We start from the raw sequence: 41,393 nt of genomic DNA, 5'->3' as shown, positions 1-41,393 counted from the left end.
CGAGGCGAGAATATATGGTTTTATCTACAAGATTAAAGGACGAACGCATGGAAGGACGCAAGGAAGGGCGAGAAGAAGGAAGAATCGAAGAACGCCGCAATATTGCGCTGGAGTTGCTTAAAGAAAAAGATTCGTTAGCTAAAATCATGAAACTTACCAGCTTGCGTAAGGAAGAAGTTTATGCCTTGGCGCAGGCCAACGGCTTGGAAGTCGTAGAATAAATTTTATCGCGAAACTAAATCGTTTTTTCTAAAACCGCAAACGCCCGGCGTACTACCGCAGTACGCGCGGGCGTTGTTTTTATCGCAAACATTCTTTTGAGTAACGATTCGTTCCGGGAAGCGCGCCTAAACTTCGCTTAAAAAGCTTCGCCGCCGTTTGGCAAATCTTTTTCGTCCCGCAAAACAGCGGCCACGACGTCCAGGAAAAGTTTCGTCCCGGCGTTAGGTTCGGCGGCGTGGACTATGCCGTAAGGTATGCTGTACGGAACGTCCATGGGCACAGTGGCCAGCGACGGATGGACGTCCTTCCAGCAATCCAACGTCAGCAGCAGGCAGGAATTTGCTTCGCAATAATTAAAAACGTCTAAATTGTAGAAATGGGGAGCGTCCGCAATTTTTATTTGCGGATGTTCCTTTTCTATTTCGCGGCGAATCGTATCGTTCGCCGGGCTGTTCCCCGGCCGCATAACCAGCAGCGTTTCGCCGTGCAAGTCGGCGATAGCAAGCTTGTCCTTGCGCGCCAAACGGTGCTTGCAGGACATAGCTACGCCGAAGCCGCATCGGCCTAATTGCAGAATGCCGCAAGAAATGCCCGCGGCGGCGGGGTCGTAAACGCCTACTACCAAATCGTATTTTTTCCCAATGTTGCGGTGGGCTTCGCTGCTATCCGTATCCGCAAAAGGAATTACTTGCAGCCGTAACTGCGGATATTCGGCGCTGACCCGATTCCATAAAGCCACCAAATTTTTACACGGGTATAAAGCGGAGCTGCCCACCCGGATGGTCTGACTGCCGGACGCCTGGGCGTCGCGGGCTCTAGCGAGCGCCGCTTCGGAATATTGCATCATAAAGCGCGCGTCCCGATAAATAGATTTGCCCGCTTCCGTCAGGCTCGCGCCGCGGGCGTTGCGCAATAAAAGCTGCAGCCCCAGCCGTTCCTCTAAAAGATTCATTTGCTTCATCACGGCGGTTGGCGATATGTAAAGCTTGGCGGCGGCTTTAGTAAAACTGCCGCAATCGGCGACTTCGACAAAAACTTTGAGCTGCTCGTTATACATGGCGATTCCTCCGGCATAAACTCTAGGTTAACACTCCGTTGCTTTTCCGGAAATTCCCAAGCGAAAATATCCGGGTTATAATAAAAGTACGAAAGCGTCGGTCAAGATACGCTATCCAAAATATTAACTAACATTATTATACAAGGAGATGAATTTTATGGAAACAACAAAGTTGAGTAACGGCGTGGAAATGCCGATGTTGGGCTTCGGCGTCTTCCAGGTGCCGGACGCCGCCGCTTGCGAAACCGCCGTCAGCCGGGCGCTCGCGACGGGATACCGTTTAATCGATACAGCCGCGGCTTATTTTAACGAAGAAGCTGTGGGCGCCGCCGTCAAAAAGAGCGGCTTGCCGCGCGAGGAACTTTTTATCACTACCAAGCTTTGGATTCAGGACGCGGGTTACGAAAACGCCAAAAAAGCCTTCTATACCTCGCTGCGCAAACTTGGGCTCGACTATTTAGACCTCTATCTCATTCATCAACCCTTCGGCGATTATTACGGCTCGTGGCGCGCGCTGGAAGAACTTTATCAGGAAGGCAGGATACGCGCTATCGGCGTATGCAATTTTTATCCGGACCGTCTGACGGATTTATGCGTAAACGCCGCGATTGTCCCCATGGTCAATCAAATCGAGCTGCATCCCTTTTTCCAGCAAGCCGACGCGCTGGCCAATATGCGGGAACTCCAAGTGCAGCCGCAAGCGTGGGGGCCGTTCGCCGAGGGCAAGTTCGGCATCTTCGACAACGCCGCGCTGGCGGGCGTCGCCGCTAAATATAATAAAAGCATAGCGCAGGTGGCGCTGCGCTGGAATATCCAACGCGGCGTAATAGTGATTCCCAAATCGACGCATCAAGAGCGCATGGAAGAAAATTTCCACGTTTGGGATTTTTCCCTGAGCGACGAAGATATGCGGGCTATCGCCGCCCTGGACAGAGGGCGCAGCGAAATTATCGACCACGGCGCCGCCGCCACTGCGAAATGGTTGAACGGTTGGAAGATTCACGAATAACCGCGCCAAAACAAATTTTATACATTCTTAATTTACTAAACCCCGTCTGCAAAATTGCGAGGCGGGGTTTTTCTTGCCCTGCGATACACGGCTATGATATAATGGAGTTACCATAATTTTTTTGCAAAATAAACTGAACGAGAAAGGATGTTGCAAATGGGTGTAGTTATTTCTGCGATCGTTACTTTTTGGGTCGGTTATCTGATTTACAAAAAGTACAAACCTCAACCGGTGCTCTTCATGGGCGGTATGGTGATGATGTATTTAGCCGTTATTTTAGGTTACGGCCAAATTCTGGGGCCCAAGGCTACCACCGGTTCCGTTTTCTTCGACGCGTTTGAATTTATCCGCGCTACGTTAAGCTCCACAGCCGGTAAATTGGGCTTGAACATTATGTCCGTAGGCGCGTTCGCCAAATATATGGATAAAATCGGCGCGTCCCGCGCGCTCGTGCGCATGACCATCAAACCCTTGCTGGCGCTGAAATCGCCCTACCTCGTAATGAGCGGCACCTGGATCGTTGGTATGCTCATCGGTTTGTGCATCAACAGCGCCTCCGGCCTGGCCATGCTGCTGATGGTGACGATGTTCCCGATTCTGATGGGCCTGGGCGTAAGCCGCCTGTCCGCAACCGCGGCCGTAGCCACCACCCTGTGCTTCGACTGGAGCCCCAGCGACACCGGCACGATTCTTTCCGCCGAAACCGCGGGCGTGGACCCGGTATTTTACTGGAGCCACTACCAGGTTCCCATCGTAGCCGTAGCCTTCGTTGTCGTAGGCGTGCTGCATTACCTGACGCAAAAATATATGGATAAACGCGACGGTCACGTCGTAAAACCGATGGAAGTTGAAAGCGTAAAGGACGAGGCCGATACCGCTCCGGCGTTTTACGCCATTCTGCCCGTTATTCCGCTGGCGTTAATCCTCAGCTTCAGCTCCTTGTGGATTACTTCCATTAAAATGAATATCGTTATGGCCATGTTCATCGGCCTCTTCATCGGCGTGTGCTGCGAATTTATCCGCCACCGCGACGGCAAAAAAGTTTTGGACGATATTCAGGTTTTCTTCGACGGCTTGGGCTTGCAAATGGCTAACGTAATCACGCTGATCGTCGCCGGCCAGACCTTCGCCCAGGGCTTGATTTCCATGGGCACCATCAACGCGATGATCGACGGCAGCAAGAGCCTGGGCTTCGGCCCCATGGCCATGATGCTCGTCATGGTAGCGATTATCGCCGGTTCCGCCATCGTTATGGGTTCCGGCAACGCGCCCTTCTTCGCTTTTGCCGCGCTGACGCCCGCCGTAGCCGCTTCCACCGGGCTGCACCCGGTGCTGATGCTGCTGCCGATGCATTTCGCCGCTTCCATCATGCGCAACCTGTCCCCGATTACGGCGGTTATCGTAGTATCCTCCAGCATGGGCGGCATTTCTTCCTTCGATTTGGTTAAGCGCACCGCCATCCCCATGATGGGCGCTATGGCCGTAACCTTAGGCATGACTTTCTTCTTCTACTACACCGGCTACTAAGCCGACGCGGCGGCAATATAATTTTTGTAACGCACGGATTGAACAGCAGCCCTCGGCGGCTGCTGTTTCTTTGCCTTGAAAAATCTGAACGCGCGCGCATTTACCAAACGCAGCCGCGTCTTAAAGCTAATTTCGTCAGGAGGTAGGTAAATGTTTATTTGCGATTGTCACTGCGACACCTTAACCGAACTTTATAAAAAGAACGCCGACCTGTACGGCAACGAGCAGCACTTCGATATTAAGCGCCAAATCGCTTTGGGCGGCGGCCTGCAGTTCTGCGCCATCTTCGTGCCCACGCCGGAATTCCGCTATTACGGCGGCCTGCGCTACACGCTGCAGCTGCTGGACAAATATTTGCAGGAATGCAAAAAGCTGCGGGCAGCCGGCGTCGACGTGCTACAGGTGCGCACTAAGGCCGACGCCGCCGACGTCTTAAACCACCGGGCCGCCACGTTGCTCGCCATCGAAGAGGGCGGCGCTATCGACGGCAGCCTGGAGGCGCTGCGCTGCCTGTACGAGCTGGGCGTGCGCGCCATGACTTTGACCTGGAGCAACCGCAACGACATCGCCGACGGCGTGAACGAAGCAAGCAGCGGCGGCGGGCTCACCGTTTTCGGCCGCAAGGTCGTCGCCGAAATGAATAAGCTGGGTATGCTCGTCGACGTATCGCACATCGCGCCCGCAGGTTTTTGGGACGTTATCGAAGCCAGCAGCAAGCCCATCATCGCCACGCATTCCAACGCTAAAGGCTTGTGCCCGCATCCGCGCAATCTGGACGACAAACAGATTTTGGCGATTAACGCGAACGACGGCCTTATCGGCGTTACCTTCGCCGGGCAATTTCTGGAAGAGGATTACCATAACGCCTGCATTGAAAGCGTGTACCGCCACATCGATTATATGCTGAACCTCATGGGCAACGACGACCACGTCGGCTTCGGCAGCGACTTCGACGGCATCAGCCACCCGCCCTACAATATTAACGGCGTGCAGGATTACAAGCCGCTGGTCGACTTCTTATCCGCAAAATACAGCGACGCCACCATCGCCAAAATTACGCACCAGAACGTGCTCAACCTTTTGCAAAAGGTTTTGTAAAAGCAAAACGCCGCCTTCCCAGCGAAAGCGGCGTAATTTTTTTATGACGGATTGCAAGCGGCGTATACCACAGCGCGCGCCGTTTTTAATTTTGCCCACGCGCTGCCAGTTCCGAAACGCGACTTGGGAAAATAGTTGGGTCGTTCATTGCAAAAACTTGACTATTTTTTAGTTGAAGCTTATAATAAGTAAAGAGATAGTTGACTGCGGAAAGTCGGCTTCTCCTCATAATTTAATGATATTTGGAAAAGAGCCGCTTCACCGTTAAGCGGTTTTTTTCATACTACTTACGGAACGGGAGGTGCTACGTAATGATTCTATATCACGGAAGTAAAGTTATTGTGGAATCGCCCGAAATACGTATTCAAAAATACAATAAAGATTTTTATTTCGGCTTTTACTGCACGCTGTATCCGCAGCAAGCAATCCGCTGGGCCACTCGATTTAACGGAGTAGGTTATCTTAATGAATATGAATATCTTCCTGATGAAACCCTGAACATAAAACGTTTTTCAGAAATGAGCGAAGAGTGGCTGGATTTTATTGCAGCATGTCGTTCAGGCAATTCCCATAGCTACGATATTGTGGAAGGCCCAATGGCTAACGATACTATTTTTAACTATGTGCAAAATTTTGTTGATGGAAAAATTAGCAGAGAAGCGTTTTGGGCTTTGGCAAAATTCAAAAAACCAACGCATCAAATTAGTTTTCATACTGCGCGCGCATTGACAACTTTAAATTTTTTGAAAGCGGAGGAAGTACGCAATGAAAAATAATAGCGCTTTATTCTATACTTGCAGTTTAATAGAATTTATTGGACGCGAGCAAAAATTGAAACGTGCGGATGTAGTAAAATTTTTAGGCGCTAAAACTATTGCCCATATCTATGCATACGCAGATATTTTTCATTGCGAGCCTATCGCCAAAACCGCAGCTGATTTTATTGAAAGCCACAACATTCCTCAAGGAACTTTCGACAATATTGCCGCTTGCCGCTATGACGTCCCGGATTACTGGACGATAGGAGAAGTTTACGAGCGTTTGATTGAAGATATTTGCGGCGACGACGAAAAAATCGTTATTAAAATTTTATTGGAAGTTTATTTGTCGTGGATTGACGACGTGATATCCGACTATAATACGGATTTTTATTATCAATCGCGCGACTATATTTACGAATGCTATAAAGAAAAAGAAATTTGCGCTTAATATGAAAACCGCTTAACCGCACGTTAAGCGGTTTTTTCATACTACTTTAAATTTTTCGCAGCTATTGCGCCTTCTTATTTTCTTATGCTACAATAAGAGTAGGAAATCCATTGCGATTTTTAAAAACAAGAGTTCGCCATAGGGGGGGTACTCGCACCTGTGCAAAACCTGCCCTTCCGTTGCTCCTCCCTAAGATTTTTTAGGGAGGTGTTTTTTATGCGTAAAAATAACTTATCAAGCAAAACAATCATCACTACCTTATCCTTAGGATATTTACTATCTGCTTTGACATTAAGCCATTGTCTTGCGTCAGGAAGTAAGCAACATACTTATAAAGATGAAGCAATTAACAAGCAAATTTTTGGCGCAAGAAATGAAAACGCCTTTGACTCATATATTTTGTTAGACAATTCAACTACTAATAATGGTATCTTCGGAGGAATGGCTGACTCAAAAAGTTATTTTCTTGTTTTTAACAATAGAATCGAAATTACTAATAATAGTACAGTTTCAAATGTTACAGGCGGATTAGCGCCAACTCATTCTGGCATAACAAATAATCAAATTACCATCAAGGGCAGCACAATTAACGGACAAATTGTCGGCGGTTTTGCAAACTATACCCAAAACAGCGGTGACAGCACAATTTGGTTTTCAAGTAATGACAAACCAATCATCGAAAAAAATACTGTAAATATTTCCAATAGCACAATCAATATAAACTCTAATGTCAGCGGCGGAGATATTATCGGAGGATTTTCGCAAGGTAGCGAAAATATAGATATAAAAGAAAATATTGTTACTTTATCAGGTAACATAAAAATAAATGCTAAATATACTCCTGATATATACGGCGGCTCCTCTATTACCGGCTGTAATCTAAAAGACAACGGTATTATTATAAATTCCGATGCGAAGATAACATCCACAACGCTCTTAAATATTGCAGGCGGCAATAACACTTCCGGCACGCAAAAAAATAATTTAGGAGGAATTGTTGAAAATAACTATGTAAAAATCAAAGGAATTGTTGAATCCAACGCTAATATTTATGCCGGTTTTTCTACCCCAACTACAAAAGCCGCAAGCAATAATTCCATAGTAACCAAAAACTACATCGAGATTAGCGACAACGCTTCTATTACAAACGCTAATCTTTACGGCTCTAATAACGGCAGCAACGGCACTAACAATAATCTTATTATCAATCAATGGGGCGGTAAGGTAAAAAGCGCAAATAACTTTAATAATTTAATTTTCAATAATCTTTCCTTTAGTGACGATTTGTACAACGGTATAGACAACGCAGTTTTTTCCACTACAAGTCGTTCTGATTTAGACGATACAAAAATAATTATTACCTCGCTAAGCGATGATACAGATTTAATCGCAGACAATAAGCGATACCTCATAGTGGATGGGAAAAATATAAATTTTAAAGAAGATAATGTAAGTCTATCCGAAGCTGTCAGCAATAAACTTGAAAAGGATATGATTAACGACGACAGGAACCTAACCAGCAACGGCATACGTATTCACAATATCAAGATTTATACAAACGATGCAAATTCAGACTCTCATAAAGATATTTCTATGGGTGTAAACAAATCTATTTTAACAGGAAAATATACGGATGTCGACGGTACAGCGCATTATAATTCAAAATCGACAGATAAAAGCGGCAAATTATATTTAGATGCTACTGTAAGCACCAACGCCAGCGTTATCGCGGGCAGCTACGCCAGCAGCGGCGACGCCACAGGCGGTACGATTATCATCAGCGGGAATTATACTGCCGCTGCGGACGCCAAAATTTACGCTGGCTACAGCGAGAACGGCGCGGTAAACAATAACGCCATTTTACTCAACGGCGCGTCTATCGGCAATATAAATTTATACGCCTATAATTCTAATGTTTCAAGCCACGCTGGAAACAGCGCCGTCATAACTGGGAAAAATAATTTTGTCAACAGCCTGAACGGCTTCGATGCGCTTAACTTTAACGACATAGAGTGGGAAAACACAGGCAGCGTGCTGACGATAAACAACAGCGACGGCCAGCAAGAAAGCCTGGCCAAGACAACCGTTAATTTGAACAGCTTTAGCAACGCTTCCGCTATCAAAGCCAACGATTCCATGCTGCTTATCAAAGGCGAAAACTTAGACGTCGATTTAAACAACGTACACGACAGCGGTTTTTCCGCAGGCGTCGCTACAATCGGCAAAGGCCAAGCGGAAGTCGTAAACGAAGGGTTGCGCTACACCGTCAAAGAAATCGCGGCCAATCCGCAGGTTAATTTAATCGCCGAAAACAGGGCCGTCGCCGCTGCGTTCGTCAACCAGGGCAGCGACTTAATTGCCGACGGTCTGGCGTCCCTTGCCGAACAATACGACTACGGCTTTAAAACCTTCGCCGCCGTTTACGGCAACCGCAGCAGCTACGACGTCAGCGACGATTTGAAAATCAACGGCTGGAGCGACATCGTCGGCTTCGGCGGCACGCATAAGACTTCTTCCGGCGATTTCGACTGGGGCGTCTTCTACGAAAACGGCACGGGCAATTACCGCACGTATAATAATTTCAACAGCGAATTTTTCCGCGGCGACGGCAATCTGCTCTACAACGGCGGCGGCGTAGCCGCAAGATTGCGCCGTAGCGACGGCTTCTATTACGAAGGCTCGCTGCGCGTCGGCGCTTTAAAATCCGAAATGAGCAACGCCGTGAAGGACGGCGCGGGTAATTCTTACGGCTACGAGTCCGACTCGACGTATTACGGCGCGCACGTGGGCGTGGGCAAGCTCTTCGCAGTCGGCGGCGATAAGGAGCTGGACGTTTACGGCAAGTATTTCCACACCTACGTCGACGGCGACAGCTTCAATATCGACGGCGATAAAATTACCTTCGATTCCGTCAAGAGCGACCGCGTCCGCATCGGCGCGCAGCTCACGACAAATAAAAGCAATAAGTGGAGCGCAGTTTACGGCCTCGCTTACGAATACGAATTCAGCGGCGACAGCGATATGCGGGCCGCGCAGTTCGACCTGCCGACGCAGAGCCTGGAGGGCGGAACGGTTATCGGCAAAATCGGCCTTAAATTTAAAGACGCGGCCATTTCGCCGTGGAGCCTGGACTTGAACCTGACGGGGTATCAGGGACAAAGGGACGGCTTCAGCGGCATGGTGCAGGCAACCTATAATTTCTAAAAAATCGGGCAATATAAAACGCGCCGCTTTCGTATGCAAGCGGCGCATTCGTTTTTACTGCGCTGAGAAATTTTTATATTTTGACGTCCAGAGAAGCGCTCACGCCTACGCCCTGAACGCGGTTCACATTTTTATAATCCACTCTGTCCACGGGAATCAAAATTTTTGCCCGGATGCCCAAAATTGTCTGCTCGATAATCAAGGCGGCCTTAACCTGGTCAACCTTTTCTACCGGTCCCGATACCTGCGCCGCGCCCGCGCGGCTGCCGTCGCCTACGGAAATAATCGGCACTACCTTGGTGGCGTCCGTAGTGCTGACGCCGTACTTGGCCGTTACGGCGTTAATGCCGTCGTTCAGCGGCCCGGCCGTAGCGTCCACCGCATAGCCGATAACGCCGCCCTTAATAACCTTATCCAAAATCCCCGCCTGTACGGGAGCCATTCCGTTTCCTAAAATAAAGCCTGCAACCAACGCCGCGGCTATCCATTTCTTACCTTGCATCTTCAACGCCTCCTTAATCAGCAATAATAAGCTAATATATTAACTTAATTCGACGCTGACGAGCAAAAGCCTTGTGTTTATTCTGTAAAATTACTTCGTCTATTTGGTAGCAACCATCAGGCCGCTATCCTGCACACGCATCGGCACCTGCAAAACCTGGCCCGGATAAATATGCCTGGACTTCAAGGCGTTAGCCCGGGAAATGCGATGCATAACCTCGCGCACATCCTCTTTATTTTCCGTGTGCCGCCAGGCAATGTCCCACAGCGTATCGCCCTGAGCCACGGTAACGCTGCAATTGCGATAGACCGGCTCGTCTGCGAACGCGCTGCCATACATCCCATACGCCATGCAAGCAAACGCCAATACAAATAAAATCCTTTTCACATTTATCACCACCCGGTAAATCTTCGTTTGTTTATATTTTAATACCGATGGTGAACTTTGTCAATATTATTTTGAATTTTTGTTTGCTTGTCTAACCTTTTATGAACGTACAGCTACGAACAAAAACTTTTGCGCAGGCTCCGGCAATAGAATTTAATGCTTTTCTTTTTTGACTTCCTCCAGCTTGCGCTTCATCCACTCGATCATCGCCAGCTTGCCAAAGTCGTGCCAGGTTTCGCACTCGCAGTTCTTAGCGATATACTCGTTCCATTTATCCTGATTGACGTTCTCCACCTCCAGCAAATTCATAATGCCGAAACCGCTGCGCCACAGGATATCGTCCATGGAAGTAAATTTGCTGTGCTCCTTTAAAAACTCAGGATTAAAAAGCTCCTGAAAGGTTATCTTGCTCATAAGCTGCCCCAATTCCTTATCGGCAGTGAACAAGCCCATGTAATACTTAAAAGTTTTATCTAATTTCTGTTTATCCATCATCAAGCCTCCAATAAATACAGTATTATACAGGTATTCTATCACAAAAACGCTGTTAAGGGAAATAAAATATTGAACTCCTACTAATTTCATAGTAAAATAGTGTCAATAAGAAAGGTTGTGACTACTATGAAGATTTCTACCAAGGGGCGCTATGCCCTGCGCTTAATGCTCGACCTAGCCATCAACCAAACGAGCGGCTACATTCCGCTCAAAGCTGTTGCCCAACGGCAGGAAATTTCCGATAAATATCTGGAGCAGATAATTCACCAGCTGAGCAAAAACGGCTTTGTCCAGAGCGCCCGCGGCGCGCAGGGAGGCTACCGTCTGGCGCGCCTGCCGGAAGAATACACGGTAGGAGAAATTCTGCGCACTGTGGAGGGCAGCCTGGCTCCCGTATCCTGTCTGGATTGCAGAACTCCCTGCGACAAAATCGATTCCTGCATCACTATCGGCTTATATAAAAAAATTCAGGACGCCATCGACGGCGTGGTGGATCATACCACTTTGGCGGATATGATCAGCGACTTCCGGCAAAAGCAGACCGCCGCGAAAAACAGCGGCTCCGTCTGACGGCAAGCCGCGGCAGCAGAGCATACCGGCAGACAGCAGAGCAGGACGCCGCTGTCCAGCAGCTTTAACACATTCATTTACGGAGGCAGAAAATATGATTACCAGAGAAGAAGCCTGGAAATTACTTACCCAATACAACAAGGAGCCCTTTCATCTGCGCCACGCGCTGACGGTGGAGGGCGTTATGCGCTATTTCGCCAGAGAGCTGGGCTACGGCGACCAGGAGGAATACTGGGGCATCGTCGGCCTGCTGCACGATCTCGATTTCGAGCAGTATCCCGAACAGCACTGCGTAAAATCCCAGGAGCTGATGCGCCGGCACGGCGTGGACGAAAGCATTATCCGCGCCACCGCCAGCCACGGCTACGGTTTAACCGCCGCCGACATTAAGCCTGAACACCAAATGGAAAAGGTGCTTTTCGCCGCCGACGAACTGTCCGGCCTTATCGGCGCGGCAGCGTTGATGCGCCCCTCCAAAAGCGTGCAGGATATGGAATTGAAATCCCTGAAGAAAAAATTCAAAGATAAAAAATTTGCCGCCGGCTGTAACCGCGACGTTATCAAAGAAGGCGCAGACGACTTGGGCTGGACGCTGGACGAGCTGATGGAGAAAACCATTGCGGCTATGCGCGTCGACGAAGCGGCCATCAACGAAGCCTGCGAAAAATTATGAGAGCGGCAGCGCTGCTGGCCTGTCTGACTTTATCGATGTGCAGCGCCGCAGCGGCGGCCACCCCGGACGAAGTGTGGCAGGATTACCAAAAGCGCCCTGATTACGTTTCCACGCAGCCGCGGCAGCCCGCGCCCGCGCCCACGCCGCATATTACCGTGGAGGACAACACGGGCCACATCAGCGAGCCGACCACGCCGCAGCAGGCTAAGGAAAAGGCAGTCGCAACCGCACCGGCAGAACGCGCTCGATCACGGACAGGCAAAGCTAAAAAGCATTTGGCGGAGCAAAACGCAGACGCAGCGGCCGTGGCCGAAAACCAAACCCCAAAGCAGCCCGCTCCCGCAGTAGGTACTGCGCCGCAGGCAGCCGCGCCCAAACCGAAGCCTTTGCCTAGCCTGGTAAAAAAGCCGCCCCTGCCCAAACAATTTTTACGCACGCCCCAGCCCGGCGATTTTGTAACGGCCAACAGCGCAGCGGGCAGTTATTCCCTGCTGCTGCCCCAGGCCTTCGGCAGCGATCCGCTGGAGCAGCTGCCGTCCGCCCAGGGCGCTATGCTGGTGCGCGCGGCAAGCAATACGCTGATGTGCGCCGCTACCGTCCTCGACCCAACGGATACCGTCAGCTACGACGCGCAGCAGCCCTTGCCCGCTTACGCAAATAAAAAGCTGTACTGCCGCTGGCAGCACGGGACCGCGCTGGTGTGGGACTGCGCGCTGAGCCGCCACGAGGATTTTTACGGCGACAAGCTGCTGCTAGAAGCCAGCGCTAAGCAAAACGGCAAAACCTATCAACTGCTTTACGTCATGCCTGCGGAGCAGACGCGCGTTTATCTGCCCCAAGCGCTGTATTCGCTGGACAGCTTTGCGGTGAACGAAAATAAATAAAGCAAACCTGCCGCTGCATATACGCAGAAGCAGGTTTTTCTTTTAAAATATTTTAGATATCTCAGTCAAATTTATCATTTCAAAGCTTTCTTTTGCTTTAATTTTTGCAAAATCGCAATAATATCCGGCTGCGTAGGCGTAAATTTTATTCCTCGTTTTAACATACCGATAACTTTCCGCGCTCTGTGTTCAAGCTCTTTGACAACGGTTTCACTCGTTAATATTAAATGCCTTCCCGCAATCGTATATTCTCTTTCTATATATTCATCTATTACGGGAAAAATATCTTGAATCAAAAATACGCTCTCACGATCATTATCTAATTTGGCAATATACAGAATATCGCAGGACTTGCCTAATTTATTCCTCTGCTCTATCAAATATCTATATTTATCTATACGGCTGGACAAAGGAATCATCCAATATATATCTGTACGCACATCCTTAAAGCAATAATAATGCGGTCTGTTACCACTCTTATTTCCTTTAAGATAAGGGTCTGCCATATCAGTAAAAAATTTATCTTGTATAATGTAGAACCCGGATTTTTTCACTATATCTCTCCTCGCATAAAAAAAGTCCTTCGCTGTACTGCGAAGGACTTTACTTTCAACTCAACCACTTATATACCGCATATTGGTCAGCGGTAAACTTTCAACCCAACCATTTATATACCGCATATTGGTCAGCGGTAAACTTTCAATTATATTTTAGCAATCAAATCATAAAAAGTCAACTACATTTGCAAAAGTTTTTTCACACTCGCCCAAGAATAAAAACGCCGCTCCTGAGAACGGCGTCACAACCTCAAGGCGTTTTAGAACGTCTTGACTATTTTCATTTTCGAGCTTATAATAATTAAAGAGATAGCTGATATTGGGAAGTCGGCTTCTCCTCTATAATTGTAAATTTTTGGAAAAGAGCCGCTTCCGTTAAGCGGTTTTTTTCATACTACTTACGGAACGATAGAATGAGTACCACTAAGGTTGCAAAACTTATCATTAAAGATAAAGCTTCTGAAACCGTCATAGTATCACCCCCTGCCCTTAGGGAGTAGGATAAAACCGACATACCAGCTACCTCATAGACATTATACCATACATCAGTTCACTTGCAAAAGTCCCGGCAAAATCGCCGGGCTTATTTTATTTTCCAGAACAGCCGCCTAGTATTGGCCGCCGTCAACGCCGCCAGCTCGGCAAAATCCATTTGCAAAACCTCCGCCGCGTTGCGCGCCGTGTATTCCACATAGCCGGGATTGTTGCGCTTGCCGCGGAAGGGCACGGGCGTCAGATACGGGCAATCGGTTTCCAGCAGAATCAGCTCCTTGGGCACGTATTGCAAAACCTCGCGCACCTTCTGCGCGTTCTTATAAGTGGACGTGCCACCGAAGCCAAAGTAATAACCGCGCTTCGCCAGCTCCTTCGCCATTTCCAGGCTGCCGCTGAAGCAGTGGAACACGGCCTGCACTCCGCGCACTTCCTTTTGAAACAGCTCCAGCATATCGCCGTGCGCGTCGCGGTCGTGAATAATAACGGGCAAATTAAATTGCTTGGCCAAATCTATCTGCTCCAGAAAAATCCGCTTCTGCACTTCTTTGGGCTCGTTTTCTTTCCAATAATAATCCAAACCGATCTCGCCGATAGCGACAACCTTGGGCAGCTGCGCCCACTTAGCCAGCTGCTCTAAATAATCGGCGGGAATCCCGGTTAAATTTTCCGGATGATAGCCCACGGCGGCGTAAATAAAAGCGTACCGCCGCGCCAGTTCCACCGCCTTGGCCGAGCTCGCCGCGTCGCAGCCCGCGTTAATCACGCCGTCCAAATCCTGTTCCAGCTGCGCCAGCAGCTCCTCCCTGTCCTTATCGAAAGCCTCGTCGTCCAAATGCGCGTGGGAATCCCACAAACCAGTCCTGCTCATAACGCCACCTCGTCAATACATAAACACGTTCAGATACAGCTGCAAAAAATACAACAGACTGAACAGCACAAAGCGCGCAATCGCGCCCTTGCGGGAATAATATTCCTCGCCCAGCAAATAAAATTCGCGCGGCGCGTCCGGATTGTACTTTATTTTGCGCGGCAATTTTAAAGTAAAGCCCCTGTCGATCTGGTCGCCGTCCTTCGTCCTGCTGCCATGGGCTTCGTTCAGCGCTTCGCTGTACTCTTTGCCGTCCACGGTATATGTAAAAATCGGGCAAAGCTGCTTGCCGCGCGTCCAGCTTTTGCTGTAGCCCGTAATCACCGCCCGCGCCTCCTTGCAGCACAATTTTCCCAGCCGCGGGAAATAATTTTTGCGCAGCGCCAGGTAAATGCCAAAAAGATAAGTCAGCATGGACAGCTTAATCAGCCATGCCATGGCTTTGAACGCATACAAGCCATAGTTATTATGATTTGTCGCCAGCCATTCGTGCGGCAAAACGTAAAGCGTCAGGCTGCTGAGCATCACGAGCAGCATGCTGACGCCTATCATCAGATACGGACGCCAGTAAAGCCTGCTAAAAAGTTTTTCCGACATAGGCCCTCCATTTTCCAAACTAAAAGAGAAGCTAAAAGACGCCGTTTGCAGCGTCCTTTAGCTTTTTATATTTTAAACAAATATCAATTATTTTACGCGGCTGCCGGACGCCATGTTCGGAGCCTCGGCCAGCGCCAAATTGCCCTGACCGTCGGAAGCGCACAGCAGCATACCGAAGGATTCAATGCCCATGAGCTTGGCCGGAGCCAGATTAGCCACCACGATGACGTTGCGGCCCAGCATTTGCTCGGGCTCGTAGTATTGAGAAATACCGCTGACGATAGTGCGCGCCTCGCCGCCGATTTCCACCTGCAGTTTGAGCAGCTTTTTGGATTTCTTAACCTTTTCCGCCGCCAGCACTTTGCCGACGCGCAAATCAATTTTGCTAAAGTCGTCGATGGAAATTTCCGGCTTGATGGGCTCCATCGCCGGCTTCGGTTCTTCCTTAACTGCGGGCGTAGCGGGCTCGTAGCGTTTGCCGCCGATAATGGTCGCGCCGTCCTCGGCAATTTCGATACGCGGATACAGCGGGTCGCCCTTGCAGACCTTCGTGCCGTTAGCCAGCTTGCCCCAAACGGCGTCCGCCAGCAGGAACTGCTCCGGCACGGCCAGGCCCAGCTGTTCGTAAATCTTCGGGCTGGTCGTCGGAATGTAGGGACTTATTAGGATAGCCACGATGCGCAGCGTTTCCGCCAGATTGTACATCACGGTCTGCAAGCGTCCGGCCTTGGCCTCGTCCTTAGCCAAAATCCACGGTGCGGTTTCGTCGATATACTTATTAGTGCGGCTAATGAGCGCCCACACGCCCTTAATGGCCGCGTTGATTTCCATACTGTCCATGGCTTTGACGTAATTAGCCACAGTTTCGCTTACCAAAACCTTCAGCTCGTCGTCGATGGGCTCGCCGATGCCTGCGTCCGTCACCACGCCGCCGTGATATTTTTCAATCATGCTCACGGTGCGGTGCAGCAAATTGCCCAAATCGTTGGCCAAGTCGGCGTTGATGCGGGTAATCAGCGCGTCGCGCGAGAAATTGCCGTCGCTGCCCAGATTGATTTCGCGCAGCAGGAAATAGCGGATAGCGTCCGCGCCGAACTCGTCGATTAAAGCCAGCGGGTCGATAACATTGCCCTTGGACTTGGACATCTTGTCGCCGTCCACCACCAGCCAGCCGTGGCCGTAAACCTCCTGCGGCAGCTCCAGGCCCATAGCGTGCAGCATAATCGGCCAGATAATCGTATGGAAGCGCACGATTTCCTTGCCTACCAAATGCAGGCTGGCGGGCCAGAATTTGTGGAAGAAAGCGTCGTCCGTGCCGTACTTGATGCCCGTCAAATAGTTGAGCAGCGCGTCGAACCAAACGTAAACGACGTGCTTCTTATCAAAGGGCACGGGGATGCCCCAATCGAAAGTCGTGCGGGTGATGCACAAATCCTCCAAACCCTGCTTAACGAAATTTATCATCTCGTTGCGGCGGCTGACAGGCTGGATGAAATCGGGATGCTCCTCGATAAATTGCAGCCACCAATCCTGATACTTGGACATTTTGAAGAAATAGCTTTCCTCTTCCATCTCTTCAACGGGACGGTGACAGTCGGGGCAGCAGCCGTTCTCGTCCAGCTGGCGCTCCAGCCAATAGGATTCGCAGGGCACGCAGTACAAGCCCTTGTAATTCTTTTTGTAGATATCGCCCTGCTCGTAAATTTTTTGCAGCGCGTCCTGCACCACCTTGTGGTGACGCTCCTGACTCGTGCGGATGAAATCGTTATTGGAAATATGCAGGCGCTGCCACAGCAGCTTAAAATTGGCGATAATCGCGTCCACATATTGAATCGGCGTCACTCCCTTTTCCTTGGCCTTGCGCTGAATCTTCAAGCCGTGCTCGTCGCTGCCCGTCAGGAAGAAAACCTCCTCGCCCTTCAAACGATGGAAGCGCGCCAGGCTGTCGGCAACCGTCGTGCAGTAAGCGTGACCGATATGCAGATTATCGCTGGGATAATAAATCGGAGTCGTAATATAATAAGTCGGTTTTGTCATTTGCTGATCCCTTCTCCTTCAAGAATAAATTGATTATATAATTCCCGCCTGGGGATTTTACGTTTTTTGGCCACCTGCGCCAGAGCGAATTTTTTGTCCATGCCCTCGGCAAGCAAGCGGCGCACCTCGTCCAGAGGCGCCAATTCTTCTTCGTCCTTCGGCTGCTCGCCGTCGCCCGGCCCGACGACTAAACAAAATTCGCCGCGCGGCCCCTGCTGCTCCAGCCACGCTAAACAGCCGCTGACTGTGCCGCGGTAAAATTCCTCGTGCAGCTTGGTCAGCTCCCGCGCCGCCGCCAGGGGACGGTCGCCCCAGGCTTCCAGAATATCCTTCAGCACCTCTTCGATGCGGTGCGGCGCTTCATATAGCAGCATCGTCGCCGGAATATATTTCCATGCCTCCAGCTGCTCGCGCCGGTTGCGCTTGCTCTTGGGCAAAAAGCCGCCGAAAAAAAACGGGTACGCGGGCAGGCCGGAAGCAATCAGCGCGCATAAGGCGGCGTTGGCGCCGGGCACTGGCACTACGCGCACGCCCGCGGCAATCGCGTCCTTCGCCAAGGCTTCGCCCGGGTCGGCGATGCCGGGAAAGCCCGCGTCGCTGACCAAGGCGATATTTTTGCCGGCCAGCAACTGCTCCAATAAATAAGCGCCCTGCTTTTCCTTGCTGTGCTCGTCGTAACGGACAAGACGGCCCTTAATGCCGAAATGATTTAAAAGCTGCAAGGTGTGGCGCGTGTCCTCGGCAGCGATTAAATCCGCCTCCCGCAGCATGCGCAAGGCCCGCGGCGTCATGTCCTCCAAATTGCCGATGGGCGTGGCGCACAGGTACAAGGTTCCGTATGTAATTTCTTCCGCTGTCACAGCCTCGCCTCCCGTCCTTTTGGGCTCGCCGCACACTTGCCCATAATATAATTATTTTATCACACTACTAACAAATAATAAAGCAAAAGCGCGCAGAATTAGCGTTGACGGCGGCAAGAGCGGCTTGCGCTCGGCAAAACTGCAAACTACTGCAAAATTCAGCCCGCCATGCTATAATATAAACAGCGAAAAGCTTGCGCCTTAGCGCGAACGAAACCAGCGCCGCCTGCGTAAATTGCAGCGACTAGCTCATAATATAAATAATAAACTGGCTTCGCCTTATCGTTCGCCACAGCCAAGCCAATTCCGCCTGCGAAAAATTTATGGAAGGGAGGCATTTCCATGCCGTACGTTAATATTAAAATCACCAAAGAGGGCAACGTGACCCCGGAGCAAAAGCGCCAGCTCATCGAAGGCGCGACCAATCTGCTGCACGACGTTTTAGGCAAAAACAAAGCCACCACCGTCGTAGTTATCGACGAAGTGGATACGGATAACTGGGGCATCGGCGGCACGCCGGTAACGGAAATCCGCAAGCGCGCCCAAAAATAAAACTGCGGCGCGTAATTTCGTTGAAAAGTTTTGCCCTACAGGTCGCTACTTTTCAATGAAATAATAAACGCCAGCAGCTATTCCTATCGTAAAACGCGAGGGGAAAGCCGACTACCGAACCGCAAAATCATCTGTCCGTCGTGAAACGCTAGGGGAAATAAAATACTGAACCGCAACATTGTCTTCCTGTTGCGAAGCGCAAGGAAAAACAATTTTGCAAAACCAAAAAGCGCACTACCTGCAAGTTTTTACGCTCGCAAGCAGTGCGCTTGTTTATTTTTTCGTCAAGCTTTTTAAAAGCCTTTAGCCTATCTCCCGTTCCTTTTCCGTGCCGCGCACGTTAATCGGCCGGTTATGCTCGTCCACCATAACGACTTTCGGCTCGTAGCCTTTAGCTTCCTTTTCGTCCATCATCGCGTAAGCGATAATGATAACCGTATCGCCCACTACTACCTTACGGGCTGCCGCGCCGTTTAAGCAGATGACGCCGCTGCCGCGCTCGCCGGCGATAACGTAGGTTTCCAGACGGTTGCCGTTATTGTTGTCCACAATCTGCACCCGTTCGCCCGGCAAGATCCCGGACAGCTCCAGCAGCTCGCTGTCGATGGTGATGCTGCCCATATATTCCAGATTAGCTTCGGTTACGGTAGCGCGATGGATTTTGCCATGAAACATATTATAAAGCATTATTTTTCCTCCAATACAACATTATCGATTAAACGGGTAGTGCCGAATTTGACGGCTACGGCCAGCAGATTGCTGCCTGCCAGGGGCTTAGCCGCCGGTTTCAATTCCGGCAGCGCGTAAATTTCTACATAATCGATATTCGCCATAGGCTCCTGCTCGATGGAAGCGGTTACGGCGGCGGTAATTTTAGCGGCGTCGCGCTCGCCCGCATCGTACTGCTCCTTGGCTGCTTTCAGGCTGCGGCTCAAAACCAGGGCTGCCTCGCGTTCTTCGGCGCTCAAATAAGTATTGCGGGAGCTTTTGGCCAGGCCGTCGGCTTCGCGGACGATGGGCATGATACGCAGCTGCAAATTAAAGAACAAGTCCTTAACCATGCGCTTCAGCACTTCCACCTGCTGCGCGTCCTTCTGGCCAAAATAAGCGCGGTCGGGCTGCGCCAGATTAAACAGCTTAGTAACGACGGTAGTTACGCCGCGGAAGTGAATCGGACGGGTACGACCGCACAGCACTTTAGTAATGTCGCCCGTAACCTCCACCCAGGTAGCGTCCTCGCTGGGATACATTTCTTTAGGAGAAGGTGCGAAGACGATATCGGCGCCCATTTTTTCCGCCAGCTTACAGTCGGCGTCCAAAGTGCGCGGGTACGCGTCCAAATCTTCGTTGGGTCCGAACTGAGTCGGATTTACAAAAACGCTGACTACGACAAAATCGTTTTCCTTATTGGCGGCGCTGATTAAGGAAGCGTGGCCTTCATGCAAAGCGCCCATAGTAGGAACCAGGCCGATGGTCAGTCCCTTGATTTTAGCTGCGGCTACTTCTTCGCGCAGCTCTGCGACTGTGTGTACTAATTTCATTAGCTTTTCCCTCACTTTGAATACCGATTTGCATAATCGTTGTATTATTCTTCCTGACCTTTTGGAGTAACGCGCCCGCCCTCGCGGCGGCACTACAAATAAAAAAGCGCACTCCGAAACGGAATGCGCAGGCATATGCTTCATATTGCGTCTTCGTCCCGGTCTGACAGATCCAAGCGATTATTGACTTCTTATCATAAACTCCGGCTGCTCTGGCTACAACGCGCCGCAGGCGCTGCTGTGCCGCAGTCCGATTTACCGCAATTATGATAACATAGAACGCGCCGCTTGGCAAGCAAAAAAATTTCCGCAAGCGCTAAATAATGGAAGATTTTTGCGCCGCACCGTTTTAGTTAACCATACCATTTTACTGGGTTGACTTGTGCGGCAAACTGTTCTATACTATGTTCGTCAACGCAAATCGTTCACAAGGTTAACTTATGAAATAAAGCAGAAGGTGAAAATTATGAGTAAAGGTATTTTTATTACGGCCACCGGTACGGACGTGGGCAAAACCTACGTCACCGCGCTCTTAGTCAAAAAGCTGCGCGACGCCGGTGTGAACGCCGGTTACTACAAGGCCGCATTAAGCGGCGCGGAAGAGCAACCCGACGGCAGCTGGCTGCCCGGCGACGCCGCCTTTGTCGCTCAAACCGCAGGCATCCCTGCCAAGCCTGAGGAACTGGTTTCCTACATTTATAAGACTGCCGTTTCGCCCCACCTGGCGGCGCTGCGCGAAGGCAATCCGGTGGAAATGTCTAAAATCGTCCGCGATTACCAAGCGTCGCTGGCCACATACGATTACGTTACCATGGAAGGCAGCGGCGGCATCATCTGCCCCATTCGCTGGGACGAGCAACACATTTTATTGGAGGACATTATCAAAGAGCTGGGACTGGGCACACTGGTAATTTCCAGCGCGGCGCTGGGCTCCATCAACGCCTGCGTCCTGACCGTTTATTATTTGCAGCAACACGGCATTCCCGTCCGCGGCATTATTCTCAATAATTATGACGCCGACGATTTTATGCAGGCCGATAATAAGCGCATGATAGAAGCGATTTCGGGCGTGCCCGTCGTCGCCGCCGTCAAGCCCAACGCCCAAGAACTGGATATCGACGTTCAATTTTTGCAATCGCTGTTTAAATAAAAAAAGCCGGCGCTAAGCAGACCGGCGCAAAGCTGTTTTTTGCTTCTGAATATATTATCGAGGAGAGAAAATTATGGATAAAATGGAAGATTTAGCCCGCCGCGACCTGGCGCATATCTGGCATCCCTGTTCCCAAATGAAGGATTACGAAACGCTGCGGCCTATTGTGGTGGATCACGCCGAAGGCCCGTATCTTTACGCCGCCGACGGCACGAAATATCTGGACATCATCAGCAGCTGGTGGTGCAACCTTTTGGGACATTGCAATCCCAAAATCAACGCCGCGATTAAAAAGCAGCTCGACGAATTAGAACACGTTATCTTCGTCAATTTTACGCACGAGCCCGCGATTAAATTATGCGAGGAGCTGGCGCAGGTGCTGCCCCCCGGCTTAACTAAATTTAATTTTGCCGACAACGGTTCCGCCTCCGTGGAAATCGCGCTCAAAATCGCTTTCCAATATCAGCTGCAGACCGGTCACGGCGAAAAGCAGCGCTTCATGTGCCTCAGCGAGGGCTATCACGGCGAAACCATCGGCGCGCTGTCCGTGGGCAGCATGGATTTATTCGCGCAAATGTATAAGCCCATGATGATGAATAATATTCACGTCCAGGCGCCCGACTGCTACCGCTGCCCCTTCAATAAAAACAGGGAGCATTGCCAGTGCGAATGCTTTAAATTTGCCGAAGAGGCTTTCGCCCAGCACGCTAGGGAAACGGCGGCCATTATCGTGGAGCCCATCGTGCAGGGCTGCGCCGGTATGCGCATCTACCCGCCGCTGTATCTCAAAAAGCTGCGCGCGCTGTGCGACGCTTACGGCGTGCTGCTCATCGCCGACGAAATCGCCACGGGCTTTGGACGCACGGGCAAAATGTTCGCCTGCCAGCACGCGGGTGTCACGCCGGACATCATGTGCATCAGCAAGGCGCTGACCGGCGGCTATCTGCCCATGTCCATCGTCTGCACCACGGATAAAATTTACGACGCGTTTTACGACGATTACAATAAGGGCAAGGCCTTCATGCACAGCCACACCTACGCGGGCAACCCCATCGGCTGCGCCGCGGCTTTAGCGGTGCTTCAAATTATGAAGGAAGAAAATATTCTGGCGAACGCCGCCGTGAAAGCCAAATATTTTAACGCCGCGCTGAACGAAGCCTTCGGCCAGCACAAAAATATCGGCGAGATTCGCCATATCGGCCTCATCAACGCCATGGAGCTGGTAACGGATAAAAATAAAAAGACGGGCTTTGACGGCCAGCTGCGCATCGGCTACGAAATTTATAAAAAGGCGCTGACCCACGGCCTGCTGCTGCGACCCTTGGGCAACGTAATTTATTTCAACCCGCCGCTGAATATTGCGGACGAGGATTTGGCTAAGGCCGTCGCATTGGCTAAGCAATCCGTCGACGAAATTTTAGGCTGAAGAACAAAGGGCGCGGTTAAGCTGCGCCCTAAAAAAATATTTTTATCATCAACTTTTGTTTTAAAGGAGTTTACTTGAATGCGGCAACTTACGACCACCGCGCTTTTAGGCGTAATTATTCTGCTGTCCGGCAGCATGAAAATCCCCTCGCCCGTAGCCGGCGGCGAATTTCAGCTGTCCGCGCCCATCGCTGTGCTTATCTGCGCCTGCTTCGGCTTCAAGCGCTACATTATCGCCGGGCTTTTGGCCAGCGCGTTGGGCATGACGCTGGGCGTTCACAATATTTTCAGCGTCCTCATTCAAATGTGCTTCCGCGCGGTAGCGGGCGGCGTCATGGCTTTAATGGGGACTAATCTGCTGACCGTTATCGTCAGCGGCCCCTTGGGCACTCTGTTCGCTCGCATAATTATGTGGCAGGTGACAGGCGTAAGCTGGCAGGTACTGGCCGCCGCCGCGGCGCCCGGCATGATTTTCACCGCCGCGACCGCAGGAGTTTTGTACAAACCGGCGCAAAGGCTGCTGCACCACGTTGAATTATTGCGGCAAAACTAAAATACACTCACAAGCGTAAATATAATATCGCCCGTTCAGCACGCTTTTTAACGCGCCTTGCACACAGACCCATAACGAAATTTCGCCAAACTCGCGCCTTGCGCTCAAACAGTGGCTCAATTTCTATGGTTCTAAGCGTTGATGCGCTAAAAGCGCTATTCACTTAGCGATATTATATTTACCGCCAGCAAAAGGAGAAACAAGCATTATGCCCACATACAGTATTAAAATGCGCGCGTCCAAAAGCGGCAAGCACGTCAGCGGCGCAGAACGCATCCTGCCCCAACAGGATATAAGCCGGGCCGTCAGCGCCTTGAGCGAACGCGCCCTGCACCACGGTCTGGGCCGCGCCGATTTTATCAACGTCAAAATCGAAGAAATCCAGCCCGGCGAGCTGCAATATCTGGAGGCGCTGCCCGTCAGCGCCCGCCCTGCCGCTACGGTGGAAGGCAGCTATGCGATTATGCGCCAGATTTTAGGCGAGCTGGGCCTGGCGGCCCAAGCGGATAAGCTCGTCGCGCTGTTGCGCAGCGTCCACCCCATGCGCGGCGCCGTCCTTTACGACCTGGCCACGGACCGCTGCATCGAGCCCGACCATCAGCGCGGCATCCGCGTTACCTACATGGACGCCGAAAGCGCGAGCGCAACCGGCAGCTGCAAAAATCATTTCCGCGAAGCCGTCGTGCTCGCGACCAAGGTAGTCCACGCGCCGGGAGTTATCGCCGAGCTGTGTATGTCCGACGATCCGGAATACGTCACCGGTTATATTTCTTCGCTGCGCCACGGCTATGTGCGCCTGACGCCGCTCAAAGAAGTCGGCAATCCTCACGGCGGTCGCATTTTTATTTTTGACAGCCGCCTGGCCGACGCCGCCGACGCCATCAACTATCTGGAAAAACAAAGAGTGCTGGTGCGCGGCCTGCCGCCTGAGCGCCCGCTCAACGCCGACCCGCAGCAAATTTTCGCCGAAGAGCTGGCGCGGCTCAAGGAAAAATCCCTGTACCGCAGCATGCGCACCATCGACAGCCCCCAAAGCAAATATGTAAAAATGCGGGGACGCTCCGTGCTGCTTTTAGCCTCCAACAGCTATCTCGATTTGGCCGACGACGAGCGCGTCAAGCAGGCCGCCGCCCAAGCGGCGCTCGCCTGGGGCGCGGGCAGCGGCGGCAGCCGTCTGACCACGGGCAACACCGCCCTGCACGAACAGCTGGAAAATAAACTGGCGCAGTTTAAAAGCACGGAGGCGGCGCTGCTGTTCAACACCGGCTATATGGCTAACGTGGGCATCATCTCCGCGCTCTGCGACAGCGAAAGCGTAATCTTCAGCGACGAATACAATCACGCCAGCATCATCGACGGCTGCCGTTTGAGCAAAGCCCGCGTCGTCGTTTATAAGCATAACGATATGCGGGATTTGGAAAAGAAGCTGCAAACTACGGCCTATCGCAAGGGCCTCATCGTCAGCGACGCCGTTTTCAGTATGGACGGCGATATCGTCGACCTGCCCCGCCTGACGGCTTTGGGAAAGCAGTACCATGTGCTGACCATGATCGACGAAGCCCACGCTACCGGCGTTATCGGCGCGACAGGCAAGGGAACCGTAGAATATTACGACTACGCCTGCGTTCCCGATATCATCATGGGCACGCTGAGCAAAGCTTTGGGCGCGGAAGGCGGTTTTGCCTGCGCCAGCAAGACCATCATCGAATATTTAAAAAACAAAGCGCGCAGCTTTATCTTCGCCACCTCCCAGGCCCCAGCCACGCTGGCCGCCGCCTTAAAGGCGCTGGAAATTCTGGAAGCGGAGCCCCGCCGCGCCCAGCGCTTACAGCATAACGTGGAATATTTTCTGCGCTGCCTGCACGACGCCGGCGTTAAAGCAGAATCGCCCACGGCCATCGTGCCCATTGTCATCGGCAACGAAGCCGCGGCGCTGAAAGTAGCGGACGAGCTGCTGCAGCAGGGCTGCTTGATTCCCGCCATCCGCTACCCCACGGTAGCAAAGGGAACGGCGCGGCTCAGAGTCGCGCTCATGTCCAGCCATACGGAAGCAGAACTGAAGCGCACGGCGCAGCTCATCGCCGCCGCCATGAAAAAATACGCGGGAAAGCAAAATTAAAAAGCGTAGCGCGTTCGTCCGCTTGTAAAAAACAGGGCTCCTGCGGCAATTACAGCGAAGAGCTGCACCACGTCGCCAATCTTTTGGCCAACAGCTGGCACAAGATTTCCGTCAAAGCCTATAGCGGCTACCGTCACGAAATTCATAACGAACTTGAACTGCGGGACGAGGCAGAAGCAGGTTTGATTAAATTTATGGACGATGTTTTAGCATAGAACGGCACATTTAACGTCTTGACTATTTTTAATTACAAGCTTATAATAATTAAAGAGATAGTCGGTTGTGGTAAGTCGGCTCTCCCCTAATATTGTATATTTGATGGAAGACCGCCTCGCCGCTAGGCGGTTTTTCTCATTCTATTTGCGAAATGAGAGAATGATTACTACTAGGACCGCGAAGTTTATCATTAAAGATAAAGCTTAAAAAGTCGTCATAGCGCATCACCCCCTACTTTCAGGGAGTAGGAAAACCTACACCAACTATCTCTTAAGCACAATTATAGCACACATTCTTTCGCTTTAAAAGCTCCGGCAGATTAGCAGCTGGAGCTTATTTCGTTATTGTAATTTAAGATATCAACCACAAATTCGCTAAGATAAAAATCGCGCCGCCCAAAGCCTGCTACCCGGCTTCAAGCGGCGCGTTCGTTTATAAAATTTTAACGAAAATATTTACTTGTCTTCCGCAGGCGCGGCGCTTTTAACTATCGCCTTCAAGCCCTTGATAAATTTTACGCGCGGCAGCATCACATAATGCCCGCAACCGCAGCATTTCATGCCGATATCCATGCCCGTGCGGGTGATTTCCCATTCCGCAGAGCCGCAGGGATGCGGTTTTTTCATTTTCACCACGTCGCCCACGTTTACCGTAACGCCTGCCTGCATCAGTTCAAGCCTTCCAAGGTCATGATATCGGACACCTCGTAGCCAGCTTCGCGGATTTGCTCGATAATATCCATACCGCTGTTGTTCAAGTCGCAGCGCATTGTAATCTGCGCCGTGCCGTCGCCGTTCTGCAGCGTTACTAAAGAAATGATATTGATGCCGTCCTCTTTAAGCATATTAGTGATTTCCGCAACGACGCCCACTTTATCGGGAGCTTCGACGGTAATACGGGTGCAGGAACGGTTCACGCCCATAATTTCTACGAAGGAGCGGAACAAGTCGCTGCGGGAGATGATGCCGCACAGCTTGCCTTCTTTATTAACTACGGGCAGGGCGTTGACCTTGCTCTTATACAGTTTATAAGCGACGTATTCAATCGTGTCCTCGTCTTCAACCGTCACCACGTTGCGCCCCATAACGTCTTTAACTTTCAAACGTCCCAGCAGATAATTAGCTTCGTAGCGGGACAGCGTGGAGCTGTCGCTGGGGGACGCTTTGCCGATATCGTCAATGGTAATGATGCCGCGGATGCGTTTAATATCATCGACAACGGGCAAGCTAATGAGATTTTTGCTGCGCAGCAGCTCGCGGGCTTCCAGCATGGACTGGTCCTCGCGGACGGTTATTACATCGGTTGTCATAAAGTCCTTTACTAACATAAAACGACCTCCTCTTATCAGCCGCCCAAATATGCCTTGCGTACCGCTTCGCTGCTTGCCAGCTCCTGGGCGGTGCCGCTCAAGGTAATACGGCCGGTTTCCAGAACATATGCCTTATCGGCTATGGACAACGCCATATTGGCGTTCTGCTCTACCAGCAAAATAGTAGTGCCGCCGGCGTTGATTTCTTTTATTATATTAAAAATTTCCTTAACCAGCAAGGGGGCAAGACCCATGGAGGGTTCGTCCAGCAATAATAATTTCGGACGGCTCATCAGAGCGCGGCCCATGGCCAGCATTTGCTGCTCGCCGCCGGAAAGCGTACCGGCGATTTGGTCCTTGCGCTCCAAAAGGCGCGGGAATTTATCAAAAACATCCTGCATATCCTTGGCGATGCCGTCCTTGTCGTTGCGCAGGTAAGCGCCCAGCTCCAGATTTTCCAAAACGGTCATATTGGCGAAAACGTGACGGCCTTCGGGAACCTGGCACAGGCCCATGCCCACGATTTTATGCGCCGCTACGCCGGAAATATCCTTGCCTTCGTAAAGAATTTTGCCGCTCTTGGGCTTCATCAAACCGGAAATAGTGCGCAGGGTGGTGGATTTGCCCGCGCCGTTGGAGCCGATCAGCGCTACGATCTCGCCGTCGGGAACATCGAGGCTGATGCCTTTAATGGCGTGAATGGCGCCGTAATAGACATTGATATCTTCAACTCGTAACATTAGTTGATAACCTCCTCGCCCAAATATGCTTCGATAACGCGCTTATTGGATTTAATTTCTTCCGGCGTGCCTTCGGCGATTTTCATGCCGTATTCCAAAACGTAAATGCGCTCGCACACGCCCATAACTAAGCTCATATCGTGTTCAATCAGCAAAATGGAAAGTTTAAAATGCTCGCGGATCCAGCGAATCATTTCCATCAGCTCGTGCGTCTCCTGCGGGTTCATGCCTGCGGCGGGCTCGTCCAACAGCAAAAGCTTGGGCTCGGTCGCCAGCGCGCGGGCAATTTCCAGACGGCGCTGCTTGCCGTAGGGCAGGTTTTTCGCCATTTCGTAGGCTTCGCCCTCCAGATGGAAAATTTTCAGCAGGTCCAACGCCTTCTGCGTAATATATTCTTCTTCGTTAAGATATTTTTTATCGCGGATAATCGCGTCGGCCAGATTATAGGTAACGTGCATATTATAAGCAATTTTTACGTTATCGATAACGGTCAGCTCGGAAAACAGGCGGATATTCTGGAAGGTACGCGCCATGCCCAGCTGCGTTACCTGGTAGGATTTTTTGCCGCTGCTCTTGGTTCCGTTAAAATATACGTCGCCCTCGGTGGGAGTGTAAACGCCGGTGATCATGTTGAAGGCGGTCGTCTTGCCGGCGCCGTTGGGGCCGATAAGCCCGATCAGCTCGCCCTCGTTGATGTACATAGAAAAGTTGGAAACGGCGCGCAGACCGCCGAATACCATGGATACGTTATCTACCTTCAGCAGTTCTGCCATTGTTCTTACCTCCTAATCTAAACATTTTGCGGCTCAGCTCTTCGCTGCCGAACAAGCCCTGCGGACGGTACAGCATCAGCACTATCATGGTTACGGAATAGATAACCATACGCCATTCGGGATAATCGGACAGATAAGCGGAAATAAAGGTCAGCAGCGTCGCGCCGGTGATTGCGCCGGTCATGGAGCCCAGGCCGCCCAATACTACCATGGTCAGGATATCAAAGGAGCGCATGAAGGTGAAGGAAGCCGGATGAGCCAGGAAGAAGTAGTGGCTGAACAGCGCGCCCGCCGTACCGGCAAAGGAAGCGCCCAGGGTGAAGGCCATTACTTTATATTTCGTAGTGTTGATGCCCATGGTGTCGGCAGCGATTTCGTTTTCACGGATCGCCAGGCAGCAACGGCCATGCGCGGAATTTTTGAAGTTCTTGATGAAGAAAATGATGGCTATCATAATCCAGAAGGTATAGGTAAAGGTGGTCATACGGGGAATGCCCATCAAGCCGGAAGCGCCGCCCACATAATCGATATTGAGAATGCAGATGCGGATGATTTCGCCCAAGCCCAGGGTAGCGATAGCCAGATAGTCGCCGTCCAGACGCAGCGTCGGCAAACCGATTAAGAAGCCCAGCACGCCGGCGGCAATAGTAGCCACGATCAGGCCAACCTCAAAGGGGAAGCCCAGCTTAACGGTCATAATAGCGCTGCTGTAAGCGCCGACCGCCATAAAACCGGCGTGGCCGATGGAAAACTGGCCGGTATAACCGTTGATCAGATTCAGGCTGACGGCCAAAATAATATTTATGCAGATCAGGATGATGTTCAGCTCCCAGAAGGGACCGATGATTTCGCCCATGATCAGACCTTGAATTACGCCAAAGACAACGATGCCAGCGACAAGGGCTTTTAAATCAAATTTTCTGATCGGATTCATAACAAGCACCTCACACTTTCTCACGCATCTTCTTGCCTAATAAGCCGGAGGGCTTATAAAGCAGAATCAAAATCAAAATACCAAAGGCCGCCGCATCGCGGAAGGTGGAAGAAAGGAAACCGCTGACCATAGCCTCCACCACGCCGAGAATGATGCCGCCGATCATAGCGCCCGGAATAATGCCGATACCGCCAAGAACCGCAGCAACAAAGGCTTTCAGGCCGGGCATCATACCCATCAGCGGGTCGATGGAGTTATAGTAAACGCCTACCAGTACGCCGCCGGCCGCCGCCAAAGCGCTGCCCAGAGCGAAGGTAGTGGAAATTACGCGGTCGATATTGATACCCATCAGCCTGGCTGCGTCGGCGTCGAAGGAAACGGCGCGCATAGCCTTGCCGGCTTTGGTTTTATTTACAATGTAAGTGAGCACCGCCATCAGGATAATAGCGCTCAGCAGGATTACCAGCTGTTGGCTGTTGGCAACCAGAGGCCCCAGATTATAAACGGTAGCGCTGAACACAGCCGGGAACGTGCGGGGCTGCGGGGACACCAGCAAAATCATGCTGTATTCCAGGAAGAAGGACACGCCGATAGCGGTAATCAAAATAGCGATACGCGGCGCGTTGCGCATGGGCCGATAAGCAATGCGTTCAATAATAATGCCGGCCACGGCGGCGCAGGCCATGGAAAAAATAATTGCCGGGATGAAGGGCATACCTAATTGAGTCGTGGCAAAGAAACCAAAGTATGCGCCCAGCATATAGATATCGCCGTGAGCGAAGTTGATCAGCTTGATGATGCCGTAGATCATAGTATAGCCTAAAGCTATCAGCGCGTAGATGCTGCCTAAGGATATACCGTTGATCAGCTGCTGGAAAAACTGATGCAATAAGGTCTCCATAATTTACCTCCCTAAAGATTTTTGCGAAATGCAAACGGATAAAATTCTTATTTTGAAAATAAGAGGCTGTTGTTACACAAAACAACAGCCTCGTTGAGTTGATTTTAGTAAAGACTACTGTGTTACTTATCAGGGATTAACTTTAGTTTTGAAGGTTTGAACGCCGTCCTTGTGCTCGATGATGACCGCGCTCTTGATCGGGTTGTGCTGTTCGTTGAAGGTTACTTCGCCGGATACGCCCTTGAAGCCGGAAACCTTAGCCATAGCGGCGCCGATTTTAGCGGGCTCGGCAGATTTTGCGTCTTCGATAGCTTTTGCTACCAGCAGAGCGGAATCATAAGCCAAAGCGGCGAATACGTCCGGTTTTGCGTTGTAAGCTTTTTGATATTCAGCAACAAACTCTTTGTTCAGGTCGGATACGTCGTCAGGAGAGTACAGGCTGGAGAAGAAGGTGTTGTCCAAAGCTGCTTTGCCGGCAATTTCCGGAAGCTTGGAGCTGTCCCAGCCGTCGCCGCCCGCCATAGGAACGGTGATGCCCATTTCACGAGCTTGTTTAACGATCAGGCCAACCTCCTGATAGTAGCCGGGGATATAGATAAAGTCGGGAGCGGCTGCTTTAATCTTGGTCAGAGTTGCTTTGAAGTCGGTATCTTTTTGCAGATAAGCTTCTTCGGCAACTACAGCGCCGCCGTTTTTAACGAAATTCTCTTTGAAGAACTGCGCCAGGCCTTTCGCGTAATCGCTGGTATTATCGATGAGGATAGCGGCCTTTTGCACCTTTAATTCTTTAGAAGCAAAGTTGGCCATTACCGTGCCCTGGAACGGGTCGATAAAGCAGGTACGGAAGCTGTATTCTCTGGTCTTTTGCGTTTTCGGGTCGACGGTTACGTCCGGGTTGGTGCCCATGGGCGTAATAGCCGGAACCTTGGAGCCGTTATTGATAGCGCCGGCCGCAATTACGGCAGAGGATTGGTTGGGGCCGATAACCGCTACAACCTTGTCCTGAGAAATCAGCTTTTGCATACCGTTGGTAGCTTCGGATGCTTCGGATTTATCGTCTGCTACAACCAGGGAAAGCTTTTTGCCGCCCAGCACGCCTTTCTCATTAATTTTTTTCAGTGCCAGGTCGATGCCGTTTTTAGAAGAAATACCGAAAGAAGCGCTGCCGCCGGTCATTTCCAGCAAGCCGCCGATCTTAATGGTATCTCCGCCCGCAGACTCCTTGGAGCCGCCGCAGCCAGTCAACGCGCCCATAAAGATAGCGCCCGCTGCCAGCACAGATAATAATTTGGTTACTCTTTTCATGGTTTATTCCCCCTCAAAAAAATTATATATATCGGGGCCCGCGGTTGAAAGTAAGCGGGCCCTTTCTAACTTAATAAATAAACCGTGGATAAGGAACGCTGAATTTACTAATATTTAATTGTAGAAAGTTTACGCCGTTTTTACAGGCTGATCTTTTCCTTCAGGGACGGAACGCCGCCTTCCAGGCTGATGATCAAAGCCGGCATAACCGGGTTGTGGTTAGCGTCGAAGGTCAGCTTGCCGCTGGCAACCGGCAGATCCTTGGTCTCGGCAATAGCCTTAGCCAGTTTAACGCCGTCGGTAGTGCCTGCGCGTTTCAGCGCGTCTACCAGAACTAAGCCCGCATTATAGCCCTGCATTGCGAAAATATCTGGATCTTTTTGATATTTCTCTTTGTAAGCTTTAATGAAGCTTTGTACGGAAGGATCCTTGTCCTGAGCGGAGAAAGCGCTTACATAATAGCAGCCCTTCAAAGCGTCCTTACCGGCGATTTCCGCCAGCTTGGGGCTTTCCCAACCGTCGCAGCCCAGCAGCGGCACGGTAATGCCAATTTCGCGGGCTTGTTTAATAATCTTGGAAACCTCTTCATAATAACCGGGAACATAAATTGCTTCCGGGTTAGAAGCTTTCAGCTTGGTCAAAGAAGATTTGAAATCCATATCCTTGGCCAGGAACGCTTCTTTAGCTACGATCTTGCCGCCCTTGCCTTCCAAGGTTTTTTGGAATACTTCCGCTAGGCCTTTGGAATAATCGCTGGAGGAATCGTACAAGATAGCTACGTTTTTAACTTTCAAGGTCTGGTCGGCAAATACTGCCATTACCTGACCCTGGAACGGGTCGATGAAGCAGGCGCGGAACATAAATTCCTTAACCTTGCCGTTTTCTACAGTGATGCCGGGCGCAGTTGCAGCCGGAGCGATGTGCGGAATTTTGTTAGCGGTGGTAATAGGAGCGCCGGCAGCTACGCAGCCGCTGGTAGCGGGGCCGACAACGGCGACAACTTTATCCTGAGTTACCAATTTGGTAATGGAGTTGCCGGATTCGGAAGGCTCGGATTTGTTATCGCTTTCAATAACAGTCAGCTTTTTGCCGTTCACGCCGCCGTTTTTGTTTACCTCGTCGGTTGCCATTTTTAAGCCGGATAAAATAGATTTACCATAGTTAGCGACATTGCCGGTCAATTCAAAAGATGCGCCAACCTTAATCGTGTCGCCGCTGTCGGCAGCTTTCTTAGAATCTCCGCCGCAGCCGCTCAGAACGGAGGCGAATACCATAGCAGCCAATGCTGCGCCGGCTAATTTTTTCCATTTTTTCATTTTAGTTTCTCCCTCTTTCCCTTATTTTACGCAAATCATCAGGAATGGAATAAGAACGATCGCTTATCCTGATAACTTATGGTACTCATTATAGCCATAAGGCCACACTTTTGTCAACGATATTTTTCATGTTTTCTGTATACTTGCAGATAATACTAAAAAATTGATACATTTTTTATGCTTTCAAAAATTCTGTGCGTATTTTATGGAGTTTAGTCTTTTCTAAACAAACTAAACAAACTAAAAGAGATGCGTTTACTACTGGCAGAACGGCGGCGGATAGTGTATAATAAACAGGATTACGATTACGAGGTAAGTTTATGAATTTCGTTCCTTTATTTTTTATCTGCGTGCGTATGTTTCATTTCATCAACGCGCACAGAATCGCTTATTTTCTGCAAAATTTTGCCAAACTGCTGGAGCAGCGCCGCGCTCACCCGGAGCGCAAGCAGATCGTCATCGTCGACGGCAGCGCCTCCGTCTTTATTATCTATTTTCTCTGCGACGCGCTGTTTCTGCTGTACTGCATCTGGCTGATGCTGCACGAAGCTACCTGGACGCCGGGCTTTCTGCTGCTGGTCGTCGCCGCGATGGAATCCTTTGCCATTCATCTGCGCATCAGCGGCACTTTTATCACCGACGGCCACGGCTTCGTCTATCCGCGCAGCTGGTTCCGCTATCTGACCTTCGGCGAATCCATGTTTATTCTGCTCAAGCTTTTTGAAGGCTGAAAACAAAATAAAAAGGGGCTCTGCCTACGCGAAAGTTACTTTGCTTCCGCACGGCAGCGCCTCTTTTTTGCTTTACAATAAATTTTTTTCTTCCTCGGCCAGCGGATAAGCTGATTTGCCGTCCTGCACGTTCTTCGCGTAGCAGCGACTCTCGTCGCGGCCATAAATGCTGGTCAGGATAACGCCGTTCTTTTTCGCGTCGGCCAGCAAAATAGAATAGCTCATTTCGCCGCCCATAGCGTCGAAAGCGTCGTAGCGCGTCAGCTTGACAGTTTGCAGGCAGCCCTGCACCTGCTCGTGCAGCTTGCCGTGCCTGCTCTGCAGCTCTTGCAGCTCCTGCCGCGTTTGCCGCAGCTCGCTTAAGGTATCCGTCAGCACCGTATCGATATTTGCTTCCTTACCCTGGGTAAAGAAATCGTACTTGGCCTGCAGGGCGCTCAATTTGTTTTTCAAACTGCACAGCCAGATTACCAGCGCGATAATTATTAAAAACAGCGCGGCGACGATAACAGCTAAATTATCACTGAGTAACAAATTTACTTCTTCCATTTATTCGCCTCTCTACAAAAAAATCTTTGTCAACACCGCCGCAAATACCATTCCCGGCAGCATATTGCCTATCCTTATTTTAGTTATATGCAGCATATTCGTGCCAATAGCCATAATCATCACGCCGCCCGCCGCCGTAATTTCTAAAAGCATGGCATCCGTGAGCAGCGCCCCCACTACGCTCGCCAGCAAAGTTAGCGACCCTTGGTAAATACCTACGCTCGCCGCCGACAGCAGCACGCCGACACCGACGTTCGCGCTTAAAATAAGCGCAATCAAACCGTCCAGCGTCGCCTTGGCAAAAAGAGTCGTGTGGTCTGCGGCAAGGCCGTCCTGAATACTGCCAACTATCGCCATAGCCCCGCTGCAAAAAAGAATGGAAGCGCTGACAAAACCCTCGGCGATGCGAGCGGCTACGCCGACGTCGCCGCCGCCCAGCTTAGCTCCCATTTTTTCGCCTAACCGCGTCATCCATTTTTCGATATCGACTATCTCGCCCGCAATCGAGCCGAGCGCGATACTGAAGATTACAATAATGATATTATTGGTTTTTAAAGCCATTTGCACGCCAATCAAAACGATGCACAACGCGATACCGCTCATCATGGTCTGCTGCCATTTTTCCGGCAGCCCGCGTTTAAAGAGCACACCCAGCAAAGCGCCGCTCACGATGGCCGCGCAATTCGCCACAGTTCCTAACCCAGGCATACTTCTCCCTCGCGCTTCTCCCTAAATATTTACACATGCAGCCGCCGCGGCGCCGCAGGCTGCTGTTCTTCGTTGCCCTGCTGCAACACCTCGTAAATGCGCTGCAAATCCTCGGCGGAATAATATTCAATCTGAATCGTGCCGCCCTGGCGGCCTTCCTCCTCCGGCTTGGGCAGAACCTTAACCTTGGTTCCCAAAAGCTCCACCAGGCGCAGCTCGAAATCGCGGCAGAAAACGTCGTTTTCCGACAGCTGGCGCTTCGCCTTTTTTTCTTTTACGGGCTTAGCGACAGCTTCAATAATTTCGCGCACGGCCTTCAGCTGCCTGCCTTCTTTTAACAGCTGCACAACCTTTTCCGTCGTGCGCGAGCTCCAGCCCTCGCTGATAATGGCCCGCGCCACCTGCAGCTGCTGCTCCTTCTGCGGCAGTCCCAAAAGCTGCTTGGCCTGGCCCATGTTCAGCGCGCCTTGAATAATCTGCTCCTGAATAGCGTCGGGCAGATTCAGCAGGCGCAGAATATTCGTCACCGCCACGCGGCTGCGTCCCACCTTTTCCGCCGCCTGCTCCTGCGTCAGCTTAAATTCGCTCATCAACCGGCGCAGGCCCTGGGCTTCTTCAATCGGGTTCAGGTCGTGGCGCTGAATATTTTCTATCAGCGCGATTTCCATCATCTTCGCGTCGTCGTATTCTTTTACGATAACGGGCACCGCGGTCAGCCCGGCCAGCTGGGCGGCGCGCAGACGGCGCTCGCCGGCAACCAGCTCATAGCCCTGCTTTTTTCTGCGCACAACCAACGGCTGCACCACGCCGAATTCTTTAATGGAAGCGGCCAGCTCCTGCAATTTTTCTTCATTAAAAATACGCCTAGGCTGATAAGGGTTAGCCGTAATTTCGCTTACGGCGGCCTCCCGTGTTGCTCCTTCGCCTGTTTCCGCAGGCGCGGAAGCTACCGGCGGCGCGTTATTTTCGCCGAAAATAGCGCCCAGGCCCTTACCCAGGCCGCCCTTCTTACTCATCTGCTTTCACCTCGACTGTCTTATTCGTCCTCTAAAACCTCATGCGCCAAATCCATATACACCTGCGCTCCCTTGGATTTAGCGTCGTAATCGATAACGGGCTGCCCGTGGCTGGGCGCCTCGCTCAAGCGCACGTTGCGGGGGATAATGGTATTGTACATCTTGCTCTGGAAATATTTCTGCACTTCTTCAACTACTTCCTGCGATAAATTAGTGCGGCTGTCGTACATCGTCATCAACACGCCCTCCAGCTTCAAGGCCGGATTCAAATTGCGCTGCACCAGCTGAATCGTATTCATGAGCATCGTCACGCCCTCCAGCGCATAAAATTCACACTGAATGGGAATCATCACGCTGCTGGCCGCCGTCAGACCGTTAATAGTCAAAAGGCCCAAAGACGGCGGGCAGTCGATAATCACATAATCGTAATTATGCTTCACTCGCTCAAGCGAATTTTTCAAACGCCCCTCGCGGTTCATCAGCGATACCAGCTCGATTTCCGCTCCCGCCAGCTGAATAGTTGCCGGAACGATGTCCAGACGGTCGTAGGCCGTATGCTTGATAACCTCCTGCATCGGCACGTCGTTGATAATAGCGTCATAAATACATTGCCTAATATCCCGTTTATCAAAGCCAAAGCCGCTGGTAGCATTGCCCTGCGGGTCGCTGTCGATTAAAAGCACCCGGCGGCCCAAGGACGCCAGGCACGCGGCCAGGTTCACCGCCGTAGTCGTCTTGCCTACGCCGCCCTTCTGGTTGGCTATAGCAATTACCTTTACCAATTCGCTTCACCTCTAGTCATAAAATATCTATTATATTTTAACATACTTTGCGCGGCAATGGCAGATAAAATTTCCTGAGCAGCCACGAAAATAAGCTGCGCCTTGAAAAAACTTATTTAATCTTAATGCGCCCGTCGCCGTAAGCGTCGGCATATTGCTCGCCGATAGCGGCGTTCAAATGGTTTTGCAAATATTCTATGATAACGTCGACTTCGTTCAGCGTTGCTTTTTTTACTACCGGAGCGTCCTTAAACATCGTCATACCGTCGCCGCCGTTCTGTAAAATATAAGCCGTGCCGCCCACCGTATATTTTTTATTTACATCCAGCGGCTCGCCGCCGACCCGGACCTCGCTCACGCGGTACGCGCCCGCAACTTTGACAAAACGTCCCTTTTCGTCCAGCGCAACGCCGGAAGGAATATGGCTGTTGATGGTATAGGTCAGTCCCGCTACCTGCATAAAGCCGCCGCTTTCGTCTGGATAGCGCATCGCTCCCAGTTCCAGACAATCGAGCAGCTGCTGCCCCGTCGCCTGCACGACGACGCATTGATTAGCGAAAGGAAAAACCTCCAAAATATCCTGATAGCTGATCAGTCCTGGCTCGATTTCGTTGCGGATACCGCCGCCGTTCGCCAAGGCGACGTCGCAATCCAATACCGTCCGATAAGCGTCGGCGGCAAAATTTCCTAAATTACATTCACGACTACGCACGAGACGCTTCCCCGTCCGCGCATCGTAACTGGCTAAACGTACTGCCGCTTCGCCCACCGGCTGCCGCAATAATTCCGCATACGCCGCCATTTCCTGGGAAATAATTTGCGCGACGCGCGCGTCCTTGCCTGGAGCGACCGTAAATAATTTTGCGCTCAGCTTCCCCGAAGGGCTCAGCCGTATTTCGCCCACGCGGTTCAGCTTCGTCCCCGCCTGCGCCAGCAGCACGTCTTGCCCAATTTTATTTTGCACGACGCGCACAAAGCTTTCATGCGAATGCCCGTCGATAATCGCCGTCACGCCCGTCGTATTTTGCGCCACGCTCGCGCTGCTCCACTGCGGCAGCGAACCGTTCACTCCCAAATGCGCTACGAGGAAAACATATTGCGCTCCCTCCTGCCGCGCCGCGTCGATATATTTTTGCAGCTGACGGTACAGTTTGCGTCCGTCGGCGTCCTCGCAAAAACTATAAATATATTTCCCGTCGGCGTTTTGAAAATACAAAGGCGTAGAGCTGGTAAAGGTTGCGGGCGTAACCGCGCCGACGAAAGCAATTTTCGTCCCGTCAAAATCCATCAGCTCATAAGGCTTGAGTACAGGCCTGCCGGTCCTGGCGTCCAAAAAATTAGCGCTGTAGTAACCGCCCTGCCGCTTGCCGGCCAGCTCCAAGAAGCGCTCCATACCGTAATCAAATTCATGATTGCCCGGCGCGCAAAAATCATAGCCCACGGCGTTCATCAAGCTTACGACGGCCTCGCCCTGAGACAGATTGCCGATAGGCGCTCCCTGCACAGCGTCGCCCGCGTCCACCAAAACCACATGGGGCGTCTGCGCCAACGCTTCCTTTTTCAGCTGCGCCACTCCGGCCAAGCCGATATTATCGTTCACGCCGCAGTGCATATCGTTGGTATGCAGAATAATAATATCCTGCCGCGCCGCAACCGCCGCCAGCTGTACGAAAATTACCAACGCCGCCGTCAGCAGCAGCGCCGCCAAATTACGCCGCATATTACGCATTCGCTTTCCCTCCTTTGCGCTATAAGCAAGCTAAATCTAAACCGATATCCTTTCCTTCCGTAACAGCCGGAAAGAAAAACCGCCTAACCTGCGGTCAAGCGGTCTTTGGCAACATCTAATACTCAGAAGTAAAGCCGACTTGCCGAAATCACTTCACAATGGTAAGCCCGTTCCTTGTCGGCTTTGTTGACTTTGTCGGCTTTGCCTGCCTTTTTGGCTTTAGCTCCTCATGCGCCCAGGAAAAGTAACCTGCGGATATAGAGAACAGATCCGGGTATTCGTTAATTTCTATAATAAATTCGTCCATCGTAAACGGGCGGTAGCCTTGCGACAATTCGTCTTCGTCATAAAAGCGATCTATCAATTCCTGCACGCCGCCGTCTTGCAGCGCCAGTTTAATAAACTTCTTCGTATCTTTATTTCTACTTGCCAAACGCTTTAGGTACTCGGCAGCCAAATCCGTTTCGCCTAATTTAAACATTAAAATCGACAAGGGCAACAGCATTTGCGTTTCGTTGCGCTCAGCAAATTTTTTATGCAAAGCCAAAGCTTTATCTTTTTCTTCTAATATAGCGAAGATGTGCATCAATTTGTGCCTAACGCCCAAATTATCGCCTTCGCATAAGCGCAGCATTTCTTCGCATTCGGCGGCGGCTTTGCGCAACATTCCGCACCCAAATAAAATGTTCATATAATCCTCCCGCGCCCGCATATAAGGGCGCGTTTCGGTAATCAGCCAGTAATCGCCAATATATTTTTGATCATCCCAACCTTTTTGCTGCATAACTTTTTTGCCGCGCTCCACTACTTCCTGCAACTTATTGAGCAAGTCCCAATGATTTTTATACGTGAACATCGCCAGGCTGCTCAAAGCGTCTATATGGTTCGGGTCTAATTTAATCGCTTCTTTTAAATATTTCAGTATTTTTTGTTTGCTCTCGCTTTCCGAAGCCAGTTCAAAATAATCGTCCGCCGTTTTCGCCGTCGCTTCCGTAAGCGGAACGCGCGGAGCTACGTTATGCATCTGCATAAATTCGTCGATTGCCCGCTCCGTTTCTTCTTCGCTCATATTCTCCAAACCTTTTTGTTCTAAAAAGGCGTGCAGCTCCTTAAAAATTTTTTCCGTTTCCCTTGACATAAGCATTACCTCCTTAAATTCAAAGATACTTTTAACTGCTTTTATAACCGGGGATAAAAGTAAACCGTACTCTATTATTAGCATATCCGACTACTAGCTAAAAAGCAAGAATTAAAGTAGAGCTAATCCTTTTATTTTTTTGCGAATATTCTTTCCTAGCGCGTTTCGCGACCCTAAAGCCACGCTTTTGAGCTTTCCCCAAAAAAATTTTTGCTTAGCCTGAATATATATGTTATAATAACGTTCGTGAGATAGCTGATGGTTGACTTTCCTACTCCCTAATGAGTAGGGGGTGATGCTATGACTGTTGCCGAAGCTTTATCTTTAATGATAAGCTTTGCTACGCTTGTAGTGTTAATCCTTTCTTTCCGCAATAAGTAGAAAGAAAAAAGCCGCCTAACTTGCGGTCAAGCGGTCTTCTTCAAATTTATTTACTTAGAGGAGAGCCGACTTACCGGATCAGCTATCTCTTTTACTATTATACGCGAAAAAAAACGAATCGTCAATTGCTCCCGCGCTTTATTTTTTGCGAACATTCTTTCCGATATCGTTTCGTTACTCGAAAACTCCCTCCGCCTCACTTTGTTCGGCACCTCCCTCTTAGAGGGAGGAAAATACTTTATGCTTTAAACTGTATTTTTTGCCCCCTCTTAGAGGGGGCTGGCATTTTGCTTGCAAAATGACCGGGGGAGTTTATCACGATTCCCCCGCCAACGTGCGGTACATCTTCATCAGCTCCGCCACGCACGCGGCTTCGCTGTTTAATTTTCCCCAAAAGCCGTAGGCTTCCATCACCGCGCGGTCGTTGGCGCGGTGCGCGTCGCGCAATTCTTTGGGCATCGTCAGCTCGTCGTACAAATCCGCCAGGCTGCTGTCCGGGTACAGCGCCCGCGCGTCCAGAATCCCCTGCGCCGTGCGCTCGATTTTTTCGCGTTGCGCCGCCGTCGGCGTAGGCCACGGGAAATTATTGTAGACGATATCATTAGAATAACGATAGTCACTCTTAATTCTACCGCAAACTGCTCGCATCCAAGCCATATGAACATTAGAAATAAGAACGCCAAAATGATACAGATTCGCATTAGGTATCATACTATTAGCATCGCCACAAATCATCTCAGGTTTCATAAATCCAAATGGTATATATTTTCTATTTTCCGAAGAGTGTCGTGGAATCAATATGTAATCAGTTTCAGGTTGCCGCATTTCCATAAAACGAAAAGGATAATCGGCATATTTTCTCGTCGCTTCTTTTGTACTGTCCAACCTGAAATTTCTTGTTGCTTCAATTCTAAGTTTTACCATTGGCAAATTTCTAAATAACGCAGGCGACTCACCGTCTAACCAAAGACACCATCGTTTGATATTATGTATATATTCTCTCGCTCCTAAAAACGGCCTAATAAATCGAAGCGCATCAGGCTCTTTTTGTTGAAATTCAAAATAACTTTCATCAGAAATAAGTAAATTCCCACCATCTACAGGGCTACTACCTTTTACCATTTCTGGAATATTGGAAATAGATTTTTTCCTGCTCTCTATAAAAACATTTGGCCCGTCAACCAAATACGGATTGATATTTTCCACTTTCATCGGCTTATCGTCGTACAAATATTTAGCCGCGTTATTCGCCGCGCAGCTAAAGCCCACGATTA

The 41,393-nt window shown here is 50.6% G+C and carries 44 protein-coding genes and 1 pseudogene; 18 read left to right on the top strand and 27 right to left on the bottom strand.

What is annotated here, in order from left to right; genetic code table 11:
- Positions 1-221 (top strand): annotated as a pseudogene (locus Q4E64_RS10330) (hypothetical protein); the annotation flags it as partial.
- Between the two features lie 137 nt (positions 222-358).
- Here the strand turns inward: Q4E64_RS10330 and Q4E64_RS10325 are convergent.
- On the bottom strand, positions 359-1,279 hold the full coding sequence (locus Q4E64_RS10325) for a LysR family transcriptional regulator (RefSeq protein WP_303167832.1): 921 nt from the start codon (positions 1,277-1,279) through the stop codon (positions 359-361).
- A 157-nt stretch (positions 1,280-1,436) separates the two neighbouring features.
- On the opposite strand from Q4E64_RS10325, the gene Q4E64_RS10320 reads away from it, so the two are divergent.
- The 6 genes from Q4E64_RS10320 to Q4E64_RS10295 all read left to right on the top strand — a co-directional run bounded on the left by Q4E64_RS10320 (position 1,437) and on the right by Q4E64_RS10295 (position 9,326).
- The gene (locus Q4E64_RS10320; protein ID WP_303167831.1) at positions 1,437-2,288 is read left to right on the top strand and encodes an aldo/keto reductase; all 852 of its coding nucleotides are present in this window, start codon (positions 1,437-1,439) and stop codon (positions 2,286-2,288) included.
- A 156-nt stretch (positions 2,289-2,444) separates the two neighbouring features.
- Positions 2,445-3,815, top strand: coding sequence for a C4-dicarboxylate transporter DcuC (dcuC, locus tag Q4E64_RS10315; protein WP_303167830.1), 1,371 nt, complete (start codon positions 2,445-2,447; stop codon positions 3,813-3,815).
- A gap of 150 nt (positions 3,816-3,965) precedes the next feature.
- The gene (locus Q4E64_RS10310; RefSeq protein ID WP_303167829.1) at positions 3,966-4,913 is read left to right on the top strand and encodes a dipeptidase; all 948 of its coding nucleotides are present in this window, start codon (positions 3,966-3,968) and stop codon (positions 4,911-4,913) included.
- A 311-nt stretch (positions 4,914-5,224) separates the two neighbouring features.
- Entirely contained in the window at positions 5,225-5,689 is a 465-nt protein-coding gene (locus Q4E64_RS10305; protein WP_303167828.1) for a DUF3990 domain-containing protein, read from the top strand.
- On the top strand, positions 5,679-6,122 hold the full coding sequence (locus Q4E64_RS10300; RefSeq protein ID WP_303167827.1) for a hypothetical protein: 444 nt from the start codon (positions 5,679-5,681) through the stop codon (positions 6,120-6,122). Before Q4E64_RS10305 ends, Q4E64_RS10300 begins: the two co-directional genes overlap by 11 nt.
- A 441-nt stretch (positions 6,123-6,563) precedes the next feature.
- On the top strand, positions 6,564-9,326 hold the full coding sequence (locus Q4E64_RS10295; RefSeq protein WP_303167826.1) for an autotransporter outer membrane beta-barrel domain-containing protein: 2,763 nt from the start codon (positions 6,564-6,566) through the stop codon (positions 9,324-9,326).
- A gap of 73 nt (positions 9,327-9,399) precedes the next feature.
- Here Q4E64_RS10295 and Q4E64_RS10290 read toward each other — a convergent pair whose 3' ends face one another.
- From Q4E64_RS10290 to Q4E64_RS10280, 3 genes are all read right to left on the bottom strand, one after another.
- Positions 9,400-9,828, bottom strand: a complete 429-nt coding sequence (locus Q4E64_RS10290; protein WP_303167825.1) for a hypothetical protein — start codon at positions 9,826-9,828, stop codon at positions 9,400-9,402.
- 99 nt (positions 9,829-9,927) lie between these two features.
- Positions 9,928-10,215, bottom strand: coding sequence for a LysM peptidoglycan-binding domain-containing protein (locus Q4E64_RS10285; protein ID WP_303167824.1), 288 nt, complete (start codon positions 10,213-10,215; stop codon positions 9,928-9,930).
- A gap of 153 nt (positions 10,216-10,368) precedes the next feature.
- The gene (locus Q4E64_RS10280) at positions 10,369-10,710 is read right to left on the bottom strand and encodes a hypothetical protein (RefSeq protein ID WP_303167823.1); all 342 of its coding nucleotides are present in this window, start codon (positions 10,708-10,710) and stop codon (positions 10,369-10,371) included.
- Positions 10,711-10,836: 126 nt separating this feature from the next.
- On the opposite strand from Q4E64_RS10280, the gene Q4E64_RS10275 reads away from it, so the two are divergent.
- From Q4E64_RS10275 to Q4E64_RS10265, 3 genes are all read left to right on the top strand, one after another.
- A complete protein-coding gene (locus tag Q4E64_RS10275) occupies positions 10,837-11,280 on the top strand; it encodes an Rrf2 family transcriptional regulator (protein WP_303167822.1) in 444 nt (147 codons plus the stop codon).
- 94 nt (positions 11,281-11,374) lie between these two features.
- The gene (locus tag Q4E64_RS10270; RefSeq protein ID WP_303167821.1) at positions 11,375-11,953 is read left to right on the top strand and encodes a hydrolase; all 579 of its coding nucleotides are present in this window, start codon (positions 11,375-11,377) and stop codon (positions 11,951-11,953) included.
- Positions 11,950-12,837: a hypothetical protein gene (locus Q4E64_RS10265; RefSeq protein WP_303167820.1), complete on the top strand. Its 888-nt coding sequence runs from the start codon at positions 11,950-11,952 to the stop codon at positions 12,835-12,837. Before Q4E64_RS10270 ends, Q4E64_RS10265 begins: the two co-directional genes overlap by 4 nt.
- A gap of 74 nt (positions 12,838-12,911) precedes the next feature.
- On the opposite strand, the gene cptIN is transcribed toward Q4E64_RS10265, so the two are convergent.
- The 6 genes from cptIN to rsmI form a co-directional block, all read right to left on the bottom strand.
- Positions 12,912-13,391, bottom strand: a complete 480-nt coding sequence (gene cptIN / locus Q4E64_RS10260) for a type III toxin-antitoxin system CptIN family toxin (protein WP_303167819.1) — start codon at positions 13,389-13,391, stop codon at positions 12,912-12,914.
- A gap of 397 nt (positions 13,392-13,788) precedes the next feature.
- On the bottom strand, positions 13,789-13,866 hold the full coding sequence (locus Q4E64_RS11510; protein WP_366935991.1) for a putative holin-like toxin: 78 nt from the start codon (positions 13,864-13,866) through the stop codon (positions 13,789-13,791).
- A gap of 111 nt (positions 13,867-13,977) precedes the next feature.
- Positions 13,978-14,757, bottom strand: a complete 780-nt coding sequence (locus Q4E64_RS10255) for a TatD family hydrolase (RefSeq protein ID WP_303167818.1) — start codon at positions 14,755-14,757, stop codon at positions 13,978-13,980.
- Between the two features lie 12 nt (positions 14,758-14,769).
- Positions 14,770-15,354, bottom strand: a complete 585-nt coding sequence (locus Q4E64_RS10250; RefSeq protein WP_303167817.1) for a hypothetical protein — start codon at positions 15,352-15,354, stop codon at positions 14,770-14,772.
- An 87-nt stretch (positions 15,355-15,441) separates the two neighbouring features.
- A complete protein-coding gene (gene metG / locus Q4E64_RS10245; RefSeq protein ID WP_303167816.1) occupies positions 15,442-17,391 on the bottom strand; it encodes a methionine--tRNA ligase in 1,950 nt (649 codons plus the stop codon).
- Positions 17,388-18,251, bottom strand: coding sequence for a 16S rRNA (cytidine(1402)-2'-O)-methyltransferase (gene rsmI / locus Q4E64_RS10240; RefSeq protein WP_303167815.1), 864 nt, complete (start codon positions 18,249-18,251; stop codon positions 17,388-17,390). The genes metG and rsmI overlap by 4 nt, the downstream gene beginning before the upstream one ends.
- 342 nt (positions 18,252-18,593) lie before the next feature.
- Between rsmI and Q4E64_RS10235 the strand changes: the two genes are divergently transcribed.
- On the top strand, positions 18,594-18,803 hold the full coding sequence (locus Q4E64_RS10235) for a 4-oxalocrotonate tautomerase family protein (protein ID WP_303167814.1): 210 nt from the start codon (positions 18,594-18,596) through the stop codon (positions 18,801-18,803).
- A 303-nt stretch (positions 18,804-19,106) separates the two neighbouring features.
- On the opposite strand, the gene panD is transcribed toward Q4E64_RS10235, so the two are convergent.
- Positions 19,107-19,490 (bottom strand): aspartate 1-decarboxylase, encoded by a 384-nt coding sequence (gene panD / locus Q4E64_RS10230; protein WP_303167813.1) that lies wholly within the window; start codon positions 19,488-19,490, stop codon positions 19,107-19,109.
- Positions 19,490-20,344, bottom strand: coding sequence for a pantoate--beta-alanine ligase (gene panC / locus Q4E64_RS10225; protein ID WP_303167811.1), 855 nt, complete (start codon positions 20,342-20,344; stop codon positions 19,490-19,492). Before panC ends, panD begins: the two co-directional genes overlap by 1 nt.
- Before the next feature lie 466 nt (positions 20,345-20,810).
- On the opposite strand from panC, the gene bioD reads away from it, so the two are divergent.
- The 5 genes from bioD to Q4E64_RS10200 all read left to right on the top strand — a co-directional run bounded on the left by bioD (position 20,811) and on the right by Q4E64_RS10200 (position 25,806).
- On the top strand, positions 20,811-21,494 hold the full coding sequence (gene bioD, locus Q4E64_RS10220) for a dethiobiotin synthase (RefSeq protein WP_303167809.1): 684 nt from the start codon (positions 20,811-20,813) through the stop codon (positions 21,492-21,494).
- A 73-nt stretch (positions 21,495-21,567) separates the two neighbouring features.
- Positions 21,568-22,920: an adenosylmethionine--8-amino-7-oxononanoate transaminase gene (gene bioA, locus Q4E64_RS10215; RefSeq protein WP_303167808.1), complete on the top strand. Its 1,353-nt coding sequence runs from the start codon at positions 21,568-21,570 to the stop codon at positions 22,918-22,920.
- Between the two features lie 78 nt (positions 22,921-22,998).
- Complete coding sequence (locus Q4E64_RS10210) at positions 22,999-23,472, top strand: hypothetical protein (RefSeq protein ID WP_303167807.1); 474 nt, start codon at positions 22,999-23,001, stop codon at positions 23,470-23,472.
- Positions 23,473-23,680: 208 nt separating this feature from the next.
- Positions 23,681-25,591, top strand: a complete 1,911-nt coding sequence (gene bioF / locus Q4E64_RS10205) for an 8-amino-7-oxononanoate synthase (protein ID WP_303167806.1) — start codon at positions 23,681-23,683, stop codon at positions 25,589-25,591.
- Between the two features lie 83 nt (positions 25,592-25,674).
- Positions 25,675-25,806, top strand: coding sequence for a hypothetical protein (locus tag Q4E64_RS10200; protein WP_303167805.1), 132 nt, complete (start codon positions 25,675-25,677; stop codon positions 25,804-25,806).
- Positions 25,807-26,262: 456 nt separating this feature from the next.
- Here Q4E64_RS10200 and Q4E64_RS10195 read toward each other — a convergent pair whose 3' ends face one another.
- The 8 genes from Q4E64_RS10195 to Q4E64_RS10160 form a co-directional block, all read right to left on the bottom strand.
- Positions 26,263-26,475, bottom strand: a complete 213-nt coding sequence (locus Q4E64_RS10195; RefSeq protein ID WP_303167804.1) for a DUF951 domain-containing protein — start codon at positions 26,473-26,475, stop codon at positions 26,263-26,265.
- Positions 26,475-27,134, bottom strand: coding sequence for a CBS and ACT domain-containing protein (locus Q4E64_RS10190; protein WP_303167803.1), 660 nt, complete (start codon positions 27,132-27,134; stop codon positions 26,475-26,477). The genes Q4E64_RS10195 and Q4E64_RS10190 overlap by 1 nt, the downstream gene beginning before the upstream one ends.
- A 17-nt stretch (positions 27,135-27,151) precedes the next feature.
- Positions 27,152-27,856 (bottom strand): ABC transporter ATP-binding protein, encoded by a 705-nt coding sequence (locus tag Q4E64_RS10185; RefSeq protein WP_303167802.1) that lies wholly within the window; start codon positions 27,854-27,856, stop codon positions 27,152-27,154.
- Positions 27,856-28,629 (bottom strand): ABC transporter ATP-binding protein, encoded by a 774-nt coding sequence (locus tag Q4E64_RS10180; RefSeq protein WP_303167801.1) that lies wholly within the window; start codon positions 28,627-28,629, stop codon positions 27,856-27,858. Before Q4E64_RS10180 ends, Q4E64_RS10185 begins: the two co-directional genes overlap by 1 nt.
- Complete coding sequence (locus Q4E64_RS10175; protein ID WP_303167800.1) at positions 28,604-29,563, bottom strand: branched-chain amino acid ABC transporter permease; 960 nt, start codon at positions 29,561-29,563, stop codon at positions 28,604-28,606. Before Q4E64_RS10175 ends, Q4E64_RS10180 begins: the two co-directional genes overlap by 26 nt.
- 10 nt (positions 29,564-29,573) lie before the next feature.
- Positions 29,574-30,464: a branched-chain amino acid ABC transporter permease gene (locus Q4E64_RS10170; RefSeq protein ID WP_303167799.1), complete on the bottom strand. Its 891-nt coding sequence runs from the start codon at positions 30,462-30,464 to the stop codon at positions 29,574-29,576.
- 129 nt (positions 30,465-30,593) lie between these two features.
- Entirely contained in the window at positions 30,594-31,769 is a 1,176-nt protein-coding gene (locus tag Q4E64_RS10165) for an ABC transporter substrate-binding protein (protein WP_303167798.1), read from the bottom strand.
- A 140-nt stretch (positions 31,770-31,909) separates the two neighbouring features.
- On the bottom strand, positions 31,910-33,085 hold the full coding sequence (locus tag Q4E64_RS10160) for an ABC transporter substrate-binding protein (protein WP_303167797.1): 1,176 nt from the start codon (positions 33,083-33,085) through the stop codon (positions 31,910-31,912).
- A 320-nt stretch (positions 33,086-33,405) separates the two neighbouring features.
- Between Q4E64_RS10160 and Q4E64_RS10155 the strand changes: the two genes are divergently transcribed.
- Entirely contained in the window at positions 33,406-33,816 is a 411-nt protein-coding gene (locus Q4E64_RS10155; RefSeq protein ID WP_303167795.1) for a hypothetical protein, read from the top strand.
- Between the two features lie 72 nt (positions 33,817-33,888).
- Here Q4E64_RS10155 and Q4E64_RS10150 read toward each other — a convergent pair whose 3' ends face one another.
- From Q4E64_RS10150 to Q4E64_RS10125, 6 genes are all read right to left on the bottom strand, one after another.
- Positions 33,889-34,365, bottom strand: coding sequence for a DUF4446 family protein (locus Q4E64_RS10150; protein ID WP_303167794.1), 477 nt, complete (start codon positions 34,363-34,365; stop codon positions 33,889-33,891).
- A gap of 12 nt (positions 34,366-34,377) precedes the next feature.
- Positions 34,378-35,073 (bottom strand): DUF554 domain-containing protein, encoded by a 696-nt coding sequence (locus tag Q4E64_RS10145; RefSeq protein ID WP_303167793.1) that lies wholly within the window; start codon positions 35,071-35,073, stop codon positions 34,378-34,380.
- Between the two features lie 29 nt (positions 35,074-35,102).
- Complete coding sequence (locus tag Q4E64_RS10140) at positions 35,103-36,089, bottom strand: ParB/RepB/Spo0J family partition protein (RefSeq protein ID WP_303167792.1); 987 nt, start codon at positions 36,087-36,089, stop codon at positions 35,103-35,105.
- 20 nt (positions 36,090-36,109) lie between these two features.
- The gene (locus Q4E64_RS10135; protein WP_303167791.1) at positions 36,110-36,871 is read right to left on the bottom strand and encodes a ParA family protein; all 762 of its coding nucleotides are present in this window, start codon (positions 36,869-36,871) and stop codon (positions 36,110-36,112) included.
- 112 nt (positions 36,872-36,983) lie between these two features.
- Positions 36,984-38,600 (bottom strand): bifunctional UDP-sugar hydrolase/5'-nucleotidase, encoded by a 1,617-nt coding sequence (locus Q4E64_RS10130; RefSeq protein ID WP_303167790.1) that lies wholly within the window; start codon positions 38,598-38,600, stop codon positions 36,984-36,986.
- A 148-nt stretch (positions 38,601-38,748) separates the two neighbouring features.
- A complete protein-coding gene (locus Q4E64_RS10125; RefSeq protein ID WP_303167788.1) occupies positions 38,749-39,738 on the bottom strand; it encodes a lipopolysaccharide assembly protein LapB in 990 nt (329 codons plus the stop codon).
- Positions 39,739-40,038: 300 nt separating this feature from the next.
- Here Q4E64_RS10125 and Q4E64_RS11505 point away from each other — a divergent pair, with 300 nt between their 5' ends.
- Positions 40,039-40,119, top strand: coding sequence for a putative holin-like toxin (locus Q4E64_RS11505; protein ID WP_368501573.1), 81 nt, complete (start codon positions 40,039-40,041; stop codon positions 40,117-40,119).
- 315 nt (positions 40,120-40,434) lie between these two features.
- Here Q4E64_RS11505 and Q4E64_RS10120 read toward each other — a convergent pair.
- On the bottom strand, positions 40,435-41,393 hold a 959-nt coding region (locus Q4E64_RS10120; protein WP_303167786.1), incomplete at its 5' end, for a type IIL restriction-modification enzyme MmeI.

This window comes from Phascolarctobacterium sp., assembly GCF_030531065.1.
Lineage (GTDB): Bacteria > Bacillota > Negativicutes > Acidaminococcales > Acidaminococcaceae > Phascolarctobacterium_A.
The sequence above is the reverse complement of the archived record's forward strand: the minus strand, read 5'-3'. Positions and strand labels throughout refer to the sequence as shown.

What these genes read in the sequence shown, in the direction of transcription:
- Q4E64_RS10325 (WP_303167832.1), bottom strand. Translation starts at nt 1,279, where the DNA reads ATGTATAACGAGCAGCTCAAAGTTTTTGTCGAAGTCGCCGATTGCGGC.
- Q4E64_RS10320 (WP_303167831.1), top strand. Translation starts at nt 1,437, where the DNA reads ATGGAAACAACAAAGTTGAGTAACGGCGTGGAAATGCCGATGTTGGGC.
- dcuC (WP_303167830.1), top strand. Translation starts at nt 2,445, where the DNA reads ATGGGTGTAGTTATTTCTGCGATCGTTACTTTTTGGGTCGGTTATCTG.
- Q4E64_RS10310 (WP_303167829.1), top strand. Translation starts at nt 3,966, where the DNA reads ATGTTTATTTGCGATTGTCACTGCGACACCTTAACCGAACTTTATAAA.
- Q4E64_RS10305 (WP_303167828.1), top strand. Translation starts at nt 5,225, where the DNA reads ATGATTCTATATCACGGAAGTAAAGTTATTGTGGAATCGCCCGAAATA.
- Q4E64_RS10300 (WP_303167827.1), top strand. Translation starts at nt 5,679, where the DNA reads ATGAAAAATAATAGCGCTTTATTCTATACTTGCAGTTTAATAGAATTT.
- Q4E64_RS10295 (WP_303167826.1), top strand. Translation starts at nt 6,564, where the DNA reads ATGGCTGACTCAAAAAGTTATTTTCTTGTTTTTAACAATAGAATCGAA.
- Q4E64_RS10290 (WP_303167825.1), bottom strand. Translation starts at nt 9,828, where the DNA reads ATGCAAGGTAAGAAATGGATAGCCGCGGCGTTGGTTGCAGGCTTTATT.
- Q4E64_RS10280 (WP_303167823.1), bottom strand. Translation starts at nt 10,710, where the DNA reads ATGATGGATAAACAGAAATTAGATAAAACTTTTAAGTATTACATGGGC.
- Q4E64_RS10275 (WP_303167822.1), top strand. Translation starts at nt 10,837, where the DNA reads ATGAAGATTTCTACCAAGGGGCGCTATGCCCTGCGCTTAATGCTCGAC.
- Q4E64_RS10270 (WP_303167821.1), top strand. Translation starts at nt 11,375, where the DNA reads ATGATTACCAGAGAAGAAGCCTGGAAATTACTTACCCAATACAACAAG.
- Q4E64_RS10265 (WP_303167820.1), top strand. Translation starts at nt 11,950, where the DNA reads ATGAGAGCGGCAGCGCTGCTGGCCTGTCTGACTTTATCGATGTGCAGC.
- Q4E64_RS11510 (WP_366935991.1), bottom strand. Translation starts at nt 13,866, where the DNA reads ATGACGGTTTCAGAAGCTTTATCTTTAATGATAAGTTTTGCAACCTTA.
- Q4E64_RS10255 (WP_303167818.1), bottom strand. Translation starts at nt 14,757, where the DNA reads ATGAGCAGGACTGGTTTGTGGGATTCCCACGCGCATTTGGACGACGAG.
- Q4E64_RS10250 (WP_303167817.1), bottom strand. Translation starts at nt 15,354, where the DNA reads ATGTCGGAAAAACTTTTTAGCAGGCTTTACTGGCGTCCGTATCTGATG.
- metG (WP_303167816.1), bottom strand. Translation starts at nt 17,391, where the DNA reads ATGACAAAACCGACTTATTATATTACGACTCCGATTTATTATCCCAGC.
- Q4E64_RS10235 (WP_303167814.1), top strand. Translation starts at nt 18,594, where the DNA reads ATGCCGTACGTTAATATTAAAATCACCAAAGAGGGCAACGTGACCCCG.
- panD (WP_303167813.1), bottom strand. Translation starts at nt 19,490, where the DNA reads ATGCTTTATAATATGTTTCATGGCAAAATCCATCGCGCTACCGTAACC.
- panC (WP_303167811.1), bottom strand. Translation starts at nt 20,344, where the DNA reads ATGAAATTAGTACACACAGTCGCAGAGCTGCGCGAAGAAGTAGCCGCA.
- bioD (WP_303167809.1), top strand. Translation starts at nt 20,811, where the DNA reads ATGAGTAAAGGTATTTTTATTACGGCCACCGGTACGGACGTGGGCAAA.
- bioA (WP_303167808.1), top strand. Translation starts at nt 21,568, where the DNA reads ATGGATAAAATGGAAGATTTAGCCCGCCGCGACCTGGCGCATATCTGG.
- Q4E64_RS10210 (WP_303167807.1), top strand. Translation starts at nt 22,999, where the DNA reads ATGCGGCAACTTACGACCACCGCGCTTTTAGGCGTAATTATTCTGCTG.
- bioF (WP_303167806.1), top strand. Translation starts at nt 23,681, where the DNA reads ATGCCCACATACAGTATTAAAATGCGCGCGTCCAAAAGCGGCAAGCAC.
- Q4E64_RS10195 (WP_303167804.1), bottom strand. Translation starts at nt 26,475, where the DNA reads ATGCAGGCAGGCGTTACGGTAAACGTGGGCGACGTGGTGAAAATGAAA.
- Q4E64_RS10190 (WP_303167803.1), bottom strand. Translation starts at nt 27,134, where the DNA reads ATGTTAGTAAAGGACTTTATGACAACCGATGTAATAACCGTCCGCGAG.
- Q4E64_RS10185 (WP_303167802.1), bottom strand. Translation starts at nt 27,856, where the DNA reads ATGTTACGAGTTGAAGATATCAATGTCTATTACGGCGCCATTCACGCC.
- Q4E64_RS10180 (WP_303167801.1), bottom strand. Translation starts at nt 28,629, where the DNA reads ATGGCAGAACTGCTGAAGGTAGATAACGTATCCATGGTATTCGGCGGT.
- Q4E64_RS10175 (WP_303167800.1), bottom strand. Translation starts at nt 29,563, where the DNA reads ATGAATCCGATCAGAAAATTTGATTTAAAAGCCCTTGTCGCTGGCATC.
- Q4E64_RS10170 (WP_303167799.1), bottom strand. Translation starts at nt 30,464, where the DNA reads ATGGAGACCTTATTGCATCAGTTTTTCCAGCAGCTGATCAACGGTATA.
- Q4E64_RS10165 (WP_303167798.1), bottom strand. Translation starts at nt 31,769, where the DNA reads ATGAAAAGAGTAACCAAATTATTATCTGTGCTGGCAGCGGGCGCTATC.
- Q4E64_RS10160 (WP_303167797.1), bottom strand. Translation starts at nt 33,085, where the DNA reads ATGAAAAAATGGAAAAAATTAGCCGGCGCAGCATTGGCTGCTATGGTA.
- Q4E64_RS10155 (WP_303167795.1), top strand. Translation starts at nt 33,406, where the DNA reads ATGAATTTCGTTCCTTTATTTTTTATCTGCGTGCGTATGTTTCATTTC.
- Q4E64_RS10150 (WP_303167794.1), bottom strand. Translation starts at nt 34,365, where the DNA reads ATGGAAGAAGTAAATTTGTTACTCAGTGATAATTTAGCTGTTATCGTC.
- Q4E64_RS10145 (WP_303167793.1), bottom strand. Translation starts at nt 35,073, where the DNA reads ATGCCTGGGTTAGGAACTGTGGCGAATTGCGCGGCCATCGTGAGCGGC.
- Q4E64_RS10140 (WP_303167792.1), bottom strand. Translation starts at nt 36,089, where the DNA reads ATGAGTAAGAAGGGCGGCCTGGGTAAGGGCCTGGGCGCTATTTTCGGC.
- Q4E64_RS10130 (WP_303167790.1), bottom strand. Translation starts at nt 38,600, where the DNA reads ATGCGTAATATGCGGCGTAATTTGGCGGCGCTGCTGCTGACGGCGGCG.
- Q4E64_RS10125 (WP_303167788.1), bottom strand. Translation starts at nt 39,738, where the DNA reads ATGTCAAGGGAAACGGAAAAAATTTTTAAGGAGCTGCACGCCTTTTTA.
- Q4E64_RS11505 (WP_368501573.1), top strand. Translation starts at nt 40,039, where the DNA reads ATGACTGTTGCCGAAGCTTTATCTTTAATGATAAGCTTTGCTACGCTT.